The following is a 57176-nucleotide window of genomic DNA, read 5'->3' as shown; positions in this document are numbered from 1 at the left end:
GAACTTGAACCAGTCGGGATTCCACTCGGCGAACACGATGCCCTTGTCGGTCATGCCGAAGATCAGCGCGCCGACCGCCGAGCCGACCGCGGAACCGTAGCCGCCGGTGATCAGACAGCCGCCGATGACGGCCGCGATGATGTACGTCAGCTCCTTGCCGACGCCCTCTCCCGACTGGACCGCGTCGAAGGAGAAGAGCAGGTGCTGTCCGGCGATCCAGGCGGCGAAGGACACCCCCATGTAGAGGCCGATTTTGGTCGCGGTGACGGGCACGCCCACCGCGCGGGCCGCTTCCTTTCCGCCACCGACCGCGAAGATCCAGTTGCCGACGCGGGTGCGCAGCAGGATCCAGGAGGCGAGGGCCACCAGGCCCAGCCACCACAAAATGGTGACCTTGAAGTCGACGCCGCCGACGGTGAGCACGGACGCGAAGAGCGCCTTGGCGGAGGCGAAGCCCTCCATGTCGGCGATCGACTTCGTGGAGACGGTGCCGCTGATCAGCTTGGTGAAGCCGAGGTTCATCCCGGTCAGCATGAGGAAGGTGCCGAGCGTGATGATGAAGCTGGGCAGCTTGGTGCGGGTCAACATGAACCCGTTGAAGAAGCCGATCGCGAGGGTGACCAGCAGCGACACTCCCACGCCCACCCAGACGTTCGCGGTCAGCTGGTAGCTGAACATCGACGAGATCAGCGCGGACGACGTCACCATGACGCCCGCGGACAGGTCGAACTCGCCGCCGATCATCAGCAGGGCGACGGGCACCGCCATGATGCCGATCGTGGAGGCCGCGTACAGCACGGTGGTGAGCCCCGCGGCCCGTACGAAACCGTCCGCGACCAGCGCGAAGAAGAGGAAGACGGCGAGCGCGCCGACCACCGAGCCGAGTTCGGGGCGGCCGAGCAGCCTGCGCAGTGGCGAGGTCCTGATGAGCCGTTCGTCCGCCGTGGGAGCCGTCGCCGTCATCGGGTGCCCCGCTCCGCGTACTGCTTCAGCTCGGCGGCCTGGTCCTTGGTGATGATCTGCGGCCCGGTGAGGACGGGCCGTCCGCCGCCGAGCGTGTCGGCGTTGTACCGGTACAGCCAGAGCAGGTCCACGGCCTCGTACCCCTGGAGGTACGGCTGCTGGTCGACGGCGAAGCCGAGGGTGCCGTCCTTGAGCGAGGCGGCGACCTTGGCGTTCAGGTCGAAGGTGTCGATCTCGGCCTTGCTGCCCGCGTCCTCCTTGGCCTTGACCGCGGTGTCCGCGTAGGGCGCGCCGAGGGTGACGACGGCGTCGACCGACGGGTCGGCCTGGAGCTTGGCGCCGATGGAGGACTGGACGGCCGACATGTCGGTGCCCTCGACATAGATGTTCCGCACGGTGCCGTCGAAGGTCTTCTTCACGCCCGCGCAGCGCTGCTCGTGGCCGACATTGCCCTGTTCGTGGAGGACGCAGAGGGCCGTTTCCCGGCCACGCCTGTTCAGCTCGTCGCCGACGGCCTCGCCGGCGATCGTCTCGTCCTGGCCGACATGGGTGAGCGCGCCGAACTCCTTGGACTTCTCGGACCCCGAGTTCACGGTGATCACGGGGATGCCTGCCTTCACGGCCCGCGCGACCGCGCTCTTCATGGCGTCGGGCTTGGCGAGCGTGACGACGATGCCGTCGACGCCCTTGTCCACGGCGGCGTCCACGAGCTGCGCCTGCTGCTGTCCCTCGTCGTCGTGGGAGTACAGGAACTTGATGTTGTCCTTGTCGGCGGCTTGCTGGGCGCCGCTCTGGACGATGTCCCAGAAGGTGTCGCCGTCACCCGAGTGGGTGATCATCGCGACGGTCCAGCGTGGCGTGCTCACCGCGCCCCCGCCCTGGGCCGACGCCGCTTTGCGGGCGTCCTCGGCGCGCTTGCCGCCGGTGCTGCTGCACCCGGCCAGGGATGCGCCCAGCGCCCCTGCCACCGCGATGCTGACCCAGGTCCGAAACCGTGCCACGAGGCCGTGCCCTTCTTGATATCCGATACATGGAACAACCAAGTATCGGATACGGAGTGAAGGATTCCGGACAGCGGGGCCGTCGGCACCGTCGCGTGAGCACGTGCGGGAGGCATGCGGGAGGCATGCGGGGAGCCGTCCGGAGGCGGCGCCGGGGCTCGTGGAGTCGTACCTGCTCAGGGGCGTACGAGCAGCTGGAACTCGAAGGAGTAGCGCGAGGCGCGGTAGGTGTGGGAGCCGAATTCGACGGAGCGGCCCGTGTCGTCGAAGGTGGTGCGCTGCATGGTGAGCAAGGGGGCGCCCGCGGACTCGTCGAGGCGCTCGGCCTCCACGGCGGTGGCGGCCCGGGCGCCGACGGACTGGCGGGCGCTGTGCAGCGTGATGCCCGCGACGCGCATCAGCCGGTACAGACCGGTGGCCTCCAGCTGCGCGCTGTCGAGGTCGAGCAGGCCGGGCGGCAGGTGGTTGCAGAGGTACGCCATCGGGTCGCCGTGGGCCAGCCGCAGCCGCTCCACCCGGTGCACCTCACTGCCCTCCGCCACCGACAGGGCCGCCGCCACCTCGGCCGTCGCCGGGACGACGGTGTTGACGAGGACGCGGGTCGCCGGACGCTGGCCGGCCGCCTCCAGGTCGTCATAGAGGCTGCTGAGTTCCAGGGGGCGCTTGACCTGGCTGTGGACGACCTGGGTGCCGACACCCCGGCGGCGTACGAGGAGGCCCTTGTCCACCAGTGACTGGATGGCCTGTCGCACCGTGGGCCGGGACAGACCGAGACGTCCGGCGAGCTCGATCTCGTTGCCCAGCAGGCTGCCCGGGGTCAGGGCACCGCGCTCGATCGCCGCTTCGAGCTGCTGGGCCAGCTGGAAGTACAGCGGGACCGGGCTGTTCCGGTCGACGCTGAGCTGGAGCGGCGCGGTCGGATCCACATCTGGTTTGGGCACGGGCCCGAGCGTAGCTCCGGTGCATGTTGACGGGAAGTTGTGAGGTTCGATTGTCCGGACAAAGAGTTGACAGGGTGTAGGATCCGCCCTCAACTTTGTCCCATGCGCATCGGACTCATCGGGACGGGTCGTATCGGTACATTTCATGCGACCGCCCTCAGCCGCCACCGCGAGGTGGGCGGCTCCCTCATCGTCACGGACGCGGATCCCGCACGAGCACGCCGGCTCGCGGACCGCTTAGGTGCCACCGCGGCACCCGGCGTGGACGAGATCTTCACCTGGGGTGTGGACGCCGTGGTCATCACCGCGGCCACCTCGGCACACGGCGAACTGATCGGTCGGGCAGCCCGCGCCGGACTGCCCGTGTTCTGCGAGAAGCCCATCGCCCTCGACCTGACAGGTACTCTCACGGCCATCGCGGAGGTCGAGGCCGCCGGAACGATCCTGCAGATGGGCTTCCAGCGGCGCTTCGACTCCGGTTACGCGGCGGCGCGGGAGGTGGTGCGGTCGGGGCAGCTCGGCCGTCTGCACACCGTGCGCGCGATGACCTCGGACCAGTCGCCGCCGCCGGCCGCGCATCTGCCGCTCTCCGGCGGGCTGTACCGGGACACGCTCGTGCACGACTTCGACATGCTGCGGTGGGTCACCGGGCGTGAGATCACCGAGGTCTACGCGATGGGGTCGGACGCCGGGCCGGCGATGTTCCGCGAGGCGGGCGACATCGACACGGCGGCGGCCGTCCTCACACTGGACGACGGCACGCTCGCGACGGCTACGGCGACGCGGCTGAACGGTGCCGGTTACGACGTACGCATGGAGCTGGCCGGGGAGCTGGACCAGATCGGGGTCGGGCTCGACGACCGTACGCCGATCGCCTCCACCGAACCGGCGGGGCCGCCTGCCGCGACCAAGCCGTGGACGGGGTTCCTGGAGCGGTTCGGGCCCGCGTACGAGGCGGAGCTGCACGCGTTCGTCGAGGTGGTGCGGGGGGAGCGGGCGAATCCGTGCGACGGGCGTGAGGCATTGCACGCGTTGCGGGTCGCGGAGGCGTGTGAGTTGTCGCGGCGCGGGCGCCGGTCGGTTCGGCTGTCGGAGATCCCGGGCGGACGGGACTGACCGGCCGTCGGCGGAGGGTGGGGTGCGTGGCCGGCTGCGGGTGGGTGCGTGGTCGGCTGCGGCACCGTCGTGGCCGGCCGCGCAGTTCCCCGCGCCCCTGAAGAACGGGGCTGCGCCCCAGTCCTCCGCCCTGAAGGGGCGCGGGGAACCGCGCGGCCGACCCCCACCGGGCCGCACCCGGCGAACATGCCGTCAGCAGGCGCCGCCTTCGTGTTTCAGGGGCGCGGGGAACTGCGCTGTCAGCGGTCGTCGGTCTCCAAGAGACCCGCGTCGTAGGTCAGCAGGGCGATCTGGACGCGGTTGTTGAGGTCGAGTTTCGCCAGGATTCGGGAGACGTGCGTCTTGACCGTGGCCACGCTCATGAACAGGCCGGCCGCGATCTCCGCGTTCGAGCCGCCCCGCCCGACCGCCACGGCGACCTCGCGTTCGCGGTCGTTCAGCGCGGCGACGCGCGTACGCGCACTCGCACGCCGCGTGTCGGGCGCCCCGCCCGCGGCGTGTTCCATCAACTGCCGGGTCACGGCAGGCGACAGCACGGGATCGCCCGCCGCGACCCGGCGCACCGCGTGCAGGATGTCCGCGGGCGGGGTGTCCTTGAGGACGAAGCCGGCCGCGCCCGCGCGCAGCGCCCGCAGCACCTGTTCGTCGGCGTGGAAGGTGGTGAGGACGATGACCTGGGGAGCCTCCTTGCGCCCCCTGAGCCGTTCCGTGGCGACCAGCCCGTCCACCGTCGGCATCCTGATGTCCATCAGGACGACGTCGGGGCGCGTGCGGTCGACGAGGGCCTCGACCTCGCTGCCGTCGGCGGCCTCCCCCACGATCTCCAGGTCTTCGGCGCCGCCCAGCATGAAGGAGAGGCCGGCTCTGACCAGCGGGTCGTCGTCGACGAGAAGGAGACGGATCGGATTCATGGGCCCACCGTAGTGACCGTCATCGCCAGGGCAGCCACGCGTGCACCAGGAAGCCGCCGTCCCCTTCGGGGCCGTGTTCCAGGTGCCCGCCCGCGAGTACGGCCCGCTCGGTGAGGCCGATGAGCCCCTGACGGGAGCCCGGGACATGAGGGACGTCGCCGGGCGGCGGCGGGTTGCGTACGGAGATGGTGAGACCCGCGCCCGGGGCCCCGGCCACGGTGACCGTGACCTCCGCGCCGGGGGCGTGCTTCCGGGCGTTGGTCAGGCACTCCTGGGCGATGCGGTACGTGGTGCGGCCCACCGAGGCGGGGACGGTCGCCGCGTCGACGACCCGGTTGTCGAGCGTGACCTTCATGTCGGCGTCACGGCTCTCGGAGACCAGCCCCTCCAGGGCGCCGAACGTCGGCTGCGGCCGCCCGGACTCGTCGGCGTCGTCCCCGGCCGCCCGGAGGACCCCGATGATCTCGCGCAGGTCCTGAAGGGCCTCGTGCGCGCTCTCACGGATCACCCCGGCGGCCCGCGCGACCTCGGCCCAGGGGGCGTCCGGGCGGATCTCCAGCGCCCCGGCGTGCACGCTGAGCAGGGTCAGCCGGTGGGCGAGGACGTCGTGCATCTCGCGCGCGATCGCCTCCCGGGCCAGCCGCTGGGCCTGCTCGGCGCGCAGCGCCGCCTCGGTCTCGGCACGCCGCGCCCGGTCGCGCAGGCTCAGCATGAGCTGCCGCTTGGAGCGCGCGAGCATGCCCCAGCCGACCACCGCACCGGTCAGCAGCACACCGAGACCGACGACTGCCAGGTACGGGAGGTCGGAGTCGGGGCGCCACCAGGAGAAGAAGGGGAGCAGCGCGAGCTGCGCGCCACCCGTCCAGGCGACGTACTTGAAGGGGCGGTGCACGGCGAGTGTGAACAGGGCGACCAGCCCCGCGCCGCCCGCGGTGTTGGAGACGAAGCAGACCGGCACCATCGCGACGGCGAGGCCGACCGGCCAGCGCCGCCGGAGCCAGACGGCCGCGCAGGCGACCGCGCCGAGCACCTGGTCGACGACCTCCACCGCGTACGGGATGTTCGGGTCGCCGTCCGTCTGGTCCGCGCCGAGCAGGCCCACCCCGACGGCGATCAGGAAACAGGCGAAGTCGACGGCCCAGTCCCGCGCGGTGCGCCGGGGGCGTCCCTTGCGGCCGGTGTTCTCCGGGTCCAGCTCCGAGGTGACGGCCGACGGCAGAAACCACCGGCGCACCGGGGGGTTCGGGGGTTTCGGCAGCGGCGCGATATCACTCACAGTCGGCAATCTACGCATCGATGCCCGCCGGTGCCGCCCCCGTCGCCCGGTCCGCTACCAAAGTCGGGGACACCTCAGACTTTCGGCGCGATCCCGGGTGTCGTTCCACCACTTCCGCCGTGCGCGGCGCGACCCGCGGCCGATGAATCCGCCGTGGCCGCGGGGCGAGCATCCTCGTATGAAGCAGGTTCTTGAGTTTCTCGGTGTGATCGCCCTCCTGCAGGGCGGGGTCGGCCTGGTGCACGAGTTCACCGGCTGGCTGCGTGGCTGGGGCCTCGTACAGAGGCTCGACCTCCTCGACGGCCGCGAGATCTACGGGAGTGTCGCGTTGCTCGTGCTGTCGTTCGCGCTGTTCGCGGCGGCCGAGAGCCAGAAGTCCGGCTGAGGGGCCCTGGTCCGAGCGGTGACGGGGGTGACAGGGGGTGCGCCGGTGAGTTCCGTGTCCGTTCGCCGCCAGCGTTCAGGGAGCGTGGCCGCTGGGATGGACCCATGACTTCAGAGACGACTGATCAGACCTCGGAGACGACCACTCGGACCGGCGGGAGTTCCCGGCCGACCGCCCGGCCGACGCTCGGCGGGACCGTGGCCCTCGTGACCGGCGGCAGCCGCGGGATCGGCGCGGCGACCGCCGTGCGGCTCGCCGCGGAGGGTGCCGATGTGGCGTTCACGTATGTGCGCGACAAGGACGCGGCGGACGTGGTCGCGGGCCGCATCCGGGCGCTGGGGCGGCGGGCGCTCGCGCTGCGCGCGGATTCCGGCGACGCGGGAGAGGCGGCGGGGGCCGTACACCGTGCCGCGGAGGAGTTCGGCGGCCTCGACGTCCTGGTGAACAACGCGGGCGTCGGGTTGCTCGGGCCGCTGGAGAGCCTCTCCCTCGCCGACATCGACCGGGTGCTCGCCGTGAACGTACGCGGTGTCCTCCTCGCCTCCCAGGCGGCGGCGGGGCGGATGGGGCGTGGCGGGCGGATCATCACCATCGGGTCGTGCATGACGCAGCGGGTGCCGGGGGGTGGGGGCACGTTGTACGCCACCGGGAAGTCCGCGCTCATCGGGCTGACCAGGGCGCTCGCCCGGGAGTTGGGTGGGCGGGGGATCACGGCGAACATCGTTCACCCGGGGCCGGTGGACACCGATATGAATCCGGCGGACGGGGCCCATGCGGCGGGGCAGGCTGCGATGACCGCGGTGGGGCGGTTCGGGACGGCCGCCGAGGTGGCTTCCGCGGTGGCCTATCTGGCGGGGGGTGAGGCCGGGTATGTGACGGGGGCGGAGTTCTCGGTGGACGGGGGGCATGCCGCCTGATGCGGCCGGGAGTTGTTCGCCCCCGCCGCCCTTACCCGTTCCCGTCCCTGCCCTGGGGGCTCCGCCCCCAGACCCCCTGACGCGCTGACGCGCTCGTCCTCAAACGCCGGACGGGCTGAAGGGGAACGGCGCCACCAGCCCGTCCGCCGCCTGCGGGCCGCGGGTTCGGGGGCCGCCCCCGAGGGACTGCCGCCTACCCGCCCAGCTCCCGGTGTCGGGCCGTCAAAGCCGCCGCCCCCTCCTCCGTCAGCGCCCCGAACAGCCGCAGGCGCGATATCCCGCCGTCCGGATAGATGTCCACGCGCGCGTGCGTGCCGACGACCGGGGCGGCGAGGACGAAACGGTGGTTCGTGTCGGGCTGGAGGCGGGTCCGGGGCAGGGCCTCCCGCCAGTCGCCGTCCGAGCCGTCGCGGACGGAGACCGATGCCCAGCCCGCCGAGTTGCCCTTCAGATACGCCGTGTCGATCTCGATCGCGCGGATCTCGGACCGTGCGACGAGCTGGTAGCGGATCCAGTCGTTGCCCCGGTCGCGCCGCCGCCGCGTCTCCCAGCCGTCGTCCATCTTGTGGGAACGACCCGGCTGGATGGTGTTGGTGGGGGACGAGTAGAAGCGGTTGGAGGCGTCCTCGACGTGGCCGCCGTTCTCCAGGGCGACCACGTCGAAGGTGCCGAGGACGGACAGCCATCGCGGATCCGGGACGACCTCGCCGTATACGCGGAGGCGCGCGATGCCGCCGTCCGGGTGCTGCTTGACGCGGAGGTGGGTGATGCGCTGCTCCACCCCGACGGCGAACCCGTTGGCAGCGTGGCCGCCGACCTCCGTACGGGGTACGAGGGTTGTCCACTTGACGTCGTCCGCGAGGAGGTCCTCGGGGGACGGGGAGCCGGGTACCGAGGTCCCTTCGACGGAGACGGCCTGCGGGTAGTTGCCGCGGAAGTGGGCGGTGTCGACGACGATCCCGTGTACGACTCCGGGGGCGCCGAGGCGTACGAGCGCCCAGTCGTGGTCGTCGGCGGTGGGCCACGGGTGGTCGGCGGAGGCACCGCGTCGGCGGCGGGTCTCCCAGCCGTCCATGACCTTGCCCTTGTGCCCGAAGCGCTCGGGGTCGAACTCGGCCGGCTCGGGCAGCAGCAGGTTCTCGCGGTGGGCGAAGAACTCGTCGTTGGCGGCCACGACCGCGGCGCCGAGCTGCCGGTCCGCGAGGTTGGCGTACCGGGTGAAGGGGAAGTCGGCGGTGCGGTGGTCCGCGTACGGGTCACCGCCTCCATAGGGGTTCGCGTCGCCGGTGAAACGAGCCGAAGAGGGCTGCTGCTCGGTCACGTGATCAGGTCTTCCTTCCGGGGTCGGCCGCCGCTCGGTGCGGGGCGGTTCGTGGGCGTCGGTGTGTGATTACCTCCGGCGGGACAGGAGTTGACCGGCCGGGCCGGTGAACTCGCCCTCGGACATCACGCGTCGGCCGCGCAGCCAGGTGGAGCGGACCACGCCGTACAGGGTCCGGCCCGCGTACGCGGTGACACGGTTACGGTGCTGGAGCGCCGCCGGATCGACGGTGAACGTCTCGTCGGGCGCGAGGACCGCGAAGTCGGCGTCGCGGCCCGCCTCGATGGCGCCCTTGCGGTCGTCGAGGCCGACAAGTTCCGCCGTGCTCGAAGACATCCAGCGGACCACGTCCTCCAGGCCGTGCCCGCGTGTGCGGGCCTCCGTCCAGACGGCCGACAGGCTGAGCTGGAGCCCGGAGATGCCGCCCCACGCGGTCGCGAAGTCGTCGGTCTTCAGGTCGGCCGTCGACGGCGAGTGGTCGGTGACCACGCAGTCGATCGTCCCGTCGGCCAGCGCCTGCCACAGGAGGTCCTGGTTCGCGGCCTCGCGGATGGGCGGGCAGCACTTGAACTCGCTTGCCCCGTCCGGGACTTCCTCGGCGGTGAGCGTCAGATAGTGCGGACAGGTCTCCGCCGTGACCCGTACGCCCTCGCGTTTGGCGGCGGCGATCAGCGGGAGCGCGTCGCTGGACGACAGGTGCAGTACGTGGACGCGGGCGTCGAGGCGCCCGGCCTGGGCGATGACGTTCGCGATGGCGGTGTCCTCCGCGTCGCGCGGTCGCGAGGCCAGGAAGTCGGCGTACCTGCGGCCGCTCCGCTGCGGGGCCGCCGCCAGGTGGTGCGGGTCCTCGGCGTGGACGATCAGCAGTCCGCCGAAGCCTGCGATCTCCGCGAGGGACTGGGCGAGTCGGTCCTGGTCCAGCTCGGGGAACTCGTCCACCCCGGAGGGCGACAGGAACGCCTTGAAGCCGAAGACGCCCGCGTCGTGCAGCGGCCGCAGGTCCTTCACGTTGTCGGGCAGGGCGCCGCCCCAGAACCCGATGTCGATGTGCGCCTTGGCACGGGCCACGTCCCGCTTGGTACGGAGGTGGTCGACCGTCGTGGTGGGCGGCAGGGAGTTGAGGGGCATGTCGACCAGGGTCGTGATGCCGCCCGCCGCGGCGGCACGCGTGGCGGTCCAGAAGCCCTCCCACTCCGTGCGGCCGGGATCGTTGACGTGGACGTGGGTGTCGACGAGCCCGGGCAGCAGGACGTCGTCACCGAAGTCCTCCAGCCGGGCCCCGGCGGGCACCTCGGCGTCGTGCGCGAGCACGGCCGTGATCCTTCCCGAGGAGACAGCGACCGAGGCCGCGCGCGTCCCTTCGGGAGTGATGACGCGCGTCGAGCGCAGAACCAGTTCGACCAAGCCGTCCTCGGACACCGGGACCCCTTTCATGCCGGACGTCTCCTTCCCGGCGTCTCCCGCCGCCGTTAACTTCCACGTAACGGAATTCAACGTTCTGTTGAAGGAGTCTTCACTCCGTACCCGATGCCGTCAAGGGTCGGCCTCGACCCTCGCCCCACGACTGCGGCTACACGCGACGCCCTCTAGACGTTTCCGCCATACGGAAATATACTTCCGTGCAGCAGAATCTAGCCACGGGCAGCCCCGCAGTCAACCAACTGCCGGGTAGGCTTCCCACCTGCCTGCCCGTCTGAAAGGACCGCGCCCGTGCCGACGTCCAGCGCCAGCGACGCCTCCGCCGAGGTCGCCACCAAGCCGGCCGCCGCCGGCGGTGGCGTCCAGTCCCTAGAGCGCGCCTTCGACCTGCTGGAGCGGATGGCGGACGCGGGCGGCGAGGTCGGACTGAGCGAGCTCTCCGCGAGCAGCGGGCTGCCGCTGCCCACCATCCACCGCCTCATGCGCACGCTCGTGGTCTGCGGTTATGTACGTCAGCAGACCAATCGGCGCTACGCGCTCGGCCCCCGCCTGATCCGTCTCGGCGAGTCGGCGTCCCGGCTGCTCGGCACCTGGGCCCGCCCCTATCTGGCCCGCCTGGTCGAGGAGACCGGCGAGACGGCGAACATGGCCCTGCTCGACGGCGACGAGATCGTGTACGTGGCACAGGTGCCGTCGAAGCACTCCATGCGGATGTTCACCGAGGTGGGCCGCCGGGTGCTGCCGCACTCCACCGGCGTCGGCAAGGCCCTGCTGGCCCACGTCCCGGCCGACGAGGTACGCGCCCTGCTGTCCCGTACGGGCATGCCCGCCGCGACGGACAAGACCATCACTACACCGGACGGCTTCCTCGGCGCGCTCGAAGAGGTGCGCCGCGCCGGTTACGCGGTGGACGACAACGAGCAGGAGATCGGGGTCCGCTGTCTCGCGGTCTCCGTGCCCAACTCCCCCACCGCCGCGGCGATTTCGATCTCCGGGCCGGCCGGCCGCGTCACGGAGACGGCCACCGAGCGGATCGTGCCCGTACTGCAGCAGGTCGCGGTGGAACTCTCGGAGGCACTGGCCAGCTCGGGCCCGGCGGCCTGAGCGGCCCCCGCCCGACCACACGGTCCCCGCTCCACGACCCGGCCCCCGCCCACCACGCGAGGCCCAACCAGCCTGCCCCGCGCGGGAATTACCGGCGCGGCGGCTCTCCGAAGAGTTCGACCGCGCTGCGTACCGCGGCGAGCCCGGTGGCCAGCGCGCTGACCGAGCCGATGGAACCGGCGACCAGCAGGAGCGAGCGACGCAGGCACGGGATCTCCGGGATCCCGCCGACGGCCATCGCGGCGAGCGCGGCGAGTTCGTCCTCCGCGATGCCGCGATCGGGGAACTCGGCCGGGAGCGCGGCGAGTTCGCGGCGCAGCCTGGACACAGCGGTCCGTAACTCCGCCACTCTCGGATCCTCGTCCCTGCCGGTCACCGACCTCTGTCCCGAGCTCCGCAACACAGCTCTCCCCCTGGCCCGCCGCCCGCCTTCCGGCGCACGGCCCCGTCTCTCCCGCCCGATCGCCCCGAGGCGCCGGTCGGGCGCCGGGGACGCGGGCAAGTAAACGCCACCCGGTGCGGTGGACGCCACCGCACGGACCGAAATTCAGACCCCGGACATCCCGATCCCGCCCGCGGGTCAGGTATGCAGGAGGAATGACGGACAACGACGGCCAGGTGGCCGGACTGCTGCTCGCCGCGGGCGGCGGCCGACGCCTCGGCGGACGGCCCAAGGCGCTGCTCGAACACCGCGGACGCCCGCTGGTGGAGTACGCGGCCGGGGTGCTGCGCGAGGCCGGCTGCACCCGCGTCCATGTGGTGCTGGGGGCGGAGGCCGACGCCGTACGGGAGCGGGCCGACCTCCCCGGATGCGTGCTGGTGGACAACCCGGACTGGGAGGAGGGCATGGGGTCCTCCCTGCGGGCCGGGCTGGAGTCCCTGCGGGGCACGGGGGCCCGGGCCGCCCTGGTGTCGCTGGTCGACCAGCCGGGCATCGGACCGGAGGCCACGGCCCGGCTGCTGGCCGCCCACCGCTCACCCGCGACGCTCGCCTCGGCCTCGTACGGGGGGAAGCGCGGCCACCCCGTCCTGCTCGGCGCCGACCACTGGGCGGGCATCGCCGCGACTGCGACCGGCGACCAGGGGGCACGCGCCTATCTGAGGACGCACGCGGACGCGATCACTCTCGTCGAGTGCGCGGACGTGGCGCGGCCCTACGACATCGACACGGTGGCGGACCTCGCCCGGTACCTACAGTGAGCGAGGTGGCACTGAGCGCCGCCTTGTCTCGATCCGGAGAGTCTCGACGTCAACAAAACATTGAACTTCCACCATGAGGAAACTAGTATCCACTGATCAGAAGCGCCCGGCCCCTCGACGGGCGTTCACCGCCGTAACCGGTCGACTGGCACCCGGTGCCACGTTCGCTGAAGGAAGTGACAGCTCATGTCCGCACCAGCGCCGTCCCCGCTGGCCATCGTCGACGCCGAGCCCCTGCCCCGGCAGGAGGAGGTCCTGACCGACGAGGCCCTCGCCTTCGTCGCCGAGTTGCACCGGCGGTTCACCCCCAGGCGTGACGAGCTCCTCGCCCGCCGCGGTGAGCGCCGCGCCGAGATCGCCCGTACCTCCACGCTCGACTTCCTCCCGGAGACGGCCGCCGTCCGCGCGGACGACTCCTGGCGGGTGGCTCCGTCGCCCGAGGCCCTGAACGACCGCCGGGTGGAGATCACCGGTCCCACCGACCGCAAGATGACCATCAACGCGCTGAACTCGGGCGCCAGGGTGTGGCTCGCGGACTTCGAGGACGCCTCCGCGCCGACCTGGGAGAACGTGATCCTGGGCCAGGTCAACCTGATCGACGCCTACACCCGTTCGATCGACTTCACGGACGAGCGCACCGGCAAGTCGTACGCGCTCGGGGCACCCGAGAAGCTGGCGACGGTCGTGACGCGCCCGCGCGGCTGGCACCTGGACGAGCGCCATCTCGTCGACGCCGACGGCACCCCGGTCCCGGGCGCGCTCGTCGACTTCGGCCTGTACTTCTTCCACAACGCGCAGCGGCTCATCGACCTCGGCAAGGGCCCGTACTTCTACCTCCCGAAGACGGAGTCGTACCTGGAGGCCCGCCTCTGGAACGAGGTGTTCGTCTTCGCGCAGGACCACGTGGGCATCCCGCAGGGCACCGTCCGCGCGACCGTCCTGATCGAGACGATCACGGCGGCGTACGAGATGGAGGAGATCCTCTACGAACTGCGCGACCATGCCTCGGGGTTGAACGCGGGCCGCTGGGACTACCTCTTCTCCATCGTCAAGAACTTCCGTGACGGCGGACGGAAGTTCGTCCTGCCGGACCGCAACGCGGTGACGATGACGGCCCCGTTCATGCGCGCGTACACTGAACTGCTCGTCCGCACCTGCCACAAGCGCGGGGCTCACGCGATCGGCGGCATGGCCGCGTTTATCCCCTCGCGGCGCGACGAGGAGGTCAACAAGGTCGCCTTCGAGAAGGTCAAGGCCGACAAGGACCGCGAGGCGGGCGACGGCTTCGACGGGTCGTGGGTGGCCCACCCGGACCTCGTGCCGATCGCGATGGCGTCCTTCGACGCCGTGCTCGGCGACCGGCCGAACCAGAAGGACCGGCTGCGCGAGGAGGTCGACGTGAAGGCCGCCGACCTGATCGCCGTCGACTCGCTCGACGCCAGTCCCACGTACGACGGGCTGGTCAACGCCGTTCAGGTCGGCATCCGGTACATCGAGGCCTGGCTGCGCGGGCTCGGTGCCGTCGCCATCTTCAACCTGATGGAGGACGCGGCCACGGCGGAGATCTCGCGCTCGCAGATCTGGCAGTGGATCAACGCGGGGGTGGAGTTCGAGCACGCCGGGCAGTCCGTGAAGGCGACGCCCGAACTGGCCCGCGAGATCGCGGCGCGGGAGCTGGCGGACATCCGCGCCGAGATCGGCGAGGAGGCCTTCGCGGCCGGGCGCTGGCAGCAGGCCCACGACCTGCTGCTGACGGTCGCGCTCGACGAGGACTACGCGGACTTCCTGACGCTGCCCGCGTACGAGCAGCTGACCGGCTGAGCGCCGGCCGGCACAGGCACTACCTCTCCGAGTGGCCCAGGGATCTCTCCGGGGCCACTCGGTCGCGTACCAGGCGCTTCACGGCCGTCGGCTCGGGGAAACCCTGCTCGCGGCGGTCCCAGACCACCTCGTCGTCGACGCGTACGACGAAGACGCCACCGGTGCCGGGCTTGAGCGCCAGCTCGGTCAGCTCCTGCTCGAAGGTGGTGAGGAGTTCCTGGGCGAGCCAGGAGGCGCGGGGCAGCCAGCGGCACTGGGTGCAGTACTCGATCTGCACGCGGTGCGACTGCCCGGCCGGAGTCGGGGTCGTGGCGGCCGGGGTCGCGGGGGCCGGGGTCGCGGGCCGTGTGTTGTCCGTGGTCATCCGAGGTGTACCGACCAATCCTGTTGCGCCGTCGGTTCGCCGTGCAGGTCGGGGACCCGCTTGAGCCAGTTCGGCCGGCCCTGCTGGGTCTTCGCGGCCCGGCGGGCGTCCTCGTCCGCGAGCTGCTCCCGGGTGGGGAAGTCCGTGGGAAGCCAGGCCGCGGAGGCCGCGACCCGGGCGAGGAGATAGCCGACGTAGGCCTCGCGGACCTCGTCGGGCGTCGCGAAACCCGGCTCGTCGGCGAGCCAGGCGTCGGGCACCTCGGCCGTGATCGCGCGCAGCAGTTCCTCCGTCACCCGGGGCGCGAGTTCGGCGTCCGCCGCGCGGGTGTCGGGGGTGTGGCCGCCGAGCGCGTGCTGCCGGAAGTCGTACGCCTTCTCCGGGGACGACGCGTCCCAGCGGTGGTGGAAGACCAGCGCGGCCCCATGGTCGATCAGCCACAGCTTCGGGGGCGCGACGCCGAGCGTGGGCCAGATCATCAGGTTCGAGCTGTGCCTCGTGCGGTCCACGTTCACCGTGAGGGCGTCCAGCCAGACGATCCGGCCCGCCTCCAGGGGGTCGACGTCGAACGCCTGCGCGACCTCGGGCGTGAAGTCCTCCGCGCCCGACAGATAGTCCATGCCGAGGTTGAGCCCGGCACTGGCCCGCAGCAGGTCCTGGACCTCCTGGTGCGGTTCGTGCGCGGCGACAGCCGGATCGAAGTGCACCAGCACCAGCTCGGGGAACCGCAGCCCCAGAGCGCGCGCCAGTTCGCCCACGATCACCTCGGCGACCAGCGCCTTCAGGCCCTGCGCCGAGCCGGTGAACTTCACGACGTACGTCCCCAGGTCGTCGGCCTCGACGACGCCGGGCACGGAGCCGCCCGCCCGCAGCGGGGTCACGTATCGGTCGGCGGTCACTTGGCGCAGCACACCCGCCACTCTAATTCAGCCGCCCGCGGTGAGGATCAGGCGTCCGGCGCGCGCAGGGGGTTCGGGACCGGCCGGTAGCGTGCGGCGGCGCCGTCCGCCCCGGTCCAGCGCAGCAGCAGGTTCGTCTTGCCGGGCAGGGTCGGGGACCGCAGGAGGTCCGCCAGCTCGGGCAGCTCCGGGGCGTACCGCGCGAGCTCCCGGCGCGCGGGCTCCCACGGGTCCAGCCGCGGATACCGCTCGCGCAGGGCGTCCGCGACCTCCAGCAGGTTGTTCACGACCAGGCAGTACACCAGCCGCTCCCACCCCGCCGCCCGCGCCACGTCCGCCAGCAGTTTCACACCCTCGGCGTCCCGGAACAGCGCCTGCACCGGCGTGCCTTCGCCGTCCACGGCCACCACCGTGTTCTGCAGATGCGCTTCGAGTACGACCCCGTGCCGGGCGAACAACTCCAGCGCCGGCGGCACGACTTGGCGCAGATACGCGGTCCACCACGCAGCCGGATCGGCGAGGGTGTCCAGAGGGTTGCACGGGCTGCCCGTGCCCTCCGTCAGCGCGGCCGCCAGCAGCGGATTCGAACCGGGGGTCACATGCCCGCCCAGACCGTCACGCACGAGAACGGCCAGTTCCTCGAAGGCGAAGTCCGCCGTGCGGTAGCCCCGGTCGCTCAGCCAGGCCGCGCCGCCGGGGAGGGTGCGGCAGGCTTCCGTGACAGCGGCGTCCGTACGCCGCAGGGCCAGGAGGTCGTGCCGCCACAGGCGGCGGATGTCGTTGGTGATGCGGACATCGAGGCTGAACTTCACGAAGAGGTCGGCGTCCGGCACGTACAGGGTGCGGATGGCCGCCGTGGGCCAGGCGGACCACGGCGTGGACCCGAGGTGTACGAGGCGGCCGTCGGCGAACGCCTCGCGGATCTCCGGGCTGCCGCCGACGAGGTCGAGCTGCCAGGGGTGGGCGGGGAGGAGCCGGTAGCCGTCGGGGGCCTCGCCGAGGGCGTCCAGGGCGCTCGTGTCGCCGTCCTCCGCACAGGCGTCCTCGCGCAGGCCCAGCAGCGTGAGCGGGAAGTCGGCGTACGCCTCGGGGGCGTACGGGAGCCAGGTGGTGGCCGGGCCGCCGCCGCGCGCCTTGGGGGCGGGGTGGTGGGGATGCCCGGTGATGAGGGACTGCTCGGAGCGCCGGTACGGGTCGGCGGGCTGGGTCACGCCCTCCCTGGCCGCCAGGATCGCCGCCACCGCGTCCCGGCTGTCGGTCATCTCGGCGGGCAGTTCGGAGTTGGACAGGCCGGTGTGCAGACGCAGTTCCTCGGCGGCGAGCTTGACCAGTTCGGCGTGGCCGAGCCGCTGCCAGGTGCCGTCGGCGAACAGCTCCGGGTCGCGGGGCCGGCGCCCGTCGCGCACACGCAGGAGCCGCTCCCCGGCGGGCAGCCGGTACACCCGCCGGGCGTCGGGCGCCCGCTCCGGGCCCGGCTCGGGCTCGGGTTCGGGCTCGCCGATCTCTCGCAGCAGGCAGTTGAGCAGGGGCGCCGACGCGATCGCGTCGGCCGCTTCCGCGACGCCGTCGGTGCCCTGCGCGGAGGACCTGGAAGCCGGCGAGGGGCTGGGGGACATGGGCTGCATGGGGGGCACGGGGGGCATGTGATCCACGCGATCCGTTCGTTGCATACGGTGCACTTGCGCTGAGTATGTCCGGATGTCCGGCGTCGTACCCGGCCGGACGGCGTCCCCTCACCCTAGGAGCCCCTGTGCATCCTCCCCGCACCCCGGCCGGGACCGAGACCGCTCTCGCCGCCGAGCTGCGCACGGTACGCCCCGACCTGCTCTCCCCGTACGCGGCCGAACTCCCCGGCGCCCGCTCGGCCGTACTGACCCGGCTGTGGCGCGGGCTCGCCCTTGAGCCGCTGCCGTGGGTCACGCGCCGCGAGGCCGGGTACGACGCTCTGACGCTCCGGACGGCCGACGGCCGCCGCCTGCACGGGCCGCGCCCGGACGCGTACGCGACGGCCCCGACCGTCACGGAGGTCGAACTGGACGGGACCGCGTACGACCATCCGGCCGCGCTGATGGCGGCGCTCGGGCTCCCGCACGGCCGACCCTTCGCGGTCGAACTCGCCGACAGTGTCGCCTCGTTGGCCTTGTCGCGCGCCAACCAGGTCGCGTCGACCGGTCCGTCGGGCGGTTCGGCGGGCGGTTCGGCGGGGACGCCCAGAACGCTCTGGGAGTGGGAGCAGCGGGTCGTCGACGGGCATCCCTTCCATCCCAACTGCCGTTCGCGGCCCGGGTTCTCGGTGGCCGAGCAGTTGGCGTACGCCCCCGAGCACCGGCCGGTGGTCCGGCTGGGCCTGGTCGCCGTACGGGAGGACGACTGCCGGTCGACGGGCGTGTGGCCGTACCGGGAGGCGGGGCGGCTGCTGATCCCCGTGCATCCATGGCAGGCCCGGCATGTGCTGAAGGGCGAGAAGCCCGTCGGGGACGGGATGGCCGCGCATCCCCTGATGTCGCTGCGCACCCTGGCCGTGCCGGGCGGGCCGCACGTCAAGACCGCGCTCAGCGCCCGGCTGACCTCCTCCGTACGGGACATCTCGGTGTACTCGATCACGTCGGCGGCGACGGTGTCGGCGTTCATGGAGTCGATGGCCGGACGTCTGGACGGGCTGCTGCACATCACCCGGACCCTGGGCGCGGTCACCGCCGACTCCGCTGATCTGGCGGCCGTTTCACGGGAGTCCCCCGAGCTGTACGCGGGCACGGGCGAGCGGGTCGTGCCGCTCGCCGCCCTCGCCGCGAGCGTCCTGCCCCAGTCCCCCCGCTGGCTGGCGCAGTTCAGCCGGCTCGCGCTCACCGTGGGACTGCGGCTGCTCGACCTCGGCGTCGCCCTGGAGGCGCACGGCCAGAACCTCCTCGTGGTGCTCTCCCCCGCCGGTGACCCGGTGCGGCTCGTCTACCGCGATCTGGCGGACATCCGGATCAGCCCGGCCCGGCTGGCCCGCCACGGCATCCCGGTCCCCGAACTGACGGGCCGTATCGTCACGGACGACGAGTCCGTCCTGCGCAGCAAACTCTTCGGCTCACTCGTCGCGGGCACACTGGCGGCGACGGCGGGTTCGACACCGGCGCTGCGCGAGGCACTGTCCACGGCGGTACGGGAGCTGCCGCGCACACCGGATCTCGCGGCGCTGCTCGAAGAGGCGCTGCCCGCGAAGGCGTTGACGCTGATGAGGCTGTCGCCGGAGCGGCCCGGCGACATCTGGGCCCGTCTGCCCAGCCCCTTCGCCGACCCGGACGACAGGTCGGCCTGACGGCGTGACGGCCCGACGGCGGTCACTCGTTTTGAAGCGCGGTGCCTTTGATCAATAGGATCCGTCGATGATCACAAGACAACGGCTGGCGGCGGGCGCCTGCGCCCTGCTCGCCGCCCTGGCGGCCGGGATCGCGCTCCCGCCCGACGCCGTCGCCGACGAGCCCTCGGGGACCGCCGCGCCCAAGGTGAACCTGCTTCTCGACGTCAGCGGTTCCATGCGGGCGCGGGACATCGACGGCCAGACCCGGATGGCGGCAGCGAAGCAGGCCTTCAACGAGGTGCTCGACGCGACCCCCGAAGAGGTCCAGCTGGGCATACGGACACTGGGCGCCAACTACCGCGGCGACGACCGCAAGACAGGCTGCAAGGACACCGAACAGCTCTACCCCGTGGGGCCGTTGGACCGTACCGAGGCGAAGACGGCGGTCGCGACCCTGTCGCCCACCGGCTGGACCCCGATCGGCCCCGCGCTCCTCAAGGCCGCCGACGACCTCGAAGGCGGCGAGGGCTCCCGCCGTATCGTCCTCATCAGCGACGGCGAGGACACCTGCGCCCCGCTGGACCCGTGCGAGGTGGCACGCGAGATCGCCGCCAAGGGGATCGGCCTCACCATCGACACGCTGGGTCTGGTGCCGAACACCAAGCTGCGGCAGCAGCTGAGCTGCATCGCGGAGGCGACCGGTGGTACGTACACCTCGGTCGAGCACACCGACGAACTCACCGACAAGGTCAACCAGTTGGTGGACCGTGCGGCTGACCCGGTGGTGACGCCGGTCGCCGTCGAAGGCGCCGACGCGTGCGCGAAGGCACCCGCGGTCAAGTCGGGGCTGTACACCGACCGCGAGGAGTTCGGGCAGCACCGCTGGTACCGCGTGGACCTCCCGGCCGGCTCCGAACTGCGCGCCTCGGTGAGCGTCGCGGCCGACCGCCAGGTCGACCGGGACTACGGGGTGTCGCTGCGGGCGGTCACCACGAACGGCCGTGAGATCGTGCGCGGCGAGACGACCGGCACCGGGCGGACCGACGTCATGTCGGCCGGTCTGCGCTATCCCAAGGCCGAGAGCGACGACTCCGACGACGACTCCGGGTCCGCGACGGAGGTCGTGTGTCTCCAGGTCGCCAACTCCTTCTCGGCGGCCTCCGGGGTGAAGACCACCCCCGGTCTGCCGCTCGAACTGACCATCGACGTCGTGGACGGGCCCGACGCGTCGAGCGACGTGGCCTCCTTCGGCCTCGGCCGCGGCTGGTGGCTGCTCGGCGCACTGGTGCTCACCGGCTTCCTCGCGGGTGTGCTGTGGGGTTGGGTCTCGCGTTGGCGGGTCGCGGTCTGGAGGACCAACTGATGCGTACGAGACTGATGTTGAGAGCGGCGAGTGCGGGGCTGCTGCTGCTAGGGGTCGCGGCGGTTCCGGCCGCGGCCGACTCCTCCCCCTCCGCGAGCCCGTCGGACGACTCCGGCGCGCCCACCTCGGCGGGTACGTCCTTCCGTACGGCGGCCGAGGTCGACCAGGGACAGCGGGCGACCGCCGGCGCGTCCACGGGCGACTATCTGTACTGGTCGTTCCCCGCCGACGCGGGGCAGCGGCCGACCGTGCGGGCGAAGGTGAAGCTGCCGGACTCGCACGCCTCCGCGACCTGGCAGATCGATGTGTACGACGGGCTGCGGCGCCGTCAGGCGTGCCAGTACGGGGCGCAGACGCGGACTGCCGCGCAGGACGTGGGCTCGGTGGAGCTGTCCTGCACGTTGCGTACGGTGCGGGCCTGGTCCGAGCCGTGGGCCGATGATCCGCTGCCGGGTACGTACTACATCCGGCTGACCACGGTCGGTCTGACGGCGGCCGATCTCGGGCTGCCGGTGACTACCGAGGTGCGGGTCGACTCCAAGGAGATCGGCGGGGCGGCGGCGGTTGACGGCTCGTTGTCCGAGCCGTTGGTTCCGGGGGTCGCGGTGGCGGCCGACGCCGGTGACGGTGACGGTGACGAGGAGTCCGACTCGCCCGCGGCCGTGCTGTCCAGCATCGAGCCGGATGACGGGTGGTCCTCCGGGTGGTGGTCCGACCGGTGGGTCTGGACGGGCATCGGGGGTGTGCTTGCCGCACTCGCGGGGATCGGAGGATACGCGCTGACGCGCGGAGCGGGGCGGCCCCGGCCGTAGCTTTTCGGATGCGTCGTCGAGTGCGGGTGCGCTGTGGCCGGTCGCGCAGTTCCCCGCGCCCCTGACGGGCGCACCCGTACGTCTTCGCCTGCGGGTGCGTCGTGGCTGGTCGCGCAGTTCCTCGCGCCCCTGAAAGGCGCGCCCGTGCGTCGTCGAGTGCGGGTGCGCCGTGGCTGATCGCGCAGTTCCTCGCGCCCCTGACGGGCGCGCCCGTGCGTCGTCCGGTGCGGGTGCGTCGTGGCCCGTCGCGCAGTTCCCCGCGCCCCTTCCGGGGCGCGCCCTTGCGTCGTGCTTTTCGTGCCCCCGAGGGGGCCCGGCAGGGCCGTCTTGAGGGGCGCGGGGAACTGCGCGGCCAGCCACAGCGGGTCCGCAGGCGAACACGGGCCCGGGGTCCGCCGGGGCCCGGCGGTCAGGGCTCGCGCAGGGCCTTCGCCAGCGGGCCCTCTCCCGACACCGCCACCCGGTGGGTGCGTACCGCGTCCAGGAGCGTCAGGTCACCCCGCCCCAGCAACGCGCACGTCTCCGTGTCGAGGGAGAGCCGGGCGTCGGGCACCTCGGGCGAGGGCCCCTCCCCGTACACCGGCGCGTCCCCGGCGCCGACGTGGACATGGAACTCGCCCTCGTCCAGCCGAACTTGCACGACCCCCTCACCGAACCCCTCCAACGCCCGCAACAACGGCAGCGCGAACCAGTGCGCACGCACCGCGTCCGTGGGCCGCCGTTCCGCAAGCAGGGGCGCCCCCCACTCCCCGAGCGCCTGCAGCACGGACAGCAACTGCCGCCCGCGGCCAGTGAGTTCGTACACATACACCGCTCCCGGCGGCGGCATCCGCCGACGCGTCGTCAGACCGTCCCGCTCCATGTCCTTGAGCCGGGAGGCGAGCACATCCGTGCTCACGCCGGGCAGGTCGGCGTGCAGGTCGGTGTAGCGGCGCGGACCGGCCAGCAGCTCGCGGACGATCAGGAGGGTCCAGCGGTCACCGACGGCGTCGAGCGCGCGGGCAGCGGAACAGTACTGGTCGTAGCTTCGGCGAGGTGACATGCGACGCAGTCTAGACAACTTGTTGGACTTTCCAAGCGAGAACTTGGTAAAACCAAGCAACACCACAACCTGGAGGTGCGCACCGCATGGAGTTCCGGCAGTCGAGCAAGCTCAGCGAGGTCTGTTACGAGATCCGGGGCCCGGTCATCGAGCACGCGAACGCCCTGGAGGAGGCAGGCCACAGCGTGCTGCGCCTCAACACGGGCAACCCCGCGGCCTTCGGCTTCGAGGCCCCGGCGGAGATTCTCCAGGACATGATCCGGATGCTCCCGCAGGCCCACGGCTACACGGACTCGCGCGGCATCCTCTCGGCCCGCCGCGCCGTGGCGCAGCGCTACCAGGAGCGGGGTCTCGAAGTCGGCGTGGACGACGTCTTCCTGGGCAACGGCGTCTCCGAACTCGTCTCGATGGCCGTCCAGGCCCTCCTGGAGAACGGCGACGAAGTCCTCATCCCCGCCCCGGACTTCCCGCTCTGGACGGCGGTGACGACCCTCGCGGGCGGCAAGGCCGTGCACTACCTGTGTGACGAACAGGCCGACTGGTATCCGGACCTGGACGACATGGCGTCGAAGATCACGGACCGCACGAAGGCCGTCGTCATCATCAACCCGAACAACCCGACCGGCGCGGTCTACCCCAAGGAGATCATCGAGGGCATCCTCGACCTGGCGCGCCGGCACGGCCTGATGGTCTTCGCGGACGAGATCTACGACCAGATCCTGTACGACGACGCCGTGCACCACACGGCCGCCGCGCTCGCCCCCGACCTGGTGGTCCTCACCTTCTGCGGCCTGTCGAAGACGTACCGTGTGGCGGGCTTCCGGTCCGGCTGGCTGGTCGTGACCGGGCCGCGCCAGCACGCGAAGAGCTATCTGGAGGGCCTCACCATGCTGGCCTCCATGCGGCTGTGCGCCAACGCCCCCGCGCAGTATGCCATCCAGGCCGCGCTCGGCGGCCGGCAGTCCATCCACGAACTCACCGCGCCCGGCGGCCGGTTGCGCGAGCAGCGTGACATCGCGTGGGAGAAGCTGAACGAGATCCCGGGCGTCTCCTGCGTGAAACCGAAGGGCGCGCTGTACGCGTTCGCGCGTCTCGACCCCTCGGTCCACAAGATCCACGACGACGAGAAGTTCGTGCTCGACCTGCTGCTGCGCGAGAAGATCCAGGTGGTCCAGGGCACCGGTTTCAACTGGCCGCGCCCCGACCACTTCCGCATCCTCACCCTCCCGTACGCCGACGACCTCGACGCGGCGATCAGCAGGATCGGCCGATTCCTGAGCGGCTATCGGCAGTAGACGCGGTGACGTCGGCGGTGACCTCGGCGGGATGTCGGGGGGGGGAGGTCATGTCGTCGGGGATGTCAGACCCGGGTCGTAGCCTTTGTCTTCGAAGGGGTCCGCCGGTCCGGTCGACCGGGAAGGGCCGCGGCCCCGTCGTGACAGCCGTGACCGCCGTGACCACAGGGGAAGGAGCACCCCGTGACCCGACCGCCGACCGCCGCTCAGCGGCGCGTCATCGACGCCGCCGATCCCGTGACCGGGCGCCTCAGGGGTGCGGAGGGCCGGCTCGCGGCGCTGGTGAGACAAGGGCTCGCCTTCCGGCACCCCCGCCCGCCGCACGACCACTTCCTCACGCCGGCCGGGCACCGGATACGCGAGGGGACGGCCGCCGCGGTGGCGGAACCGGCCGGGATCTCCGCACCCGCCCGCTCGGCCTCATCAGGCGTGTTCACCGCGCGGGTGGGCGGCGAGGAGGCCGTCGACGCCGGCCCCGCACGCACACGGGAGGTGCGCAGCGCCTGGCAGGGGCTGCTGGAGATGCGACGGATGACCAACACGGGCGGCGTCATGGACCGGCCGTGCGCGTGGGAGCGTACGCATCTGGTGCAGGCCGCCGCCCTGGCGCTGGAGGCGGCGGGACTCCGCCCGGCGGGGACGGGTCCCGGTACCGCCGTCGGCGCCCGGGAATCGGGATACCGGGTGCGGGCGACGCCTCAGCCGGAGGCCGTCGCCGTGCGCGAGCCGGACGCGGCGGCGCTGAGGGAGTGCGCGGTGACACTGGAGAAGGCCGGCTGGCAGGTCGGCGAACACTCGGAGCCACGCACGGGGGCACGCTATCTGCTGGCCTCGCCCCGCCGGTCGTGACGACCTCGACCGGGTCACTCCGGCTGGTGGCGGGCGTCGTACGCGGCGCGTGACTCGGCGATCGTGACGCGGTGCCGTTCCGCCCAGTCGGTCAGCCCCAGCAGCGAGGCGTGCAACTCATGGGCCACCGGCGTGAGTTCGTACTCGACCTTCGGCGGGACCGTCGGGTGGACGGTGCGCGTGAGGAGCCCGTCGCGCTCCAGATGGCGCAGGGTCAGCGTGAGCATGCGGCGGCTGATGCCCTCGATGCTGCGCTCCAGCTCGGTGAAACGGATCGGCCCGTGCGCGGCGGCCACGAGGATCAGAACGCTCCATTTTCCGGCGACCCTGTCAAGAACCTCGCGCACGGGACACGCGTGCGCGTTCACGACCTGCGAGGTAACACGGGTGTTCCCCTGGGACATCCAGGTGCCTCCTTACGACCGGCCTTCAGGGTCACTCACGATGTCCTCCGTTACAAGTCGTGCACCTATGGAACGTCCAGCACTTGTTCCCGCACTCATACGGAGGCCGTGGCCATGTCGTCCCGGATCGGAGCTCCCGCGGAGGGGCTCCCCCAAGACTCGGACCCCGCAGGACCCGCAGCACCCGCAGACCCTGCGCAGCACTCGCGAACGTACTCCCGTCGGGCGTCCCTCGTCGTGCTGTGCGGGGGCGCGCTGATGACGATCCTCGACGGCAACGTCGTGACCGTCGCGATGCCCGCGATCCAGAGCGACCTCGGCTTCTCGCCCTCGGCGCTCGCCTGGATCGTGAACGCGTATCTGATCCCCTTCGGCGGTCTGTTGCTGCTCGTGGGGCGGCTCGGCGATCTGGTCGGACGCCGGCGGATGTTCGCCTCGGGGCTCGCCCTGTTCACCGTGGCGTCCGTGCTGTGCGGGGTCGCCACCAGCCAGGGCATGCTGATCGCGGCGCGGGCGCTGCAAGGTGTCGGCGGGGCGATGACCTCGGCGGTCGTACTGGGGATGCTGATCGCGCTCTTTCCCGAACCGCGTGAACAGGCCGGGGCCATCGCGGTGTTCAGCGCGGTCGGGGCGGCGGGCGGCGCGCTGGGCACGTTCCTCGGCGGGGCGCTCACCCAGGCGCTCAGTTGGCACTGGATCTTCCTGATCAACCTGCCGATCGGGATCGCGGCCTGGATCGCCGCCCTGCGCGTCCTTGCCCCCGACCGTGGCGCCGGGCTCGACAGGGGCGCGGACTATCCCGGGGCCGCGCTGGTCACGGGCGCGCTGATGCTCATTGTCTACGCGATCGTCGGCACCGGGGAGCGGCCGGTCGGCGGCACGCTGATCCTGGCGGCCGTCTCGCTCGCCCTGTTCGCGGCCTTCACCCTGCGGCAGGCACGGGCCGAGCGTCCGCTGCTGCGGCTGAGGCTGTTCCGCTCACGGCTGCTCACCGGGGCCAACGGTGTGCAGATCCTGATGATCGCGACGATGTTCGGGTTCCAGTACGTCGGGGCGCTCTACATCCAACGGGTGCTGGGGTACGGCGAGTTGCGGACGGGGATGGCGTTCCTGCCCGCGCCCGTGCTGATCGGGGTGCTGATGCTGGGCCTGTCGGCGCGGACGATCGGCCGCTTCGGGCCGTACCGGGTGCTGCTCGCCGGGCTCGTGCTCATCGTCGCCGGAATGGCCCTGCTGAGCCGGATACCGGTCTCCGGGTCGTACGTCGTCGACGTGCTGCCTCCGATGCTGTTGCTCGCGACGGGGTTCGCTGCCGCGATGCCCGCGGTGACGGGGCTCGCCATGTCGGGGGTGGCGGAGGAGGACGCCGGGCTCGCGTCCGGACTCTTCAACACCACACAGGTGGTGGGGGGTTCGCTGGGACTCGCGGTCCTCACGACCCTCGCGGCGAGTCGCACGGATCAGCTCCTGGAGAGTGGGGAGCCGTTCACCGCGGCAACCGCGGACGGGTACCGATTGGCGTTCACTGTTGCGACGGGGGTCGCGGGGGCGGGGTTGGCGGTCGCGGCGGCGGTCTTGCGGCCGGCCCGGACTTCTTCGCGTCACTGACTCGGGGGCCAAGAACCTCTTGACGGGTATACGTCACTCTCATTCTCTGGTAGGAAACTTTCCTAACAGTACGGAAGAGTGACTCCCACCCCCACCGGAGGTCCCGTGCACACCCCCCACACCCCCCTGCGCTCCTCACGCCGCGCCCTCCTCGCGATGATCGGAGCATCCCTGGTGGCAGGCCCAGCCATCGCCGGCACTCCCGCGAGCGCCGCGGCCCCCGGTCTCGACGACCCGGCGAAGAAGGAGATCGCCATGAAGCTGGTCTCCAGCGCGGAGAACTCCTCGCTGGACTGGAAGGCGCAGTACCAGTACATCGAGGACATCGGCGACGGCCGTGGCTACACCGCGGGCATCATCGGGTTCTGCTCGGGCACGCACGACATGCTCGACCTCGTCGAGCTGTACACGCAGCGCGAGCCGGGCAACCCGCTGGCCGGCTACCTGCCCGCACTGCGCCGCGTCGACGGCTCCGACTCGCACGAGGGCCTGGACCCCGGTTACCCGGACGCCTGGCGCCGGGCGGCCCAGGACCAGGTCTTCGAGCAGGCCCAGAACGACGAGCGGGACCGCGTCTACTTCAACCCGGCGGTCCAGCGCGGCACGGCGGACGGCATCGGCACGCTCGGCCAGTTCACGTACTACGACGCCATCGTCATGCACGGCAACGGCGGCGACAGCACGAGCTTCGGCAGCATCCGCGACCGGGCGCTGGGCCGCGCCAGGCCCCCGGCCCAGGGCGGCGACGAGGTGACGTACCTCAACGCCTTCCTCGACGCCCGCGTGTGGGCGATGAAGCAGGAGGAGGCCCACTCGGACACCAGCCGCGTGGACACCGCCCAGCGGGTCTTCGTCAGGAACCGGAACCTGAACCCGCCGCTGGACTGGCAGGTCTACGGGGACAGCTTCCACATCGGCTGAGGCCGCGGCGGTGGCCGCCGCGGGGTCCCGGCGGCATCGCGGCCCCGAAGAACCGAGGAACCGGGCCGGTGGCCGTGCGCTCGTCGCCCGTCAGCGAGCGGCCACCGGCTCCGGCCCCGGACTCGGCCCCACACCCGGGCCGGGCTCCATCGGGGCCGTCACCTCGTCGCACTCACGGCTCCCGCCCAGGTGGTTGAAGACCAGGTTCAGGGCCACGGCCGCCACGCAGCCGGTCGAGATCCCCGAGTCCAGGATGATCTTCGCCGTCTCCGGGAACGCGTGGTAGAACTCCGGCGCGGTGATCGGGATGATGCCGACGGCCAGCGAGACCGCCACGATCAACACGTTGTTGTCCTTCTCCAGGCCCGCCTTGACGAGGGTCTGGATGCCGCTCGCGGCCACCGAGCCGAACAGCACCACGCCCGCCCCGCCGAGCACGGGACGCGGCACCACGGCGATCAGCGACGCGGCCATGGGGCACAGGCCCATCAGGACGAGGAAGCCACCGCCCGTGGCCACCACGTACCGGCTGCGGATCCGGGTCATCGCGACCAGGCCGATGTTCTGGGCGAAGGCACTGCACATGAAGCCGTTGAAGAGCGGGCTGACCGCCGAGCCGAGGGTGTCGGCGCGCAGGCCCGCCGCGATGGTCCTCTCATCGGCCGGCCGTCCGACGATCTCCCCCAGCGCCAGCATGTCCGCGGTCGATTCGGTCATCGAGACGACCATCACCACGCACAGCGAGACGATCGCGGCGAGCTGGAACTGCGGGGCTCCGAAGTGGAACGGCGTGGGGAAGCCGACGACCGCCGCGTCGGCCACCGGCGCGAAGTCGGTGACACCGAACGGGATCGCGACGAGCGTGCCGGCGACCAGGCCGAGCAGTACGGCGATCTGTTTGACGAAGCCCCGGGTGAAGCGGCGCAGCAGCAGGACGATGAGAAGGGTCGCGCCCGCCAGGCCCAGGTTGGTGGTCGAGCCGTAGTCGTGCGCCGCCGGGTCGGGTCCCTGGGCCCAGCCGAAGGCGACCGGCATCAGGGATATGCCGATGAGGGTGATGACCGTGCCGGTGACCACGGGCGGGAAGAAGCGGACCGCCTTGCTGAAGAAGGGGGCGGCGAGGAAGCCCAGTACACCCGCCACGATGACGGCGCCGAAGATGACCGGCAGGGCGTCGCGCTTGTCGTCGGTGGAGTTGACGACCGCGATCATCGGGGCGACTCCGGCGAAGGTGACGCCGTTGACGAAGGGCAGGCGGGCGCCGATCTTCCAGATGCCGAGGGTCTGCAGGAAGGTGGCGAGTCCCGCGGTGAACAGACAGGCGCCGGTGAGGAAGGTCAGTTCGGTCGCGGTCAGGCCCACGGCCGCGCCGACGATCAGGGGTGGGGCGACCACTCCCGCGTACATGGCGGCCACGTGCTGCAGACCGCTGGTCGCCATCTTCAGGGCGGGGAGTTTCTGGTCAACCGGGTTTTTTTCAGGGCCGGTTGCGCTTACGTCCGTACTGCTGGGCATGTGCTGGGCAGCCACGGCGGCTCCTCCGGTCGGGTACACGTCGGCGTTGACGTGGGTGTCAGGGAGGTCTTTTTTTCTGGCGGGACGGTGTCCGTCACGGAGGGGGCGTGGCGGGGGCATGCGGGGGTGCACGGGTGCAGCAGGGTGTGACGGAAGTGGACCGTTCCGGGGCGCGGCCAGTTCGTGCGCGCGCCCCGGAGACGGTCACCGCGGACCCCGTTCGGGTCCACGGCCACCGGCCGAGGGCCGTCCCCCTCGGCCGGAGGTCTTGGGCGGGGCGAGGTCAGGCCCGCGCGGCGATCCTCGCGAGGCGCTGGGCCTCGTCCCGCGTGGAGCGGGCGATCGCGTCCTCGTCGACGTGCAGCAGCCGGCCGTTCTCGACGATCTGCTCACCGCCCACGAAGGAGGCGGTGACCGGCGCCGCCGCGCCGAGGACGAGTGCGATGACCGGGTCGGCGATCGACGCGTGGGCCAAGGTGTCCATTTTCCACAGCACCAGGTCGGCGAGCTTGCCCGGTTCCAGGGAGCCGATCTCCGCTGCGCGGCCCAGGACCTGGGCCCCGCCGTAGGTACCGAGGCGCAGCGCCTGACGGGCGTTCAGGGCGGCTTCGCGGTGGGCGCCGAGGCGGTTGACGAGCAGCGCGTTGCGCAGTTCGGTGTGCAGTTCGCCGGACTCGTTGGACGCCGTGCCGTCGACGCCGAGGCCGACGGGGACGCCGGCCGCGAGCATGTCGGGCACCCGCGCGATCCCTGCCGCCAGACGGGCGTTGGACGACGGGCAGTGGGCCACCCCGGTCCTCGTACGGGCGAAGGCGGCGATGTCGGAGTCGTTCATGTGGACGCAGTGGGCCATCCACACGTCCTCGCCGAGCCAGCCGGTCGACTCGAAGTAGTCGGTCGGGCCCATGCCGAACAGCTCCTTGCAGAACTGCTCCTCCTCGACCGTCTCCGATCCGTGCGTGTGCAGCCGTACCCCCTTGCGGCGGGCCAACTCGGCGCCCTGTCGCATGAGTTCGGTGGACACGGAGAAGGGCGAGCAGGGCGCGACCGCCACCTGGGTCATGGCACCGAAGGAGGCGTCGTGGTGTTCGTCGACGGTCGCCTCGGTGGCGGCGAGGGCGCCTTCGAGTGTTTCGACGGCGAAGTCCGGCGGCAGTCCGCCGTCCTTCTCGCTGCGGTCCATGGAGCCCCGGGCCAGGGTGAAGCGGACGCCCGTCTCACGTGCGGCACGGATGATCGAACCGGACAGGTCGCCCGAGCCCTTGGGGAACACGTAGTGATGGTCCATGGCGGTGGTGACTCCGCCGCGGGCCATCATGCCGAGGGAGCCCTGGGCCGCCGCGTACGTCATGCGCTCGTCGATGCGCGCCCAGGTCGGGTACAGGGCGACGAGCCAGTCGAAGAGGTTGTGGTCCGTGGCGAGGCCGCGGGTGATCCACTGGTAGAAGTGGTGATGGGTGTTGACCAGGCCCGGGGTGACGAGGTGGCCGGTCGCGTCGATCCGGCGTACGACGTTCGCCAGCCCCTCGGGGGCCCTGCCCGCGCCCAGCGACTCGATGCGGTCGCCCGCCAGGACCAGGTGGCCCGACGTGTACTCGGTGTCGTCGGCGTCCACGGTCGCGATCGAACAGTTCTCGATGACGATCCGTCGGTCTGCTGCCATGGTTCGTCCTTCTGCCGTGCCGAAAAGGGTTGCTGGTAGGGGGAGTTGCTCACCGAGGCAGGTGTGTCAGAGGTTGCTGAGGTCCACCGGGATGAGCGCCTCGCAGCCGTCCCGCAGGATCGTCGCCTCGATCAGGCCGTACGGCCGGTCGGCGGCGAAGTACACCTCGTTGTCGTTCTTGAGGCCGAACGGCTCCAGGTCGACGAGGAAGTGGTGCTTGTTCGGCAGTGAGAAGCGGACCTCGTCGATCTCGTCGCGGTGCTCGATGATCCGCGCGCCCATCTGGTAGAGGGTCTGCTGCAGCGAGAGCGAGTAGGTCTGCGCGAAGGCCTGGAGCATGTGCCCGCGCACCTGTGCGTAGGACTCCTCCCAGTCGGGCATCGGCTGCTCGTCGTCGGTCCAGTTGAACCGCCAGCGCGCGGAGACCTCGGTGGCGAGGATGCGGTCGTACGCCTCTTTCAGCGTCGTGTACTTGTCCTTGACGTAGCCCCAGAATTCGGAGTTCGTCGAGTTCAGTACGACCAGGTCCTTGAGGCCGGAGACGACCTCCCACGAGGAGCCGTCGTACGTGATCTGCGTGACGCGTGTCTCCTGACCCTTGCGGGCGAAGGAGTGTCCGCCCTCTGCCGCGCCGGCGGACGCCGGGTCCGCCTCGGAGGTCCCGGTCTCCGAGGTCCCTATCCGCTCCCAGGAGTACTCCTCCACGCGGATCCGCGCGGTCCTGATGGGTTCCTGCGAGGTCACGAAGTGCCGGGCGAGGTGGATGCCGAACTGCTCGGCGGACTCGATGCCGTGCTCCTTGGCGAAGGCGTACACCGTGTTCTTGGTGGTGTCCGTCGGCAGGACGTTCGCGTTGGAACCCGAGTAGTGGACCTCCTCCATGTCACCGCTGAGGGCGACGGAGACGTTCAGGTCCTTGATGTGGTGGGTGGCGCCGTCCCGGGTGATCCTGACGACGCGGTTCTCGGCCTTGCCGTACTGGTTCTGGGCCAGGACCGCCGGACGGGCAGAACGGGGATGGGTGGTCATGTCTGCTAGCTCCCTCGGTAAACGGAGTAGCCGAACGGGTTGAGCAGCAGCGGTACGTGATAGTGCTCCCCCGGGCTGACGGCGAACGTGATCGCCACCTCGGGGAAGAACACCTGTGCGGCACCGCTGTCCCGGTTCGCGGGGGCGTCCTGCTGCGCCTCGGCCTGTTCTTTCACGGGCTTCTTCTCGAAGTACGCCTCGACGGCGAAGTCGAGCCGTACGTGTGTGGTGCCCTCCGGCAGGGCCGGCAGGTCCTTGCACCGGCCGTCCGCGTCGGTCGCGGAGCCGCCGAGCGCCTGCCACTCCGCGCCACGGCCGTCACGGGCCGCGAGCAGGACGGCGACTCCCGCGGCGGGGCGGCCGACGCTGGTGTCCAGGATGTGCGTGGACACGGACGCGGCAGGAGTGACGGCGACGGTGGTCTCGGTGGTCATGCGGGTGCGTCCTCTTCGACGAGTGGGGCGAGCCGGATGCGGTTGATCCTGCCCAGTTCGGTGCGCACGATCTCGCGCTCCTGTGCGGGCGTGTTGCCGATGCGCTCCTTGAGCGCGTCACGCATCTGTTCGCCGGTGCGGCCGGTCGCGCAGATCAGGAAGACATGGCCGAACCTCTCCTGGTACGCCAGGTTCAGTTCCAGCATCTCCGCCCTGAGTGCGTCGGAGGCGCCGGCCATTCCGCGCTGTTCGCGGGAGGAGGTCGGGTCGCCCGGCTCGGGGCGTCCGATCGGCGGGTGGCCGGCCATCGCCTCCGCCAGGTCGGCGTCGGTCAGGTCGGCCGTGGCGGCGTCGCTCCGCGCGAAGAGGTCGTCCCCGGTGGCGTACGGGCGGCCGGTGAGCAGTTTGTGCGCCCAGGTCGCCGAGGCGCACAGCTCGTGGAGGGCGGCGCGGGCCGCGGGTTCCTCCAGGGTGTTGAACCGGGCGAGGCCGCCGGGTGTCGTCGTACTCGAAGTCACGGGAAGCCTCCGTGGCCTTGTGCTGGACGGGCTGCGGTCAGCTAACGCCCTCGGAAACACCACGTCAACACTTTGTTGAAAAATCCAGGTAACGAAGGCGCTCTCCGCCCGGCCGCCGCGATCCCGACCCAGGCGCCTTCTCCCAGCTCAGTCACCCTTCTCCCAGCTCAGGCGTCCTTCTCGCGGTTGAGGTAGTTGTAAACGGTGAACCGTGAGACGCCCAGCGCTCCCGCCACGGTCTCCACGCCGTGCCGTACGGAGAAGGCCCCGCGCGCCTCAAGTATCCGTACGACCTCCTGCTTGGCCTTGCGGTCCAGCTCCGCGAGGGGCTTGCCGCGCTTGCGCTCCAGGGCGGCCAGGATGTGGTCCAGCGAGTCGGCGAGCTGCGGCAGGCGGACGGCCACGACGTCCACGCCCTCCCAGGAGAGCACCACGTCGTCGGGTCCGGCCTGGTCGGCGGGGAGCATCTCGGCGCCCATGGCGTCGACCAGCGGCTTGACGGCCGACACGAAGGGGCCGTCCGCGGACCGGGTCACCGGCCCTCCTCCCCGATCACGTTGAGCTGCAACGAGACCCGGGTGGCGCCCGCGTCCAGGGCCTTGCGCAACAGCGCGTCGACCGCGGTGAGCACCGAATCCGCCCCGCCCTCGGCGGTGTTGCCGAACGGGCCGACGTCGACCGAGTCCAGTTCGGCCGCCTCGATGACCTCGCGGGCGACCAGCGCGTGCGGCGGCGCCTCGTCGAGGTCGAAGGGTTCGGTGGTGAACTCCACTCGCAAGCGCACTGTGCCCCCATGGCATCGCGTCGGTCCGTGTCTGCGACGGCCCAGGCCCGGCCGACCAGAAGGCGACCCTAGCCCACCCGGGATCCGCCTCCCGGCCGCCGAACGGGACCCGGACCTCGGCCCGGACACCCGCGCTTTTCCCGCCGGCCCCCCTTGACAAGGTTCCGCCACGAAGGCAGCCTTTCCATCAAGCAGAAATAAACTTCCGCAATACGGAACTTGTACTGCAGGCCCAGCCACCCGGCCCCACTCGCCACGGAAGGGAGCGCCGACCCATATGCCCGGTTTCTCGATGGATGCAGCCGCAGAGCAGCGCTTCAACGTCAACCTGTCGATCCTCTTCACCGAGCTGCCGCTCCTGGAGCGCCCCGCGGCCGCCGCCGCGGCGGGCTTCACCGCGGTCGAGCTCTGGTGGCCGTGGACCGACACCCCCACCCCCGGTCGGGCGGAGCTCGACGCCCTGAAGAAGGCGATCGAGGACGCGGGCATACAGCTCACGGGCCTCAACTTCTACGCCGGGCAGCTGCCGGGCCCGGACCGGGGCGCGCTGTCGGTTCCGGGCCGGGAGTCCGAGCGGTTCCGCGCGAACATCGACGTGGCCGCGGACTTCGCACGGTCACTGGGCTGCACGGCCCTCAACGCCCTGTACGGCAACCGCGTCGAGGGCGTCGACCCGGCCGAGCAGGACGAACTGGCCCTGGAGAACCTCGTACTGGCGGCCCGCGCGGCGGACCGCGTCGGTGCGGTCCTGCTGATCGAGACGCTCAACAAGCCGGAGTCGCCGCTCTATCCGCTGGTGAGCGCCGAGGCCGGGATCGCCGTCGTCGACAGGGTGAACGAGGCGACGGGACTGGGCAACGCCAGGTTCCTGATGGACCTCTACCACCTGTCCATGAACGGCGAGGACCTGCCGTCGGTGATCGAGCGGTACGCCGCCAGGACCGGCCATGTCCAGATCGCCGACAACCCGGGCCGTGGCGCGCCCGGCACCGGCACGCTCCCGCTGGCGGAGCTGCTCGGCCTGCTGCGCAAGCAGGGGTACGAGGGCTGGGTCGGTCTGGAGTACAAGCCGGGTGACCGGCCGAGCGCCGACTCCTTCGACTGGCTCCCCCGCGGGGCCCGCGCCGCCCGCGTCACCCGATGAGCGGCAACTCCCTTACACAGCCGAGCAGTTGACGTAGCACAGCGTGCAGAGAGGCACCCTCACCATGAGCAACCTTGCCGACAGTTCCCACGCGTCCCGGCCGACGATCGCCTGGATCGGCCTCGGCATCATGGGCTCCCCCATGTCGGAGAACCTGATCAAGGCCGGGTACGACGTCACCGGGTTCACCCTGGAGCAGGACAAGCTGGACCGGCTGACCGCCGCGGGCGGCACCGCGGCCGGCTCGATAGCCGAGGCCGTACGGGACGCCGACGTCGTGATCACGATGGTGCCCGCCTCCCCGCAGGTCGAGGCCATCGCGTACGGGCCCGACGGCATCCTGGAGAACGCGCGGTCCGGCGCCCTCCTGATCGACATGTCCTCCATCACCCCGCAGACCTCCGTGGACCTGGCCGAGGCGGCGAAGGACAAGGGCATCCGGGTCCTGGACGCCCCGGTGTCCGGCGGCGAGGCGGGCGCGGTCGAGGCCGTGCTGTCCATCATGGTCGGCGGCGAGCAGGCCGACTTCAACCAGGCCGAGCCGATCTTCGAAGCGCTCGGCAGGACCGTCGTGCTGTGCGGTCCGCACGGCGCCGGCCAGACCGTGAAGGCCGCGAACCAGCTGATCGTCGCCGTGAACATCCAGGCGTGCGCCGAGGCCGTGGTCTTCCTGGAGAAGTCGGGCGTCGACCTGAAGGCGGCCCTGGACGTGCTGAACGGCGGCCTCGCCGGTTCGACCGTACTGACCCGCAAGAAGGACAACTTCCTGAACCGCGACTTCAAGCCGGGCTTCCGGATCGACCTGCACCACAAGGACATGGGCATCGTCACGGACGCCGCCCGCAACGTCGGTGCCGCGCTGCCCGTCGGCGCCGTGGTCGCCCAGCTCGTCGCCTCCCTGCGCACACAGGGCGACGGCGGCCTGGACCACTCCGCGCTGCTGCGCGCGGTGGAGCGCCTCTCCGGCGCGCGGGTCTGACCGCCCGCCCCCACAGACCCGGGCGGCGCCGGCGCTGACACCTGTCCTGTCGCGCCCAAGCGGCGGCGCCGCCCGGCACCAACAACTCCTGAGCTGCGCCTGGAGTCTGACGGGAGGTCATGCCCCGGGCGCATCGCCCGCGAGGACCGTGGACCCGGATGAGGGGTAGTCCACGGAACGAGCGGGCAGGGCGAGGGCCGCGGCGGTGTGCACGCCAGTGCGGTGGTGAAGGTCCCGGTGCCTCCCTCTCGACATGAGGGAAGGGAAGCCCCGGTACCGTCACACCGCCGCGGTCCCGGCCGAGAACCGGATTCCGGCCGAGAGCCGAAGCCCGACTACGAGCCGAAGCCCGGCTGCGAGCCGAGGCCCACGAGCGTCGAGGCCGAAGAGCGAGCGCCGAGTACGGACGGTCCCGTACTCGGCGCTCTTCGGCGTCCGCACATATGCCCGCGGCAGTACGTCTGTGGGCGTACGGCGGCTACGGCACCCTCAAATCAACCTCTGAACATGGCCCTTGAGGCTTCAACTCACCGTGCTGTTGGGCACATTCTCAGCACATGGGGCCCGCCGGCACGGGGGCGGCGGGCCCCCCTGGGAAGTACACCGCGGGCTGGTCCTGAAACGGGGGTGGGACGCATGGGCAGTCGGTTGAGGTGTCGGCACGAGCCGTACGCGGCGCAGTCGCGGGGCGGGCCACCTGCCGCGATGACGTCCGCCCCACCCGACGCGCCACTCGGGGGGTACGGGGGGGGGAAGTGCGGGGCGGAGTACGGGGGAAAGCACGGGGGCGCCGGGTTCGGCTCGGGTCGCGGCGGGGGCGGCCGGTACTGAGCACGGCGCGAGGCCCCGTCCTGATGACTCAGGACGGGGCCTCGGCTTGTCGGGGTCGGTCAGACCTTGAGGGTCCTGATGGAGGTCGGCGCGTGGCCCGGCTCGGTCGCGATCTCCTCGAACTCCACGACATTGCCGATGTCGTTGGTCGTGGACATCGAGATGTTGGTGACGCGCTCCAGGATCGCCTCGACGACCACCGGGACCTGGAACTCGGCGGCCAGCTTCTTCGCCTGCTCGAAGGCGGCGCCCAGCTCGCTCGGGTCGGTCACCCGGATCGCCTTGCAGCCGAGCCCCTCGACGACCTTGACGTGGTCGACCCCGTACACACCCAGCTCGGGCGAGTTGATGTTCTCGAACTCCAGATTGACCTGGAAGTCGATGTCGAACCCCCGCTGGGCCTGCCGGATGAGGCCCAGGTAGGCGTTGTTGACGAGCACATGGACGTACGGGATCCGGTGCTGTGCCCCGACGGCCAGTTCCTCGATCATGAACTGGAAGTCGTAGTCGCCGGAGAGCGCGACCACCTGTGCCCCGGGATCGGCCTTGGCGACGCCGAGCGCGGCCGGAACGGTCCAGCCGAGGGGGCCCGCCTGGCCGCAGTTGATCCAGTGCCGGGGTCGGTAGACATGCAGCATCTGCGCGCCGGCGATCTGGGAGAGGCCGATGGTGGTGACGTACCGCGTCTCCGGGCCGAAGGCCTTGTTCATCTCCTCGTAGACCCGCTGCGGCTTGATGGGGATGTCGTCGAAGTGCGTACGCCGCTGAAGGGACGCCTTCTTCTCCTGGGCGGCCTGGGCCCACGCGGACCGGTCCGGCAGCCGGCCCTCGGCCTTCAACTCCCCCGCCACCGCCACGAACAGCTCCAGCGCGGCCTTCGCGTCGGACGCGATGCCGAAGTCCGGGGCGAAGATCTTGCCGATCTGGGTGGGCTCGATGTCGACGTGCACGAACGTGCGTCCGGCCGTGTAGACGTCCAGTTTTCCGGTGTGGCGGTTGGCCCAGCGGTTGCCGATGCCGAGGACGAAGTCGGACTCCAGGAAGGTCGCGTTGCCGTAGCGGTGCGAGGTCTGCAGGCCCACCATGCCGGCGTTCAGCTCATGGTCGTCGGGGAGGGTGCCCCAGCCCATGAGGGTGGGGACCACCGGAACGCCGGTCAACTCGGCGAATTCCACGAGGAGTTCGGAGGCGTCGGCGTTGATGACGCCGCCGCCCGCGACGATCAGCGGCCGCTCGGACTCGTTCAGCAGCGCGATCGCCTTCTCGACCTGGGCGCGGGTCGCGGCGGGCTTGTAGACCGGCAGCGGCTCGTACGTCTCCGGGTCGAACTCGATCTCCGTGAGCTGGACGTCGATGGGCAGGTCGATGAGGACCGGGCCCGGCCGGGCCGAGCGCATCAGATGGAACGCCTGCTGGAAGACGCCCGGGACCTGGGCGGCCTCCAGCACGGTGACCGCCATCTTGGCGACCGGCCTGGCGATCGACGCGATGTCCACGGCCTGGAAGTCCTCCTTGTGGATCACGGCGGTCGGGGCCTGTCCCGTGACGCACAGGATCGGGATGGAGTCGCCGGTCGCGGAGTACAGACCGGTGATCATGTCGGTGCCGGCGGGTCCTGACGTCCCGATGCACACGCCGATGTTGCCGGGCGCGGTGCGGGTGTACCCCTCCGCCATGTGGGAGGCGCCCTCGACATGGCGGGCCAGGGTGTGGCCGATACCGCCGGATGCCTTGAGCGCCGCGTAGAAGGGGTTGATCGCCGCGCCCGGGACACCGAACGCGTTGGTGACGCCCTCGCGCTTGAGGATTTCGACTGCCGCGCGGGCAGCGGTCATACGGGCCATTGCGTACTCCTGCTTCGGCTGCCGGATTCGGGCTCCCGTCGCGCCCCGCGGAGAGCTTCAAATTCCGTATTACGGAAACTAACTTCTACTATCTGGAAACAATGTAGGTGGGAGCCCGGAGGGCGTCAAGAGCGGGAGGCAGGGCCGCGGGCGCGCCGAATCGCGGGGCGTCCGATCGATTCCCTGCCGGAGGACGGCGTTCCGGAGGACGATGGAGGAGCAGCCCCCCTGCGGTTCGGTGTCACATGTTCTGGGGAGAGTCATGGCCGAGAGCGTGCCGGTGACGTGTCCGGCCTGTCGGCGCGAGCATGTCTATGCGGCGCCGACGTATCCGTGCGCGTGCGGTGCGCCGGTCACTCCCGCGCTGGACTCGCGGGCGGTCCCCGAGTCCGTCACCCACCACACCTGGGACGAGGGCTGGGTGACGATCCCCTGTGCGACCTGCGGGCGCGCGGACCAGTGGCCGCGACCGGAACTCGGCTGCCCGTGCGGGACGGTGCTGCGGGTACCGGTGGCCGGGCCCGGGGCCGGGCCCGGGGCCGGGGCCGCCCACCACGGTCCCGCTACGCCCGACCGGACCGGGACCGGCCCCGCCGCCACGGGCCTCGGTACGCCCGGCCCCGGTACGCCCGGTCCCACCGAGGCCGGACGTGGCGGGACAGGGCCCGGCGGAACCGGCGCGTGTCCGTGCGTCGACGCCGAAGCACACGCCTGCGGCACCGACGACGATGACGGCCCGGACGGCTCGCACGGCCCGCTCGGCCCGGATGGCCCGGACGGCCCGCTCGGCCTGGTCGGCCATGACGGCCCGGATGGCTTAGTCGGTCCGGGCCGCTCGGATGGCTTGGTCGCTCCGGCCGGCTCGGGCGGCCCGGATGGCTCGGGCGGCCCGGATGGCTCGGACAGCCTTGTCGGTCCGGGCGGACCGGACGGCTCGGTCGGTCCAGCCAGCTGGGGCAGTTCGGATGGCCCAGACACCCCTGTCGGCCCGGGCGGTTCGGACGGCTTGGACGGTCCGGGCAGCTCGGGCCGCACTGTCGGCCCGGGCGGCTCAGGTCGTTCGGGCGGGTCGGGCCGCTCGGACGGCGGTGGCGTTGAGGGGTCCGACAGCGCCTCGCCGCCGACAGCCGGCCCCGAAGGGGCGGGGCGCCGTCCGGCGAAGCCTCGGGCACGGCGTCTCCCCGCCGCCGTCTCGCTCCCCCTCCCCCGTACCGAACCGGCGCCCCGCCCCGCGTTCCAGCCGGTGACCATCCGTACCGCCCGGGACGCCGTGACCGCCGCCGCGCTGTATCTGCGCTGGCTCGGCTACCGGGACATCCGGCGGGCCGACCAGCGGCCACCCTCCGGCATAGGGCTCGCGGCCCGCGGAATGGTCGCCCAGGTGGACCCGACCGTGCGCCCGGCCTCCCTCCGGGACGTGGAGTGCCTGTGGCTGACGGCGATGACGGAGTCGTCCGGCTGCGTCTACTTCTCGCTGGCCGGTTACGAGAAGGACGCCCGCGCCCGCGCCGACTCACTGGGCGTCCCCCTGTTCGTACTGGATCTCACCGGCACCCCGCAGCCGGCGAACAGCCTCGCCGACGATCTCGTCGCGACCGGCGCGTGATCGCCTCAACTCGGCAAAGCAGTCGCATACTTGACCCCATGACCGTCAGAGCGGCCACTTCCGCCGACCTCCCGCTGCTCCAGGACATCGAACGTGCCGCGGGCGAACCCTTCCGTATCTTCGGCATGCCGGAGATCGCCGACGACGAACCGCCCGCGCTCGACGTCCTGGAACGCTTCCGCAAGGCGGGCCACGCCTGGGTCGCCGAGGACGCCAGGGGGCGGCTCGTCGCCTACCTGATCGGTGAGCCCCTGGACGGCGCCTTCCACATCGAGCAGGTCTCCGTCCACCCGGACGCCGCGCACCAGGGGGTGGGCCGGACCCTGATCGCGTACGCCGCCGAGCGCGCGCTGGAGCAGGGGCTGACCGGACTCACGCTGACCACGTTCTCCGAGGTCCCGTGGAACGCGCCCTACTACGAGCGGCTCGGCTTCCGTGTCCTGCCGGAGGCCGACCTCACCCCGGGCCTGCGGAGAGTCCGCGCCGGGGAGGCCGAGCAGGGCCTCGACCGCCGGCCCCGGGTGTGCATGTATCTGCCGATGGAGCAGCCCGGGCGGCACGTCTAGGGCGTGCGGTGGTGGATGTCGGAGCCCTCGTCCATCTCCGGGGCGTCCGGCGTCTCCGGGGCGTCCGGCGTCTCCGGGACACCGCTGGGTCCTGGTGGCCGGGCCGCCACCACGTCCGCCGGCGGCCCGGTGGCGAGCTGCGCCTGGAGCCTCAGGTGGCGGAACTCGAATCCCGCCCCCGACTGGCGCAGCACGCCCCGCTGGTGTGCCTCGTCCAGGAACGCCATCAGCCGCCACGGCAGCTGCCCGGTCACCGCCAGCCAGCCGCGCGCGACCAGGAAGCGGCCCCAGGCGCTCAACGCCAGGGCCGCCGTACCCAGCGGCAGCCACAGCTGCGTCCCCAGGTGCACCAGGCCGCCCCAGTCACCGGGCGTCGCCACGACGGGCACACAGACACAGGCCACGAGCAGGGCCACCATCCCGCCCCGGGTCAGGGACGCGGTCCGGTCGGTGCGCAGCGAGAGGCCGGGACTCGCCGCGCGCATCAGGTCGGACGGCACGCTCAGCGCCCGGTAGACCCCGCACACACAGCCGCCCACCACTCCGATGAGCAGCCCCGCGACCAGGACCGGCGGCAGATCGCGGGCCAGTACGCCCGCCGCCGGCCCCTGGGTCAGCCAGTCCCGGCCCTCCTCCGGCAGGACCGACCGCAGGTTCGTCGGGTGGACCGCTGTCGTGGACGGCCCGGCGCCCGGGGTGATGCGCGCGACCACGTCGCCGCCCCGCGACTCGAAGACCGTCCGCCGTGACACGAAGTCCACGCACCGGCGCCGAGGCAGCAGCGGCATCGTGCAGTTCGGCGGCCGGGCCGTCCCGGCGAAGGCCACCGGGCGCGCGCCGTCCCCGGGCAGCAGCAGACCGCCCCGCAGGGTCCGTTCCGTGACGGCGCTGCGCACTCCCGCCCGCTCGGAGAAGTACCAGCCGTCGATCTCCCGGTCCGTCAGGTCCGCCGCCGTACGGGACTTGAGCGCGGTCACGCCCACCGCCGCGAATCCTCCCGCCGTGCAGGAGGCCATCCCGATCAGCATCGCCGCGGCGGTTCCCCTGACCGTGCCCGGCACGAACCGGCGCGCGATCCGCCCGGCACGCGGGGTGTGCGCCCCGTCCTGGCCGCCCCGGTGCGTGCCGCTCGCCGTCAGGGCCGTGCCCGCCGCCGCGCAGGTGGTGCCGAGCAGCACGGTCCACGGGTTGCCCTCCCGGCCCAGCAGGGCCACGCCCGCCGTGACCGTCCCGCCCACCGCCAGCGCGGCCCCGCCCAGCCGGGCCGCCGTCCGGCTCATGACCCCGCTCCAGGGCAGTCCGAGCGGGGTCGGGCGGCGGGTGAGTCCCGCGATGCCGAGGAACAGGGTGAACAACTGCGAGAACAGGAATCCGCCGAACAGATCCGGCATCCAGCCGTCGGTGACCCCGCCGAAGCGGAACCCGAAGCGCAGATCGTCGAAGTACGCGAACCCGGCCCACATCAAGGCGCTCACCCCGGTGGTGACGAGCGCCTGGTGCCGCCGGAAGCGCCGGTGCGTGCGGCGCCGCTCCGGACCTCGCCAGTCCGGGCCCGGCCGGTCCGGACCGCGCCGGTCTCTGCCGTGCCACCCGGCCGGCAGCAGGTAGCGGACGCCGAACGCGAACCCCAGGGTCTGGCCGATGAGCAGGGCGACCAGGGACAGCACGTCCTCAAGTCTTGCCAGATCGCCGACCGCACGGACGAGGGTCACCGGCAGCAGCAGTATGGACAGCACGGCGAGAGCCAGCAGGCCCGGCGCGTACAGCGCGAGGGTCCGCGGCACCAGCGACTCCAGCTCCCACCAGGCCAGCCGGCCCGTGCCACGGCGGTGCAGGCCCCGGGCCAGCACGGTCAGCCGGCGCGTGGCGTCGGCGGCGGCCCTCGGTCCGGCGTCCGCGAACGCCGCCGGTACGAACGCCTCCAGGAGGTGCCCCTCCACCGCCGCCACCGTGGGAAAGCGCCGTGCGTCGAGCAGCGGCGCGGGGTCGCGGGAGGTGTCCCCGTGGACCGTGCGGGCCAGGGCGACCATCAGCGGTGTGGTGAGCGCCTTCGTCAGCGGCAGGTCGGGGCACTCCGCCAGTTTCCGCAGCACCGGTGTCCACACGGTGTGCGGAACGCCGTCCGCCGTCGCGCCCAACGGCCGCGCCGAGCGTTCCAGATACGCCCCGGCCCGTACGAGGTCCAGGGGCCGCAGCTCCACCACCTCGGCCCCGGTGAGTACGTCGCCCTCGTCCACCGCGGCGGCCCAGGCGTCACCCCTGCTGGTCAGCATCAGCGGTGCGCCCGGGTCGAGTTCGGCGTTGATCCGGCGTACGGCCATCGCGCGGGCGGGGCGGGGCAGTTCGTCGAAACCGTCGAGGACCGGTGCCACCAGGCCCGTGTCGACCAGGACGCGTGCCAGGGTGCGCCGGTCGTCCGCCTGCGCGGCCAGCGGCCGGTAGTCGGCGGCGAGCCGGGCCGCGAGCCAGTCGCGCAGCGGTGAGCGCAGGGGGTCCCACGAGGCGAGCGGGAAGATCACCGGGACCGGTCCGCCCTCCTGGCGGGCCGCGAGGCGGTCGAGGACGTACCGCATCGCCAGCACGCTCTTGCCCGATCCGGGCTCGCCCAGGACCACGACGCGCCGGTCCGGCGGCGCGGCGGCCGGATCAGGGGCGGCCGGATCCGCGGTGACCGGCTCTGCCGTGACCGGATCCGCGGTGCCGGTGTCGCCGCCCGCACGCGGGTGCGGCAGCACGGTGCCGGGCGGGATGTTGTACGGATGGTCGGCCAGGCGGCGGTCCGCGAGGGTCCAGTCCACCTCCAGCGGCGCCGGGTCCTGGAGGCGCCGCAGCCGCGCCTCGGCCGCCCACTGTTCCCGTACGGCCTCGGCGAGCGCCTCGACGGCCCGGCGCCGGTGTGCCCCGTCGCCGTCCGGGCGCGGGGTGGTGTCGCCGCGCAGTACGTCGGCCATCAGCGCCGCGACCGACATGAAGGCGCCGAGCGCCGTCAGCAGGACGCCGGCGGTGGCGGAGTCCTGCCACCAGAAGCGCAGGATCGCGGCCAGTGCCGCGAGTGCCACCGCGCACACGGCGAACCACAGGCGTCTGCGCGCCTGCGCGCTGTGCCATCCGACTCGCATCCCACCACTCCCCCGCCGAACCTGCGGTCGCGCGACCGCCGAAGTGACCCGTTGTAGTCCTCATCGCGTCGACAAACCGGCTGTTCGAGACACGTGTGAGTGAGCGCGTGGGGGTGTTCGGGGGGCGGGTGGAAGCGCGAGGCACCCTCCGGTGCAGGGGTCACGGGCATAGGCGGGGGGCATGGGCCCGCGTGTGGCTGAGCGTGATGGTCGGCCTGGGCCGTTTCCTCATTGCTCGACAGCGCGGCCGATGAGTTTGCCGCTCCCGGCCGGTCCAAGCTTGTGACACCCGAGGAAAGGACAGCGCCATGTCGGAGCTTCTCGTCGACTTCATCACCTCCCTCGACGGCTGTGCGTCGGGACAGGGGTGGCCCGGGTTCTGGGGTCTGGAGGGCCCGGAGTACCTCGCGTGGCTCGGCGAACAGCCCGAGGTCACCTACCTGATGGGAGCGAACACCTACCGCCTGATGTCGGGCTTCGCCGCGGGCGAGGTCCCGACCGGCCAGGACGAGTTCAGGCCCGAGGAGGAGGCATCCGTCGACGAGCTCACGCAAGCGCCCAAGGTGGTGTTCTCCTCCTCGCTCAAGGAGCCACTGGCGTGGGCCAACTCCACGCTCGTCCGCGACGACGCCGTCGAGGCGGTCCGCGCCCTGAAGTCGAACGGCTCGGGGCTCCTCAGCACGATCGGCAGCCTCAGCCTGTGCCGGTCCCTGCTGCGAGCCGGACTCGTCGACCGCTTCCGGGTCGTGATGTTCCCGGTGATCACCGGGGCCACGGGCGAGGAACGCATCTACGACAGCTATCCGGACGTTGCCCTGGAGATGACCGAGCACCGCACCTTCGACGGCCGCATCCAGCTGGTCGAGTACAAGCCCCACGTACTCGCGCACCCACCGCTCGGCGCCCCTGCGTGAGGTCGCCCCACCCGCCGGTCCGGACGGCCACCGGGCCGGCGCCGACGGGCACGGAGCAAGACCTTGGTAGGGGGTGAACGGCCGACGTCAGGACGCCCGGCCCACCCGGCCCCGAACCGTCGCGGGTCAGCCCCCGTACACGCTCCCAGGGAGTGCGGGTTCGCCGCGGCCGAGCGCGCAGTTCCCCGCGCCCCTTCGGGGGCCCTAGCTCGGTCGGCCGTACTGCTCGCGGAGTTCGATCTTGCGTACCTTTCCCGAGACCGTCATCGGGAAGGACTCCATGACGCGCAGGTGGCTGGGTGCCTTGTAATGGGCCAGTCGGTTCTCGCAGAAGGAGCGCAGTTCCGCCAGTGTCGGCGGGTCGTCGGGGTCGCGGGGGATGACGCAGGCGAGCACCTCCTCGCCGTACCGCTCGTGGGCCACGCCGACCACCTGTACGTCGGCGATCTTCGGGTGCGCGTACAGGAACTCCTCGATCTCGCGCGGGTAGATGTTCTCGCCGCCCCGGATGATCATGTCCTTGATCCGGCCGACGATCCGCACGTATCCGTCGTCGAGCATCGACGCGAGGTCGCCGGTGTGCATCCACCGCCCGGCGTCGACGGCCTCGGCGGTCTTCCCGGGCTCGTCCCAGTAGCCCAGCATCACGCTGTACCCCCGGGTGCACAGCTCGCCCGAGGAGCCGCGCGGCAGCGTCACCCCGGTCGCCGGGTCGACCACCTTGACCTCGATGTGCGGCAGGACGCGCCCGACCGTCCCGGTGCGGTGCTCCAGGTCGTCGTCGCGGCGCGTCTGGAGGGACACGGGCGAGGTCTCGGTCATGCCGTAACAGATGGACACCTCCGCCATGTGCATCTCGGCGACCACCCGTTTCATCACCTCGACCGGGCAGGGCGAGCCCGCCATGATGCCGGTCCGCAGGGAGGAGAGGTCGTACTCCGCGAAGTCCGGGAGGTTCAGCTCCGCGATGAACATCGTCGGTACGCCGTACAGCGAGGTGCAGTGCTCCTCCTGCACCGCCCGGAGCGTCGACGCGGGTTCGAAGGAGGGCGCGGGGATGACGATGCAGGCACCGTGCGAAGTGGCGGCGATGTTGCCCATCACCATGCCGAAGCAGTGGTAGAACGGCACCGGTACGCAGATGCGGTCCCGCTCGGTGTAGGCGATCGACTCGCCCACGAAATAGCCGTTGTTGAGGATGTTGTGGTGGGAGAGGGTCGCACCCTTGGGGAACCCGGTCGTACCCGACGTGTACTGGATGTTGATCGGGTCGTCGCAGGACAACTCGCCTGCGACCACCGCGAGTTGGGCGTGCAGTTCCGGCGTGGCGCGGTCCAGCAGCGCGTCCCAGGTCGCGTCGCCGACGTACACCGTCTCCCGCAAATCCGGGCATCCGCCGCGTACTTGGCCGACCATCGCCCGGTAGTCGCTCGCCTTGTGACCGAGGGAGGCGAAGAGCAGTGAGATGCCTGCCTGCTTGAGGACGTACTCGACCTCGTGGGTGCGGTACGCCGGGTTGATGTTCACCATGACCGCGCCGATGCGGGCGGTGGCGTACTGGACGAGCACCCACTCGGGGCAGTTGACCGCCCAGATGCCCACCCGGTCCCCCCTGGCGACGCCGCTCGCGAGGAGCGCGCACGCCAGCCGATCGACGTCCGCGGCGAAGCGGGCGTACGTCCAGCGCCGCCCCGAGGGCAGGTCGACGAGCACCTCTCGGTCCGGCCAACGGCCCACCGCCCGTTCGAGGTTGGCCCCGATCGTGTCCCCCAGCAGGCCGGTGCCGCTCACCCCGTGCGCGTACGACAGCTCGGTGCGCGTCCGATCGGTCACCGATTCGGTCACCGATTCTGCCATCGGATCGGTCATCGGATCGGTCATCGGAAGTCCTCCTCTCGGTACTCGGCCTCTGAACCCGCCGCCGTGGCCTCGCGCAGCTCGATGCGCCGGATCTTCCCGGACACGGTCTTGGGCAGCTCGCCGAACTCCAGCCTGCGGATGCGCTTGTACGGGGCGAGGACCGTGCGCGAGTGCTCGAAGAGCACCTTCGCGGTGTCGGGTCCCGGCTCCCAGCCCTCCGCCGGCACGATGTACGCCATCGGGACCGCGAGCCGCAGTTCGTCCGGCGCCGGCACGACGGCGGCCTCCGCGACCGCCTCGTGCTCCAGGAGCGCGCTCTCCAGCTCGAAGGGGCTGATCTTGTAGTCGCTGGCCTTGAAGACGTCGTCGCTCCGGCCCACGTAGGTGACGTACCCCTCGGCGTCGCGCGAGCCGATGTCACCGGTGCGGTAGTAGCCGTCCGCCATCGCCTCGGCCGTGCGGTCCGGGTCGCCGTGGTAGCCGGTCATCACGCCCACGGGCCGCACGGACAGGTCGAGCGCGATCTCGCCCTCCGTCGCGCCCGGGGCGCCCGTCACCGGATCGAGCAGTTCGACGCGGTAGCCGGGGCTCGGCCGTCCCATCGACCCCGTCTTCAGCGGCTGACCGGGGCTGTTGGACACCTGGACGGCCGTCTCGGTCTGCCCGAAGCCGTCCCTGATCGTGACCCCCCAGGCCCTGCGCACCTGCTCGATGACCTCGGGATTGAGTGGTTCACCGGCGGCGACGACCTCGCGCGGGGGCGTACGCAGCCGGCTCAGGTCGGCCTGGATGAGCATGCGCCACACGGTGGGCGGCGCGCAGAACGTCGTCACCCCGACCCGGTCGATCTCCGCCATCAGCCGGCCCGCGTCGAAGCGCGTGTAGTGGTGGATGAAGACGGTCGCCTCCGCGTTCCAGGGGGCGAAGAGGTTCGACCAGGCATGCTTGGCCCAGCCGGGCGAGGCGATGTTCAGATGCACGTCACCGGGCTTGAGGCCGATCCAGTACATGGTCGCCAGGTGGCCGACGGGGTACGAGACATGGGTGTGCTCGACGAGTTTGGGGCGGGCGGTGGTGCCCGAGGTGAAGTAGAGCATCAGCGGGTCGTCGGCCCGGGTGGGGCCGTCCGGCGTGAAGGGCTCGAAGTCCCGGTCCCGGACGTCCTCGTAGGTGTGCCAGCCCGCGCGTTCACCCCCGCCGGCTGCCGCCGCCCCGGCCGTCCCCACCGCGATACGTGTGTAGCCGCCGGGCACCTCGTCGAACTTGGCCGTGTCCTCGGCGCGCACGACGACGTGCCCAACCCGCCCCCGTTCGACGCGGTCGCGCAGGTCGGCCGGGCCCAGCAGGGGTGTGGCGGGGATGACCACGGCGCGCAGTTTCATCGCGGCCAGCGCGGTCTCCCACAGCTCGGCCTGGTTGCCGAGCATGACCAGGATGCGGTCACCGGCGCGGACGCCCTTCTCGCGCAGCCATCCCGCGGCCCGGTCGGAGCGGCGGGACAGCTCGGCGAAGGACAGCTTCGTCTCCCGGCCGTCCTCCTCGACGATGTGCAGGGCGGTCCGGTCGTTGCCGGCCGCGATGACGTCGAACCAGTCGAGTGCCCAGTTGAAGTACTCCGGACGGGGCCAGGAGAAGCCCTCGTAGGCCGTGGTGTAGTCCCCGCGGTGCGCCAGCAGGAAGTCCCGCGCCGCGCGGAAGCTCTCCGTGGGCGTGGGGTGGGCCGGCGTCGTCGGCGGCGTCGTCATCTGTCCTCCTCGGTCCCGGACCATTGCCGGGCGGCTCTCCCCCATCGTGTAATCCGTGATGCGGGTCTCACTACCCCCGGACGGGGGGTGCGTGACGGCGAAGGGACGAGCACGTGGCAACTGGCGGCGCCGAGGCGGTGGAGATGCGCGGCGCGCTGATGCGGCTGCGGCGGGAGACGGGGCTGGCCGTCGCCTTCGGCGGGCTGGTCGAACCGGGCCGCGCGCAGGTCCGTATCAGCGAGCTGAACGGCACGACGACGGCCGCCCTGAGCGCGCTCGCGGTGTCCTCGGGCAATGGTCTGGGCGGCAAGGCGGTGGCTCTCGTCCGGCCGTGCGCCGTGACGGACTACTCGTCGTCCCGGCGGATCAGCCACGAGTACGACGTCGCGGTCGCCGCGGAGGGGCTGCGCTCCGTCCTCGCGGTGCCCGTCGTCGTACGCCGCCGGGTGCGCGGGGTCCTGTACGGCGCCCTGCGCTCGGCCCATCCCCTGGGCGACCGCACGCTGTCCGCGGCGGTGGAGGCGGCCCGGGACGTGGAGCAGTCACTGGCCGTACGGGACGAGGCGTACGGTCTGCTGGCGGCGGCGCGGGGGCCGGGGGCGCCCGGGGGGTCGGAGAGGCACCCAGGGGCGCACGGGGCGGAAGGTGCGGTCTGGGAGCGGCTCCGGGAGGCGCACGGTGCGCTGCGTGCGCTGGCTCCGCGCGTCATGGACCCGGCGCTGCGGGCCGAACTCCTCTCGGTCTGCGAGACGCTGGCGGCCTCGCCGGGACCGGCGCGGTCGGCCGGGCCGGCACAGCCGCCGGGATCGGTCCAGCCGCCGGGATCGTTCCAGTCGGCGAGATCGTTCCATGCGGCGGGGCAGGTCCGGCTCACCCCGCGTGAGCTGGACGTTCTCAGTTGTGTGGCCGTCGGCAGGACCAACGCGGGGGCCGGGGAGCGGCTCGGGCTGCGCGCGGAGACGGTGAAGGCGTACCTGCGGTCGGCGATGCGCAAGCTGGGGGCCCATACGCGGCTGGAGGCCGTGGTGGCGGCGCGGCGGGCGGGGCTGCTGCCGTGAAGGTCCGTACCTCTCCGCGTGTTTCCTACATGTGCGGGCGCCATGAAATCCCGTATACCGAATCTCTGTTATTTCCCTCACGGTCGAACCCCCCGAAATTCAAGGGCTCTTTGCATAATATTGTTCCGGACACGACTTGAGGGGAGCGGTGCGCGTGCGACGGGATTTCGAAGAGCCTGTCAGACCCCGTTCCGACCAGGTCATCGGTCGGGAGGAGCTGCTCGGACGAGCGCGCGGCCAGCTCTCCCGAGGGGGCAGCCTCCTCTTGCACGGTCCGCCCGGAATAGGAAAGTCGACCGTCCTGCGGGCAATCACTGCGGAATACGCCGAATCAGCCCGGACTGTGTTGCGTTGCTCCGCCACCGAGTCCGAATCGCATCTCCCGTTCCTGGCCCTGGTCGATCTGCTCGGTCTGGTCGCCGACGAGGTCGCGGACGCGCTGCCCGCCCCGCAGCAGGCCGCGCTCGAAGCGGCCCTCACCGGGCGCGCGGAATCGTCCCTGCACCAGGACGGCCTGGCGCTGCGGCTCGCCGTCCTCTCGGTGCTGCGCGCCCTGGCGGCCAAGGGGCCCGTCCTCCTCGTCGCCGACGATCTGCAGTGGCTGGACGCGCCCAGCGCCGAACTGCTCGCGTTCGCCGCCCGGCGCCTCGGCGGTATGCCGGTGCGGATGCTCGGCGCGGTGCGTACCGGCACGGAACCCAAAGAGCAGGAGCATGACCCGTATCTACGCGCGTATCCGCCGGAGGCCCTGGCCCTGCGACTCCCCCCGCTGTCCCGGCCGCAGGTCTCCGAGCTGCTGACAACCCGCGGATACGGCGGTCTGCGCCGTTCGACCCTGCGGGACATCCACCACACCAGCGGCGGCAACCCCCTGTTCGCGCTGGAGCTGGGCCGCGCGCTGGCCGAGAGCCCGACACCGCCGCGGCCCGGTGAGCCGCTGCCCGTGCCGACCTCGCTGCGCGCCCTCGTACTCAGCCGTCTGGAGCTGCTGTCCGCGGAGGCCCGGCAGACGCTCCTGGTGGCGAGCGCGGGAGCCCGCCCCACCCAGTCGCTGCTGGAGTCCGCGGGCCGTCCGGACGCGGAGGCGGAGATCGCTCTGGCCGCCTCCCTCGGACTGGTGGCGGCCCCGGGTCCGGACGGTCACGGCCCGGACGGCCAGGAGGGGGCCGTGCGGTTCGCGCACCCCCTCGTCTCGGCCGCGCTGTACGCCCAGGCGACGCCCCAGGACCGACGGGCCGCCCATGCCGCGCTGTCGACGGCCGCCTCCGAGCCGATCGAGCGGGCCCGGCATCTGGCGCTGGCCACCACCGGCACCGACGAGCAGGTCGCCGAACGGCTCTCCGAGGCGGCGGCCCTGGCCCGGGACCGCGGCGCGCCCTCGGTGGCGGCCCAGCTCGGGCTGCTCGCCGCCCGGCACACCCCGGCCGACAGCCGGGTCGGCGCGGACGAGCGGCGGCTGCGGTCCGCCGAGGACGCGCTGACCTCCGGCGAGATCGACCTGGCCCGCGAGGTGGCCCGCGACGTCCTGGAACGGGCGGCGGACCCGGCCGTCCGGGTACGCGCCTGGATGGTCGTGATCGACTCGGCCGGGCAGGCGATGGCCGATGTCGAGTCGGTGTTCCCGCAGGCCCTCGCGGACGCGGGCGAGGATCCGCGGCTGCTGGCGCTGGTCCGCTACCAACTGGCGTGGCGGGCCCTCCTTGTGGAGGGCGCGATGGAGAAGGGCCGCGAGGAGGCCGCCCGCGCGGCGCTGCTCGCCGCCACCGCGGGCGACCGGAGCACCGAGCTGATGGCCCTGTCCTTCCAGGCCCAGATGGAGACCCTGATGGGGCACCCCGCGGCCCCGGTGACCCTGGAGAAGGCCCTCGCGGAACCGCAGGACCTGCGGGTGGCGTGCGACCACAACGGCGCGGGCGCCACCCGCTTCCGCTGGCTGATGATGAGCGACCAGCTCACCGACGCCCAGGTCACGATCACCCGGCTGCTCGGCGAGGTGCGCCGGCGCGGCATCGTCGAGAGCGAGGTGCACTTCCTGCGCGGGCTCGCGGAGACCGAACTGCGGTCCGGGCACTGCGGCCGGGCGCTCGACCTCGCCCACGAGAGTCTGCGGCTCGGCCGGGACACCGGGATCGGCGAGGCCGCGGGCAACATGTTCACCTCGCTCGCCGAGGCCGCGGGCGGCGATGTGCACCGGGCGCTGGTACTGGCCGGGGACGCGGTACGGCGGGCCGAGGACGACGGCGACCTCATCTACCTCTCGCGAGCCCTGGGCGCGCTCGGGCACGCCCAGCTGGTGGCCGGGGACGCGGCCGGCACGGTCCGCTCGCTGCGCCGGGCACGGGAGTCGGAGCAGCGGCTCGGCATCTCCGACCCGGCGCGGGGCCGCTGGCACGGCGACCTCGCCGAGGCGCTGGTCCTCGTGGGCGAGCCGGTGGAGGCGCAGGACGTCATCACCGCCACGCGCGAGCACGCGGTACGGCTGCGACGGGCGAGTGTGCTGGCCGTACTGGACCGGGCCGAGGCCCTGGTGAAGGCCGCGACCGGGCAACACGAGGCGGCGGCCCAGCAGTTGACGTCGGCGCAGGACCGGCTGGCGCAGCTCGGCCATGGGCTCGAAGAGGCCCGGGCCGCCTTCGCGCTGGCCCGGCTGCGCGCGGAGCAGTCGGGGCGGGGCTCGTACGACGAGGCGGCGCGGCTGTTCCGGCGCTGCCGGGCGATGCCGTGGCTGCGCCAGCTGGACGCGGTCGCCGCGGCCGACGCCGCCCTCGTCTCTCCGGGCGCCTCTGCCGGCGCCTCCTCCGGCATCTCCGCTCCGACGGCTCCCGAATCGGTGCTGCCGCATCTCGACCGGCTGGCCTCGACGGAACGTCAGGTCGCGGCGCTGGTCCTGGAGGGTGCCACGAACCGGGAGATCGCCGCGCGCCTGTTCATCAGCGTGAAGACGGTCGAGGCCACGCTCACCCGCGTCTACCGAAAACTCGGGATCCGCTCCCGGGTGGACATCGTGCGCTTGGCGGCGGGCCAGCACCGGGCGGAGTAAAGATTGCGCCGTTCCCCGCGCCCCTTTTCAGGGGCGCGGGGAACGGCGCAATCTTTTAGGGGCGCGGGGAACTGCGCGACCAGCCCCCACCGGCCCGCAGCCGACACGCATCGTCCGGCAGGGCCCCGCAGCGCCCGGCAGGGCCAACGTGACCGAGGGTTATCCCTCGGTAACCACCCGAGGGAGTTCCCTCATTGGGCACACCCCCACCCCCCTCCTAGCGTGGACCCCACCCCGCAGGCCGTCGCACCGCACCACCCCACAGTGCACCCCCCCCCCACCGGCACTCCTGAGGAGATCCATGTTCGGGCTCACCTTTGCCAAGAAGGCCGCCGCCGTCACCGCGGCCGTCGCCGCCGCCGCGACCACCTGTCTTCTCGGCGCGACCACCGCAAGTGCCGCCCCCGCCCCCATCGTCGGCGGTACGACGACCACGGCAGCCGCGTACCCGTACGTCATGCAGATCACCACCGCCTCGCAGAGCCAGTTCTGCGGCGGCACCCTGGTGTCGGCCACCAAGGTCGTCACCGCGGCCCACTGCATGGTCGGCGAGACGCCGAGCGGCATCCGCGTGGTCGGCGGCCGTACCTACCGCAACGGCACCAACGGCACCGTCGCCCAGGTCAGCAAGATATGGATCAACCCCAGCTACACGGACGCCGAGGAGGGTGACGACGTCGCCGTCCTGACCCTGTCGACGTCGATGCCGTACACGCCGATCAGCTACGTCTCCGCCTCCGAGACCAGCCTGTACACGGCCGGCACCACGGCCCGCATCCTCGGCTGGGGCACCACCAGTTCGGGCGGCTCCTCCTCCAACCAGCTGCGCACGGCCACGGTCCCGACCGTGTCCAACTCGACCTGCTCCTCGGCGTACGGCTCGTCGTACATCTCCTCCGACATGGTCTGCGCGGGCTACACCTCCGGCGGCGTGGACACCTGCCAGGGCGACAGCGGCGGCCCGCTCGTCATCGGCGGCAAGCTCGCCGGGATCACCTCGTGGGGCTACGGCTGCGCGGACGCCGGCTACCCGGGCGTCTACACCCGCCTGACGACGTTCTCCAGCCTGGTGACGGCGCAGGTCAACTCCTAGCGGAGAGATCCGCCCCGAGTACTCCCTGAGGCAACTCAGGTAGAGCGAGGAGGCGTTGCGGGCCTCCACGAGCGGCCCGCAACGCCCCCTTTCCACGTTGTCCGGCACCTCTCCTGGACACCCGGCCATCAGCCTCGTACAACGGTCCCGAACCGAATGTCGTACGAGGCCGAGGCCGAGGCCAATGGCGACGGCGAGACCGAGGGCGAGAGCGATGAAGACGGCGACGGCGATCCGCTCAGCGCACCCAGCATCCGTCCCGCCTCCTCCGTCACCTCGGCGCGTTGTTGTTTCGTGAGCGTGCCGAAGGGCTCGACGGTGACCACGGGCCGGCCGCCGGTCTCCTCCAGCCGCCACACGCCCGCCAGGAACCCGTCGACGAGCAGGGTCGGGTAGGCCTGATTGCCCCGCCAGGTACGGCCCTTGTAGTCGGCGGACACGACTCGGGAGCGGTCGGCGTGCGAGAGGAGCAGGTTGTCGAACTCGGGCAGCAGACGCGCGAGGGCCGGCGTGTCGGCGTCCGGGCGGGGCGCGTCCGGCAGGTCGAAGAGCTCGACACCGTGCTCGTCGGTGAAGGTGACCAGCTGGGGCCGCAGCCGTTCGAAGGCCTCGCGGAGCCGGGTCAGACCGGCCCAGGTCTGCATGTCCTTGACTGAGGCGGGCCCGAACGCGGCGAGGTAGCGCAGGACGGTGGCGTCGGGCGCGGGAGCCGGCGCGGACGGCCTGCCCAGCCAGTGCTCGGCGGTGGTGAGCGCGACCTGGCCGCTGCGGCCCCACAGTCCGCGCGGGGTGACCTGGACGAGCGGCAGCCGACAGCGGGCGGCGATGGCGAGGGCCGCCGGATCGGCGTCCGGCCACTCGGCGAGCAACTCCTCCCTCAGTTGCTTCATCGTGCGCGGCCCGGCCTCGACCAGCTCCCGGCTGATCGCGGCGAGCCGGTCGAGGTCCACTCCGGCGAGCCCCTTGCGGAAGCCGTACAACTCCCTTTCGCGGGCGGCCTGTACGAGCGGGCGCAGCGTCAGGCAGTCGTCCGCGGTGTGGGTGTGGATGGTGGACCGCAGGGTGACGATGCGGACGACCTCCCGCGCCTCCATGGCCGTCGAGAGCTCCTGCGGGGCGAAGCCCTCCAGGCGGGCGGCGAGCGCGTGATACGGGGGCTTCACGTTCTGCGCCTGGAGGCCGACGAGGTGTTCGACGGCGTCCTTCGCGGACAGGGTGGCCCGGCGCAGGAGCAACTGCCGGGCGAGGGTCGCACGGTTCAGCTCGCGGACGCTCAGCACGGGAGCGGTCGAGGTCTTCGTCATGTCCGGCACGCTACCGGGCCGTGCGGACACCCCCTGTCCGCGAGCGGGCCGAGCCGCTTCGGCCATGCGACCCGTATATCCTGCACGTGATCGACAGGACGGTCGGCGAAACGGCTGCCCAGGCAGCCGCCCAGGCAGCCGACACGACAGACGACACGACAGACGACAGCCGGACGAGAAGCGAGACGTACGAACAAGCGTGCGACACGTGTGACACGGAGGCAGCCGCGATGCCGGAGCGCCGAGCCCGCCCCGTACCCGCCACCAGGGGCAACCGGAAGCCGATATGGCGACGCGCCGTGGCCCCGACGGCCGAAGCCCCTCCGGGCCCTCCGGCGCCCGGCCCCGCCGCGGCCGACGCGAAGACAGACGCCGTGGAGCCCGGCAGCGTCGTACAGGCGGCGCTCTACCGCGACGGTGTGCGCGTCGCGACCCCCGCCTCCCTCGCGGACACCTTCCGTGAGCTGCGCGAGCAGCCGGACGGCATGGCGTGGATAGGGCTTGCCCGTCCCACGGAGGAGGAGATCCTGTCCCTGGCGGCCGAGTTCGACCTTCATCCGCTCGCCGTCGAGGACGCGATGGAGGCCCATCAGCGGCCGAAGCTCGAACGGTACGGCGACACGCTCTTCGTCGTCCTGCGCGCGGCCCGCTACCTCGACGCGTCCGAGGAGGTCGACTTCGGCGAACTGCACGTGTTCCTCGGCCCCGACTTCCTCATCACGGTCCGGCACGGCGCCGCTCCCGACCTCTCCGCCGTGCGACGCCGTATGGAGGAGACCCCGGAACTCCTGAGCCTCGGCCCCGAGGCGGTGCTCTACGCCATCCTCGACGCGGTCGTGGACGGTTACGCGCCGGTCGTCTCCGGTGTCCAGAACGACATCGACGAGATCGAGACCGAGGTCTTCGGCGGGGACCCCTGGGTCTCGCGCCGCATCTACGAACTCTCCCGCGAGATGGTCGAGTTCCAGCGCGCCACCCGCCCCCTGGTCGGCATGCTGCACGGCCTGATGGCGGGCTTCGCCAAGTACGGCACCGACGACGAACTCCAGCGCTACCTCCGCGACGTCGCCGACCACGTAACTCACACCAGCGAGCGCGTGGACGGCTTCCGCCAGGCCCTCACGGACATCCTCACGGTCAACGCCACCCTGGTCACCCAGCAACAGAACGCGGAGATGCGGGCGTTGGCGGAAGCGGGCTTCGAACAGAACGAGGAAATCAAGAAGATCTCGTCCTGGGCGGCCATCCTCTTCGCCCCGACCCTCGTCGGAACGGTCTACGGCATGAACTTCGAGCACATGCCGGAGTTGCACTGGGTGTTCGGATACCCCCTCTCGATCGCCCTGATGGCCATCGTCTGCACCAGCCTGTATGTCATCTTCAAGCGGCGCGATTGGCTCTGAGCACTTCGCGCGGCCCAGGCAGGGCAGCACACCTCTCTCGCCGGTGGGGAGGCCTCGTCCGTCACTGCCGGCGTCCGGCACCGGTGCGGGGGCAGCCGGGCGCGTCCCCAAGGGCAGCCGGCCTGCCCCGCCGCTTGCTGACTCGGCACCCGCGTTGCGTCTAACGTCCGAGAGTGAGCCTATGGACTTCTCTGGAACCCGCCTCCGCGACCGTGGACCCGGGTGGCAGTACGACGGTGCGGCTGCGTCTGCGTAACACCGGTGATGTGGTGGACGAGTACCGCTTCGAGGCGGTCGGTCCGCTCGCGCCGTGGGCGAGGGTGGAGCCGCAGGTGCTGCGGCTGTATCCCGGGACGACGGGTTCGGTGGACATCGCGTTCGCGCCGCCGCGTACGCCGGATGCGACGGCGGGTCCCAATGCGTACGCGGTCCGGATCACGCCGACCGAGCACCCCGAGGCCACCACGGTCCCCGAGGGGAACCTGACCATCACCCCGTTCACGGAGGTGCGGGCGGAGTTGGTGCCGCCGACGGTGAAGGGGCGTTTCCGGGGTCGTCCGAAGCTGGCGGTGGACAACCTGGGCAACACGAAGCTGACGGCGTCGGTGAGCGGCAGCGACAACGGTGACCAGTTGTCGTACGACATCCATCCGTCGAACGTGCAGATCGAGCCGGGCCGTGCGGCGTTCGTGAAGACGACGCTGAAGCCGCGACAGATCATCTGGTTCGGATCGAAGGAGTCCCGCCCGTACACGCTGGCCGTGCAGCGGTCGGGCGTCGAGCCGCTGGACGTCGAAGGCACCTACGTCCAGCGGGGATTCCTCCCGCGCTGGCTCGCCACCTTCCTCGGCATCTTCATGGCCCTCGCCATCACCTTCGTCATGCTGTGGATCGCCTACAAGCCACAGGTACGCAGCGCCGCCACGGAGAAACTCCAGGAAGCCGGCATCAGCACCCTGGCACCCTCCCCCTCACCGACCCCCGAAGCGCCCAAGGCCCCGTCCTCCATCCCCACGACACCCCCGGCCGCGACCGAGACGCAGAAGGCGGGCGGAGCCGGGGCAGGCGCAGGGGCAGGGGGCGGTGGTTCCGAGGACAAGGAGACCAAGGCCCCGGAGAAGACGGCGGCGACCGCCGTCCAGAAACTCGCCGCGCAGGACCCGACCGGACGGCACATCTGCTATCGGGCCTACGTGTCCGGCCAGGGCTGGACCGACGCCGTGTGCGACGGCGAGACGGCCGGCACCGTGGGCGAGGAGACGCCGCTCAAGGCCGTCAACATCGCCGTGTCCGGAACCAAGGGCACCAGCAGCGCCGCCTTCGTCCACAACCCCGGCTCCACCAACGGTGAGGGACACTTCCCCGACCCGTGGTCGGGTGCTGCCGACGGTATCGACAACTACGTCGGCAGCACCAAGAAGGACGCGCCGGACATGCTGGGGTTCACCATCAACGTCGGGGGCGGCAGCAGCAGCGTCTGCCAGACCGCCCACGTCCACAACGACGCCT

General features: G+C 71.7%; 48 protein-coding genes (2 of these 48 cut by a window edge). 23 read left to right on the top strand and 25 right to left on the bottom strand.

What is annotated here, in order from left to right; translation table 11 throughout:
• The 3 genes from ACH4DZ_RS20005 to ACH4DZ_RS19995 form a co-directional block, all read right to left on the bottom strand.
• Positions 1-963 carry the 5' portion of an ABC transporter permease gene (locus ACH4DZ_RS20005; protein ID WP_398288522.1) on the bottom strand. It extends 75 nt beyond the left edge of the window, so 963 of the gene's 1038 nt are visible here — the first part of the coding sequence; its start codon is at positions 961-963; its stop codon lies beyond the left edge, outside the window.
• Positions 960-1964: a sugar ABC transporter substrate-binding protein gene (locus tag ACH4DZ_RS20000; RefSeq protein ID WP_398288520.1), complete on the bottom strand. Its 1005-nt coding sequence runs from the start codon at positions 1962-1964 to the stop codon at positions 960-962. Before ACH4DZ_RS20000 ends, ACH4DZ_RS20005 begins: the two co-directional genes overlap by 4 nt.
• 176 nt (positions 1965-2140) lie before the next feature.
• Positions 2141-2890: a GntR family transcriptional regulator gene (locus ACH4DZ_RS19995; RefSeq protein WP_398288746.1), complete on the bottom strand. Its 750-nt coding sequence runs from the start codon at positions 2888-2890 to the stop codon at positions 2141-2143.
• 117 nt (positions 2891-3007) lie between these two features.
• Here ACH4DZ_RS19995 and ACH4DZ_RS19990 point away from each other — a divergent pair, with 117 nt between their 5' ends.
• Positions 3008-4021, top strand: a complete 1014-nt coding sequence (locus ACH4DZ_RS19990; protein ID WP_398288519.1) for a Gfo/Idh/MocA family oxidoreductase — start codon at positions 3008-3010, stop codon at positions 4019-4021.
• Between the two features lie 239 nt (positions 4022-4260).
• On the opposite strand, the gene ACH4DZ_RS19985 is transcribed toward ACH4DZ_RS19990, so the two are convergent.
• Together ACH4DZ_RS19985 and ACH4DZ_RS19980 are read right to left on the bottom strand one after the other, a co-directional pair.
• A complete protein-coding gene (locus ACH4DZ_RS19985) occupies positions 4261-4932 on the bottom strand; it encodes a response regulator (RefSeq protein WP_398288518.1) in 672 nt (223 codons plus the stop codon).
• Between the two features lie 19 nt (positions 4933-4951).
• On the bottom strand, positions 4952-6226 hold the full coding sequence (locus tag ACH4DZ_RS19980; RefSeq protein ID WP_398288517.1) for a sensor histidine kinase: 1275 nt from the start codon (positions 6224-6226) through the stop codon (positions 4952-4954).
• A 160-nt stretch (positions 6227-6386) separates the two neighbouring features.
• Between ACH4DZ_RS19980 and ACH4DZ_RS19975 the strand changes: the two genes are divergently transcribed.
• Positions 6387-6593, top strand: a complete 207-nt coding sequence (locus ACH4DZ_RS19975; protein WP_398288516.1) for a hypothetical protein — start codon at positions 6387-6389, stop codon at positions 6591-6593.
• Positions 6594-6697: 104 nt separating this feature from the next.
• Positions 6698-7510 carry an SDR family oxidoreductase gene (locus tag ACH4DZ_RS19970; protein ID WP_398288515.1) on the top strand — a complete coding sequence of 271 codons (813 nt, stop codon included), beginning with the start codon at positions 6698-6700 and terminating at the stop codon, positions 7508-7510.
• A 193-nt stretch (positions 7511-7703) separates the two neighbouring features.
• Here the strand turns inward: ACH4DZ_RS19970 and alc are convergent, their stop codons facing one another.
• Together alc and allB are read right to left on the bottom strand one after the other, a co-directional pair.
• Entirely contained in the window at positions 7704-8831 is a 1128-nt protein-coding gene (gene alc / locus ACH4DZ_RS19965; RefSeq protein ID WP_398288513.1) for an allantoicase, read from the bottom strand.
• Positions 8832-8900: 69 nt separating this feature from the next.
• The gene (allB, locus tag ACH4DZ_RS19960; RefSeq protein ID WP_398288511.1) at positions 8901-10265 is read right to left on the bottom strand and encodes an allantoinase AllB; all 1365 of its coding nucleotides are present in this window, start codon (positions 10263-10265) and stop codon (positions 8901-8903) included.
• A 276-nt stretch (positions 10266-10541) separates the two neighbouring features.
• On the opposite strand from allB, the gene ACH4DZ_RS19955 reads away from it, so the two are divergent.
• Positions 10542-11354, top strand: coding sequence for an IclR family transcriptional regulator (locus tag ACH4DZ_RS19955; RefSeq protein WP_398288510.1), 813 nt, complete (start codon positions 10542-10544; stop codon positions 11352-11354).
• An 88-nt stretch (positions 11355-11442) separates the two neighbouring features.
• On the opposite strand, the gene ACH4DZ_RS19950 is transcribed toward ACH4DZ_RS19955, so the two are convergent.
• On the bottom strand, positions 11443-11757 hold the full coding sequence (locus tag ACH4DZ_RS19950) for a DUF5955 family protein (RefSeq protein ID WP_398288509.1): 315 nt from the start codon (positions 11755-11757) through the stop codon (positions 11443-11445).
• Positions 11758-11951: 194 nt separating this feature from the next.
• Between ACH4DZ_RS19950 and ACH4DZ_RS19945 the strand changes: the two genes are divergently transcribed.
• Both ACH4DZ_RS19945 and aceB read left to right on the top strand, forming a co-directional pair.
• Positions 11952-12554, top strand: coding sequence for an NTP transferase domain-containing protein (locus ACH4DZ_RS19945; RefSeq protein ID WP_398288507.1), 603 nt, complete (start codon positions 11952-11954; stop codon positions 12552-12554).
• A gap of 186 nt (positions 12555-12740) precedes the next feature.
• Positions 12741-14375, top strand: coding sequence for a malate synthase A (gene aceB / locus ACH4DZ_RS19940; protein WP_398288506.1), 1635 nt, complete (start codon positions 12741-12743; stop codon positions 14373-14375).
• A 19-nt stretch (positions 14376-14394) separates the two neighbouring features.
• Here aceB and ACH4DZ_RS19935 read toward each other — a convergent pair whose 3' ends face one another.
• The 3 genes from ACH4DZ_RS19935 to ACH4DZ_RS19925 all read right to left on the bottom strand — a co-directional run bounded on the left by ACH4DZ_RS19935 (position 14395) and on the right by ACH4DZ_RS19925 (position 17263).
• A complete protein-coding gene (locus ACH4DZ_RS19935) occupies positions 14395-14652 on the bottom strand; it encodes a SelT/SelW/SelH family protein (RefSeq protein ID WP_398288744.1) in 258 nt (85 codons plus the stop codon).
• Between the two features lie 83 nt (positions 14653-14735).
• Positions 14736-15650 (bottom strand): HipA family kinase, encoded by a 915-nt coding sequence (locus ACH4DZ_RS19930; RefSeq protein ID WP_398288505.1) that lies wholly within the window; start codon positions 15648-15650, stop codon positions 14736-14738.
• Between the two features lie 35 nt (positions 15651-15685).
• Positions 15686-17263 carry an IucA/IucC family protein gene (locus tag ACH4DZ_RS19925; protein WP_398288743.1) on the bottom strand — a complete coding sequence of 526 codons (1578 nt, stop codon included), beginning with the start codon at positions 17261-17263 and terminating at the stop codon, positions 15686-15688.
• A 65-nt stretch (positions 17264-17328) separates the two neighbouring features.
• On the opposite strand from ACH4DZ_RS19925, the gene ACH4DZ_RS19920 reads away from it, so the two are divergent.
• From ACH4DZ_RS19920 to ACH4DZ_RS19910, 3 genes are all read left to right on the top strand, one after another.
• Positions 17329-18942 (top strand): IucA/IucC family protein, encoded by a 1614-nt coding sequence (locus tag ACH4DZ_RS19920; protein WP_398288504.1) that lies wholly within the window; start codon positions 17329-17331, stop codon positions 18940-18942.
• A 67-nt stretch (positions 18943-19009) separates the two neighbouring features.
• The gene (locus ACH4DZ_RS19915) at positions 19010-20287 is read left to right on the top strand and encodes a VWA domain-containing protein (RefSeq protein ID WP_398288503.1); all 1278 of its coding nucleotides are present in this window, start codon (positions 19010-19012) and stop codon (positions 20285-20287) included.
• Positions 20287-21099, top strand: a complete 813-nt coding sequence (locus ACH4DZ_RS19910) for a hypothetical protein (RefSeq protein WP_398288501.1) — start codon at positions 20287-20289, stop codon at positions 21097-21099. Before ACH4DZ_RS19915 ends, ACH4DZ_RS19910 begins: the two co-directional genes overlap by 1 nt.
• Positions 21100-21508: 409 nt before the next feature.
• Here ACH4DZ_RS19910 and ACH4DZ_RS19905 read toward each other — a convergent pair whose 3' ends face one another.
• Positions 21509-22141, bottom strand: coding sequence for a winged helix-turn-helix transcriptional regulator (locus ACH4DZ_RS19905; RefSeq protein WP_398288500.1), 633 nt, complete (start codon positions 22139-22141; stop codon positions 21509-21511).
• 86 nt (positions 22142-22227) lie between these two features.
• Between ACH4DZ_RS19905 and ACH4DZ_RS19900 the strand changes: the two genes are divergently transcribed.
• Both ACH4DZ_RS19900 and ACH4DZ_RS19895 read left to right on the top strand, forming a co-directional pair.
• Positions 22228-23436 carry a pyridoxal phosphate-dependent aminotransferase gene (locus ACH4DZ_RS19900; RefSeq protein WP_398288499.1) on the top strand — a complete coding sequence of 403 codons (1209 nt, stop codon included), beginning with the start codon at positions 22228-22230 and terminating at the stop codon, positions 23434-23436.
• 183 nt (positions 23437-23619) lie between these two features.
• A complete protein-coding gene (locus ACH4DZ_RS19895) occupies positions 23620-24285 on the top strand; it encodes a hypothetical protein (protein ID WP_398288498.1) in 666 nt (221 codons plus the stop codon).
• Positions 24286-24299: 14 nt separating this feature from the next.
• Here the strand turns inward: ACH4DZ_RS19895 and ACH4DZ_RS19890 are convergent, their stop codons facing one another.
• Positions 24300-24689: a winged helix-turn-helix transcriptional regulator gene (locus ACH4DZ_RS19890; protein WP_398288497.1), complete on the bottom strand. Its 390-nt coding sequence runs from the start codon at positions 24687-24689 to the stop codon at positions 24300-24302.
• Positions 24690-24803: 114 nt separating this feature from the next.
• On the opposite strand from ACH4DZ_RS19890, the gene ACH4DZ_RS19885 reads away from it, so the two are divergent.
• Together ACH4DZ_RS19885 and ACH4DZ_RS19880 are read left to right on the top strand one after the other, a co-directional pair.
• Complete coding sequence (locus ACH4DZ_RS19885; protein ID WP_398288496.1) at positions 24804-26297, top strand: MFS transporter; 1494 nt, start codon at positions 24804-24806, stop codon at positions 26295-26297.
• Between the two features lie 105 nt (positions 26298-26402).
• Positions 26403-27218 (top strand): chitosanase, encoded by an 816-nt coding sequence (locus tag ACH4DZ_RS19880; protein WP_398288495.1) that lies wholly within the window; start codon positions 26403-26405, stop codon positions 27216-27218.
• Between the two features lie 90 nt (positions 27219-27308).
• Here ACH4DZ_RS19880 and ACH4DZ_RS19875 read toward each other — a convergent pair whose 3' ends face one another.
• The 7 genes from ACH4DZ_RS19875 to ACH4DZ_RS19845 all read right to left on the bottom strand — a co-directional run bounded on the left by ACH4DZ_RS19875 (position 27309) and on the right by ACH4DZ_RS19845 (position 33161).
• Complete coding sequence (locus ACH4DZ_RS19875; protein WP_398288742.1) at positions 27309-28733, bottom strand: nucleobase:cation symporter-2 family protein; 1425 nt, start codon at positions 28731-28733, stop codon at positions 27309-27311.
• Positions 28734-29016: 283 nt separating this feature from the next.
• Positions 29017-30396 (bottom strand): 8-oxoguanine deaminase, encoded by a 1380-nt coding sequence (locus tag ACH4DZ_RS19870; RefSeq protein ID WP_398288494.1) that lies wholly within the window; start codon positions 30394-30396, stop codon positions 29017-29019.
• 66 nt (positions 30397-30462) lie between these two features.
• Entirely contained in the window at positions 30463-31425 is a 963-nt protein-coding gene (gene pucL / locus ACH4DZ_RS19865; RefSeq protein WP_398288492.1) for a factor-independent urate hydroxylase, read from the bottom strand.
• 5 nt (positions 31426-31430) lie between these two features.
• Positions 31431-31859 (bottom strand): hydroxyisourate hydrolase, encoded by a 429-nt coding sequence (gene uraH / locus ACH4DZ_RS19860; protein ID WP_398288491.1) that lies wholly within the window; start codon positions 31857-31859, stop codon positions 31431-31433.
• Entirely contained in the window at positions 31856-32377 is a 522-nt protein-coding gene (uraD, locus tag ACH4DZ_RS19855) for a 2-oxo-4-hydroxy-4-carboxy-5-ureidoimidazoline decarboxylase (RefSeq protein WP_398288490.1), read from the bottom strand. The genes uraH and uraD overlap by 4 nt, the downstream gene beginning before the upstream one ends.
• A 167-nt stretch (positions 32378-32544) precedes the next feature.
• On the bottom strand, positions 32545-32856 hold the full coding sequence (locus ACH4DZ_RS19850) for a helix-turn-helix domain-containing protein (RefSeq protein ID WP_199854727.1): 312 nt from the start codon (positions 32854-32856) through the stop codon (positions 32545-32547).
• Between the two features lie 53 nt (positions 32857-32909).
• A complete protein-coding gene (locus tag ACH4DZ_RS19845) occupies positions 32910-33161 on the bottom strand; it encodes a hypothetical protein (RefSeq protein ID WP_384815879.1) in 252 nt (83 codons plus the stop codon).
• 277 nt (positions 33162-33438) lie between these two features.
• On the opposite strand from ACH4DZ_RS19845, the gene ACH4DZ_RS19840 reads away from it, so the two are divergent.
• Positions 33439-34305 carry a TIM barrel protein gene (locus tag ACH4DZ_RS19840; protein ID WP_398288488.1) on the top strand — a complete coding sequence of 289 codons (867 nt, stop codon included), beginning with the start codon at positions 33439-33441 and terminating at the stop codon, positions 34303-34305.
• A 64-nt stretch (positions 34306-34369) separates the two neighbouring features.
• Positions 34370-35284 carry a 2-hydroxy-3-oxopropionate reductase gene (locus tag ACH4DZ_RS19835; protein WP_398288487.1) on the top strand — a complete coding sequence of 305 codons (915 nt, stop codon included), beginning with the start codon at positions 34370-34372 and terminating at the stop codon, positions 35282-35284.
• Between the two features lie 890 nt (positions 35285-36174).
• Here ACH4DZ_RS19835 and gcl read toward each other — a convergent pair.
• The gene (gcl, locus tag ACH4DZ_RS19830; RefSeq protein ID WP_398288486.1) at positions 36175-37959 is read right to left on the bottom strand and encodes a glyoxylate carboligase; all 1785 of its coding nucleotides are present in this window, start codon (positions 37957-37959) and stop codon (positions 36175-36177) included.
• A 1006-nt stretch (positions 37960-38965) separates the two neighbouring features.
• Between gcl and ACH4DZ_RS19825 the strand changes: the two genes are divergently transcribed.
• Positions 38966-39565 carry a hypothetical protein gene (locus ACH4DZ_RS19825; protein ID WP_398288741.1) on the top strand — a complete coding sequence of 200 codons (600 nt, stop codon included), beginning with the start codon at positions 38966-38968 and terminating at the stop codon, positions 39563-39565.
• A gap of 38 nt (positions 39566-39603) precedes the next feature.
• Complete coding sequence (locus tag ACH4DZ_RS19820; protein WP_398288484.1) at positions 39604-40131, top strand: GNAT family N-acetyltransferase; 528 nt, start codon at positions 39604-39606, stop codon at positions 40129-40131.
• Here the strand turns inward: ACH4DZ_RS19820 and ACH4DZ_RS19815 are convergent.
• On the bottom strand, positions 40128-43250 hold the full coding sequence (locus tag ACH4DZ_RS19815) for an NACHT domain-containing protein (protein ID WP_398288483.1): 3123 nt from the start codon (positions 43248-43250) through the stop codon (positions 40128-40130). The genes ACH4DZ_RS19820 and ACH4DZ_RS19815 overlap by 4 nt on opposite strands.
• A gap of 308 nt (positions 43251-43558) precedes the next feature.
• On the opposite strand from ACH4DZ_RS19815, the gene ACH4DZ_RS19810 reads away from it, so the two are divergent.
• Positions 43559-44164 carry a dihydrofolate reductase family protein gene (locus ACH4DZ_RS19810; protein WP_398288482.1) on the top strand — a complete coding sequence of 202 codons (606 nt, stop codon included), beginning with the start codon at positions 43559-43561 and terminating at the stop codon, positions 44162-44164.
• A gap of 204 nt (positions 44165-44368) precedes the next feature.
• On the opposite strand, the gene ACH4DZ_RS19805 is transcribed toward ACH4DZ_RS19810, so the two are convergent.
• Together ACH4DZ_RS19805 and ACH4DZ_RS19800 are read right to left on the bottom strand one after the other, a co-directional pair.
• Positions 44369-46021, bottom strand: coding sequence for an AMP-binding protein (locus tag ACH4DZ_RS19805; protein ID WP_398288740.1), 1653 nt, complete (start codon positions 46019-46021; stop codon positions 44369-44371).
• Between the two features lie 20 nt (positions 46022-46041).
• Positions 46042-47769, bottom strand: coding sequence for an AMP-binding protein (locus ACH4DZ_RS19800; protein WP_398288481.1), 1728 nt, complete (start codon positions 47767-47769; stop codon positions 46042-46044).
• Positions 47770-47882: 113 nt separating this feature from the next.
• Here ACH4DZ_RS19800 and ACH4DZ_RS19795 point away from each other — a divergent pair, with 113 nt between their 5' ends.
• From ACH4DZ_RS19795 to ACH4DZ_RS19785, 3 genes are all read left to right on the top strand, one after another.
• A complete protein-coding gene (locus ACH4DZ_RS19795; RefSeq protein WP_398288480.1) occupies positions 47883-48827 on the top strand; it encodes a response regulator transcription factor in 945 nt (314 codons plus the stop codon).
• A 154-nt stretch (positions 48828-48981) separates the two neighbouring features.
• A complete protein-coding gene (locus ACH4DZ_RS19790) occupies positions 48982-51867 on the top strand; it encodes an AAA family ATPase (protein ID WP_398288479.1) in 2886 nt (961 codons plus the stop codon).
• A gap of 301 nt (positions 51868-52168) precedes the next feature.
• Positions 52169-52960: a S1 family serine peptidase gene (locus ACH4DZ_RS19785; RefSeq protein ID WP_398288477.1), complete on the top strand. Its 792-nt coding sequence runs from the start codon at positions 52169-52171 to the stop codon at positions 52958-52960.
• A gap of 128 nt (positions 52961-53088) precedes the next feature.
• On the opposite strand, the gene ACH4DZ_RS19780 is transcribed toward ACH4DZ_RS19785, so the two are convergent.
• A complete protein-coding gene (locus ACH4DZ_RS19780) occupies positions 53089-54264 on the bottom strand; it encodes a winged helix DNA-binding domain-containing protein (RefSeq protein WP_398288476.1) in 1176 nt (391 codons plus the stop codon).
• 230 nt (positions 54265-54494) lie between these two features.
• Between ACH4DZ_RS19780 and ACH4DZ_RS19775 the strand changes: the two genes are divergently transcribed.
• Both ACH4DZ_RS19775 and ACH4DZ_RS19770 read left to right on the top strand, forming a co-directional pair.
• Positions 54495-55667 (top strand): magnesium and cobalt transport protein CorA, encoded by a 1173-nt coding sequence (locus tag ACH4DZ_RS19775; RefSeq protein ID WP_398288475.1) that lies wholly within the window; start codon positions 54495-54497, stop codon positions 55665-55667.
• A gap of 173 nt (positions 55668-55840) precedes the next feature.
• A protein-coding gene (locus ACH4DZ_RS19770) for a hydrolase (protein ID WP_398288474.1) crosses the window boundary here: on the top strand, positions 55841-57176 show its 5' portion. The gene runs 104 nt beyond the window's last position; only the first 1336 of its 1440 coding nucleotides appear in the window; the start codon lies at positions 55841-55843; its stop codon lies beyond the right edge, outside the window.

It is taken from the genome of Streptomyces sp. NPDC017991, from assembly GCF_044328075.1.
In the GTDB taxonomy this organism is placed as follows: domain Bacteria; phylum Actinomycetota; class Actinomycetes; order Streptomycetales; family Streptomycetaceae; genus Streptomyces.
This window is presented reverse-complemented; position numbering and strand designations above follow the sequence as displayed.

Bases quoted from the DNA above. Each gene is read 5' to 3' on its own strand.
- ACH4DZ_RS19970 (WP_398288515.1), top strand. From the start codon at position 6,698: ATGACTTCAGAGACGACTGATCAGACCTCGGAGACGACCACTCGGACC.
- ACH4DZ_RS19815 (WP_398288483.1), bottom strand. From the start codon at position 43,250: ATGCGAGTCGGATGGCACAGCGCGCAGGCGCGCAGACGCCTGTGGTTC.
- ACH4DZ_RS19785 (WP_398288477.1), top strand. From the start codon at position 52,169: ATGTTCGGGCTCACCTTTGCCAAGAAGGCCGCCGCCGTCACCGCGGCC.
- ACH4DZ_RS19835 (WP_398288487.1), top strand. From the start codon at position 34,370: ATGAGCAACCTTGCCGACAGTTCCCACGCGTCCCGGCCGACGATCGCC.
- ACH4DZ_RS19915 (WP_398288503.1), top strand. From the start codon at position 19,010: ATGATCACAAGACAACGGCTGGCGGCGGGCGCCTGCGCCCTGCTCGCC.
- allB (WP_398288511.1), bottom strand. From the start codon at position 10,265: ATGAAAGGGGTCCCGGTGTCCGAGGACGGCTTGGTCGAACTGGTTCTG.
- ACH4DZ_RS19820 (WP_398288484.1), top strand. From the start codon at position 39,604: ATGACCGTCAGAGCGGCCACTTCCGCCGACCTCCCGCTGCTCCAGGAC.
- ACH4DZ_RS19885 (WP_398288496.1), top strand. From the start codon at position 24,804: ATGTCGTCCCGGATCGGAGCTCCCGCGGAGGGGCTCCCCCAAGACTCG.
- aceB (WP_398288506.1), top strand. From the start codon at position 12,741: ATGTCCGCACCAGCGCCGTCCCCGCTGGCCATCGTCGACGCCGAGCCC.
- ACH4DZ_RS19840 (WP_398288488.1), top strand. From the start codon at position 33,439: ATGCCCGGTTTCTCGATGGATGCAGCCGCAGAGCAGCGCTTCAACGTC.
- ACH4DZ_RS19990 (WP_398288519.1), top strand. From the start codon at position 3,008: ATGCGCATCGGACTCATCGGGACGGGTCGTATCGGTACATTTCATGCG.
- pucL (WP_398288492.1), bottom strand. From the start codon at position 31,425: ATGACCACCCATCCCCGTTCTGCCCGTCCGGCGGTCCTGGCCCAGAAC.
- ACH4DZ_RS19850 (WP_199854727.1), bottom strand. From the start codon at position 32,856: ATGGGCGCCGAGATGCTCCCCGCCGACCAGGCCGGACCCGACGACGTG.
- gcl (WP_398288486.1), bottom strand. From the start codon at position 37,959: ATGGCCCGTATGACCGCTGCCCGCGCGGCAGTCGAAATCCTCAAGCGC.
- ACH4DZ_RS19920 (WP_398288504.1), top strand. From the start codon at position 17,329: ATGTCCGGATGTCCGGCGTCGTACCCGGCCGGACGGCGTCCCCTCACC.
- ACH4DZ_RS19980 (WP_398288517.1), bottom strand. From the start codon at position 6,226: ATGCGTAGATTGCCGACTGTGAGTGATATCGCGCCGCTGCCGAAACCC.
- ACH4DZ_RS19910 (WP_398288501.1), top strand. From the start codon at position 20,287: ATGCGTACGAGACTGATGTTGAGAGCGGCGAGTGCGGGGCTGCTGCTG.
- ACH4DZ_RS19900 (WP_398288499.1), top strand. From the start codon at position 22,228: ATGGAGTTCCGGCAGTCGAGCAAGCTCAGCGAGGTCTGTTACGAGATC.
- ACH4DZ_RS19775 (WP_398288475.1), top strand. From the start codon at position 54,495: ATGCCGGAGCGCCGAGCCCGCCCCGTACCCGCCACCAGGGGCAACCGG.
- ACH4DZ_RS19905 (WP_398288500.1), bottom strand. From the start codon at position 22,141: ATGTCACCTCGCCGAAGCTACGACCAGTACTGTTCCGCTGCCCGCGCG.
- uraH (WP_398288491.1), bottom strand. From the start codon at position 31,859: ATGACCACCGAGACCACCGTCGCCGTCACTCCTGCCGCGTCCGTGTCC.
- ACH4DZ_RS19805 (WP_398288740.1), bottom strand. From the start codon at position 46,021: ATGGCAGAATCGGTGACCGAATCGGTGACCGATCGGACGCGCACCGAG.
- ACH4DZ_RS19925 (WP_398288743.1), bottom strand. From the start codon at position 17,263: ATGCAGCCCATGTCCCCCAGCCCCTCGCCGGCTTCCAGGTCCTCCGCG.
- ACH4DZ_RS19945 (WP_398288507.1), top strand. From the start codon at position 11,952: ATGACGGACAACGACGGCCAGGTGGCCGGACTGCTGCTCGCCGCGGGC.
- ACH4DZ_RS19810 (WP_398288482.1), top strand. From the start codon at position 43,559: ATGTCGGAGCTTCTCGTCGACTTCATCACCTCCCTCGACGGCTGTGCG.
- ACH4DZ_RS19985 (WP_398288518.1), bottom strand. From the start codon at position 4,932: ATGAATCCGATCCGTCTCCTTCTCGTCGACGACGACCCGCTGGTCAGA.
- ACH4DZ_RS19975 (WP_398288516.1), top strand. From the start codon at position 6,387: ATGAAGCAGGTTCTTGAGTTTCTCGGTGTGATCGCCCTCCTGCAGGGC.
- ACH4DZ_RS19800 (WP_398288481.1), bottom strand. From the start codon at position 47,769: ATGACGACGCCGCCGACGACGCCGGCCCACCCCACGCCCACGGAGAGC.
- ACH4DZ_RS19780 (WP_398288476.1), bottom strand. From the start codon at position 54,264: ATGACGAAGACCTCGACCGCTCCCGTGCTGAGCGTCCGCGAGCTGAAC.
- ACH4DZ_RS19870 (WP_398288494.1), bottom strand. From the start codon at position 30,396: ATGGCAGCAGACCGACGGATCGTCATCGAGAACTGTTCGATCGCGACC.
- ACH4DZ_RS19875 (WP_398288742.1), bottom strand. From the start codon at position 28,733: ATGCCCAGCAGTACGGACGTAAGCGCAACCGGCCCTGAAAAAAACCCG.
- ACH4DZ_RS19890 (WP_398288497.1), bottom strand. From the start codon at position 24,689: ATGTCCCAGGGGAACACCCGTGTTACCTCGCAGGTCGTGAACGCGCAC.